Source organism: Haliscomenobacter sp. (assembly GCF_041740695.1).
In the GTDB taxonomy this organism is placed as follows: Bacteria; Bacteroidota; Bacteroidia; order Chitinophagales; family Saprospiraceae; genus Haliscomenobacter.
Map to the genome: position 1 here is coordinate 1 of NZ_JBGSLK010000070.1, position 57,671 is coordinate 57,671.

Consider the following 57,671-nt stretch of genomic DNA (forward strand, 5'->3'; position numbering starts at 1 on the left):
TCGAAGTCACGCCGACACTTACCAGCCCACCCGCTCCAGAACTTCCCTAAACCTCGGATCATTCCGGATGCGTTTCCAGCGCGGGTCGAGCTTGAGCCAGCGGAGCCATTCATCACCTTCGTCTGCTGCGATATTTAGCCATAGAAAGGTATTGTCAAAATCGCCGAGCGCTTCGTAAGCCGTTGCTATTTCGTAGGGCATCCACTCAAAATTTGGCTGCAAAACCGCAGCCAGCACCCCTTTGCCGATTGTAGTATCACCGGCCATGGTGTAAGCGCGCGCTGAGCTGGCGAGGTTGAATCCATCCGTGCTCAAAAACGCATAGGTCAAATTTTCCGCTTCCAAAGCCTGGTCAAATTTTTCCTGTTCTGCCAGGGCCAGCCCTTTGTAATAATAGGCGGGCCAGCCATTGTTCCAGAAGTCATCCTGGTTTGTTTTTTCGAGGTGTTGATCACATTGGTTGATCACCCAGTCGTAGTTTTTGGCCATGTAGTGCATTCGCATTACCCTCCACTGATAGACGTCCTTGCACGGCTGGTCGGCGAGGGCCATGGCTGTTTCGGCATAGTGAAACGCCGCTTCGAATTTTCCTTGATAAGCCAATAATTCAGCGTAGTCGAAATGAATGACTGCGTTGGCTGGCTCAATTTTTAAGGTACGCAAATACAGGGCTTCGGCGCAGGCGTAGTCGTGTCCGCCCCGAGCAGCGATCAGCGCGATGGAATGGAGCGCTGCTACCAAATCCGGATTCAGCAACAAGGCCTGCTGCAAATCGGCCAAGGCTTTTTCCAACTTATCTATTGAAGGTATCCCGGCATAGCGGTGCAAGGAACCATGTACTGAGCCCAGCAGCTCATAAAAAGCCCGCACCCTGGCAGAGTCTGCTTTTGTTGACTGTCGAGACCGGGAGTTAACCTTGGCAATCCGGGCTTCGGTTTCCACATCCAAGGGGATCAGTGCTTCCTTCACCAGGGAATCGGCCATGGCACGGGCACGCGGAGTGGGGGGCGTCGTACCTTTGGACAAGGGCGGGCAATGGAACAATAGTTTGTCCTGGGTTTGTGCCTGCCCGAATCCTGGGCTTATCAGGATAAAAAGACAGATTATGGTGATTTTATGAATTGCTTTTTTCATTGCTAGTCTTGTTTCATGATTGAGTAACTCACATTATGCATTTTCACCGCAGAGTTTCGCAGAGTACACGCAGAGTTTCTCGGAGTTTCTTTTAGTTTTAAGGAGTTTGCCACCTGCGGTAGCGAGCGTTCTAGCACAACTGAAATTTGCTTTTTTCGTACCAGGTGCTGTTCAATGCGGCCTCTGAGCACTCTTTGCCATCGTAGATGGCCTAACTTAAAAACTCCGAGAAACTCTGCGTGTACTCTGCGAAACTCTGCGGTGAAAAAAATGCGTAATGTGAGTTAGTATTCAATAATGCACCCCCTCTCGATGGTTATTTCTTTGCCACACTGCCCTGCCCATACTGCACCGGATAACCCCGATTTGTCCAAACAAGAATGCCCTCGTCAATGATGGCGGTGTTTTTATAACCCAATCGCCTCAAGGTACTTACCACTTTTTCGGAGGCCGCGTGAGGACAGGCACAATACACCACAATCCAGGTGCCATCTTTGGGCATGTCTTTGATAAAGGAATCGGGCTCCTCATAATAGGGAACCGGAACCGCACCCGGAATATGGCTCTGGTGCCAGCCCGCTTTGGATCGTGCATCAAGGATCACCATGCGGGATTTGTCTTGTAATGCTTTGAGCACTTGTTCGGCAGGCACGTATTTTCCTTCACGCAAGGTGAATTTGGGCGCCTTCTTTTTGGGGTTCAAGATGTAATCTTTAGGAAGTGGTTCTTTGATCACCACTGCGCCAGGAGCGTTCCAGCCCGAAGCACGACTGCGGATGTAAGCCGTGAGGCCGTCTATTTCTTCCTTCTTGAGCTCTTCTTTGAATGCCCGCATGGGAGTGCTGTCTCGGCCTTCCGCAATGGCATAGCGCAAAAAAGCATCGCTTGCGGTGGCCAAAAACATGGGGTTCCCCAAGGCCGGGGCACTAAGGCCTTCACCCTTCACGCCATGGCAAGTTGCACAGGTTTTGTTGTACAATTTTTTTCCAAGCGCTACATCTCCGGTGACCGGATCTGTTGATAGTTCAACCGGTTTTTTGACGCCACTTTTTTCGCGGAGCCAGGTGATTAACAGGTCGATGTCTAAATATTCCAATGGGCCACCCTGGTCTTTTGCATAAGCGGCCATGGAGGTACCTTGCCGGCCATAAGCAATGGTATAGCGGAGGAAATTGTAATTGGCTGCAGGAATTTTGGTGACGGACATCAAGGAATGAGATTTTAAGGAGGGAGCATTGTCGGCGGCATAACCTTCCCGGTCTTTTCCGTGGCACAAGGCACAATACTTTTGATACAGGGCCGAGGCATGTTTTTTTGCCACAGGATTCAGCTTTTTGCCCTCCACGATCTCGTATTTTCGGGCTAGGAGTGCCTGCGCTTTGGGTTCTTCCACAAATTCAAGCTGCACACCGTGGGCATATTCTTTTAACACAATCAAACGCTCGGGTGATTTTCCCATGCGCAAGGCTTTGGCTGGCAGCTTCTTTCTGAAAAACGCCCGCGTGGCTTTTAGTTTTTTTACTTCAAACCGCATTGCATATACGCCTGGGCCGCGGGCTGTCAAAAACTTGGAAAGTGAATCGCCAGGAGATTGGGGTGTGATCAGCTGCAATTCCTGATTGGCGGATATTTGGAATCGAACTACATCTGGAGACTTGGGTGCTGCCAATTCGCTCAATCCCATCTTTTTAAATTCCTTGCGGGCAGCTTTCAGGTTGCCCACTACAATGCGCAGCGCAGCCATGCCCACTACTCCGTTGGGATGATTGGAATACGTGCGATTCATGGCATAGATGGATGTTTTTTCGTTTTGATAGTCCTGATAAGGCAGACCAGGGTACTCCCTGAAAGCGGGGAAATGTGCGGGGGGAATCTTAGCATTCAAGCCCACCGTGCGCCATTGTGGACCACCATCATCCCAATCCCAGCTTTTGGGTAATTCTTTTGTAGTCCGACCTTCCTGAACCGAGTCAATGGCAAATCCCCGCGTGTTGAGCCAATCCAAAGTGGCCTTTGCCGATGAGGTAGAAAGGGAATACAAACGAACGCCTTCATGTTTTTTCAAAAAAGAGCGGATGAATAAGGGCTTGGACTTTACAGTGGAATCCTTCAGGGTGATTAATTCCAGTGCCGACATGTCCGGGAAGAATGCAGAAATGCCAATTGATCCGTTGTAAATTCCTGGATCATATTTTTCTGACTTGGGGATGTCAAAGCCAAGGTCTTCGGCGTAATGCTGTCTGGCGCTGTCGAGGTTGGATACAACTACGGTAGCATCGCTAATCCCCAGGCCTAAACCCAATAGGGAGTCGTGGTTGGATTTTTGGTTTTGGCAAGCTACCAATAAGGAACTGATTGCCAGAACAAGGACAATCAGGTGATGGTTTTTTGAAGTTTTAAGACTGGTATTCATAGGTGATGCTTAGTTGTGTTTGGTTAAAAGCGGAACATTTTCTAGTCCTTAATTGCAGCTTGTCGGAGAGAGGTAAGTGGGAAAAGAGAAAATAATTTACTTTTTTATTGGAACTTACCTTTGTCCAAAGCCGTTTCAGTGCCCGTTGTTTTCACCCATTATTTCCTGAAAATGTCCGAAATCGAAAAATTGCCCTTAACATTCCATCTCCAAATCAAATCGTCAGCCATAGTTGTAAGCCTATTGCTGCGTTTGTTTGCTTTTGCACTGGGTATTTTTGTGGCAATGTTGATTGATGGATTGATATTTGGAGGTATGCCTGCGTTTTTTGTGCCAGTTTTGCTCTGTTTGTGTCTTTTTGGAGCAAATTACTTGGTAGATCAATTGCTGATTACTGAGTGCGAAGTAATCGCGACACAGCAGGGACTTTGGATCAACATTGCCAAACCTGTGCTAGCGTTCCCTCGTTTTAATATTTTTGTGGAATGGGAAGATATTGCTTCTTTCCGATCTGGAGAAATTCGCGTAGGGAGATACAGCCAACGTACCCAGCCTGTTTTGAGCATTAGCCGTGTAAAGGGCTACAAACTCCGGTTTAAAGGGGATGAAACGTTCTGGGTCTGATTTGAGTTGGCGTACTCTTTAATGACATAACAAACGAAGATGATGCCGAGAAAAAGAACCCCAGCAGTCAGAGCCAGGAGGATGTTTTGTTCGATAAAATGGACAGCGTCGGATACTTCCTGCTTAGCCTGATTCACATTGGACAGTGAAGCCATAGATTGTGCGGAAAGCAGCGCTGTTGTGCTTAGGAAAAAGGCGGTGACAATTAGGATGTTTCTCATGGTGCTCGTTTTTGGTGTTAATAGATCAACCAATGTTTAATCCTTAATTGCGGCAGGTGGGGGAGAGGTAAGTGGGAGAGGGAAATTTTTTTGAAAAATAATTTTTAGCCAATTGGAGTTTTGTTTTTTGGCTAAAATCAACTTTTTGGACTATGTTTCAGCCTGAATAAGGTCGAAAAAACGGCTAGAATAATAGGCGAAGTAGTTTACGTTTAATAAACCTCCAAGGTTTAGTAAACGTAAACTACGTAAACGTAATCGTAACTCACTCCACCAGCACAAAGCCCGCCCACTTAAACGCTTCCCCGCTGTACTTCACCCGCAATTCCGCCTGCGTAGCCCGAAACGCCTCGGGCACCGTCATCCTCCGCTCTAACCAGTGTTTGTAAAAAGCGGTCATAAATACCTGGGTCTGAAAATCGGGCACTTGCCACAGCGACATGATCAAGTAGCGGGCACCGGCTATTTTGAAGGCGCGTTGCAAGCCGTATACGCCTTCATTACCTACAAGGTCGCCGAGGCCCGTTTCGCAGGCGGAGAGCACCACGAGTTCGGTATTGGCGAGGTTCATCTGGCTGATTTCGTAGGCGGTGAGGATGCCGTCTTCCAAGCCGGGCTGCAATGGTTTGCCCGTTTTCCAGGCGTGGTTGCCGCCAGCTAAAACCAGGCCGGAGCGGATCATGGGGTTGTCGGATACTTTGAAGGTTTTTTCACCAATGGCCTGCCCTTCACTCGACTTTGATTCTTTTGGATCAGGAAAGAAAAAACCGTGGGTAGCCACATGCAGGATACGGGGTGATGGGCTGCCTTCGCCCAGGGCTTTGAAGGATTCTTCGGTAGCTTCGGTGCCTTTTTTAAGTATAGGCGTGATTCCTTTGTTTTTCATCACGTTTGCGGCGGCACTGATTTCCACTTCGGTCCAGCGGAGGTAGCTCCAGTTTTCGCCGCGCAGGGTGGAGTCGTTTTGGGTGATGTCAGGGCCGCGACGGGCAGCCAAATCCTCGGGTTTAGCTAGCGTATTGGCGGCTATCGTGGGCGTGCCATCGTATTGGATGCCGCCGTAGAGTTGGGCGGTAGCGCTTTGCTTGGTGGTAGACACAAATGGGATAACCAACTGACGGGTACTGCCCAGCATGCTAAGGCGGTTTTTTTCGGCCAATGTTTTACCGTCAGGCGTGGAGATGGCACCCAGATTGAGGCGGTGTAGTAAGCCAGAAGGCGAGCAATATATGGTCGTTTCTTGTGGCAAGGCTGCTGCGATGGGTTTCCAGATTAAATCGTAGAGTTGTTCGCCTTTTTTGTCATTGGCATAAAGGTCGTTGTAAAAAGCGGGTTGGGGGTTGCCCTCAGTTTTGAGCAGGGCAGTAAGTTGTTTTTCTTCGAAAAGGGGGATGAACTTTGGGGAATCCTCACCGGGCAAGAGGACGAGAGCGGCGTACAGCGTACTGCCGGTTTGCTTTTTGTGATAAAAACGATAACTCACAAACTCGACCGCCGCTTCGTTGGGTTTTAATGCTGACTGAACTTCCTGCCACTTGACTTGCTGCAAGGCCTGGCCGAAGCCTGCTACTGTTCGAGCAAGGTCTTTTTCGAGGTAGTCGGCCTTGGATTCCAGAGTGGCGATGCCCGCGCTGTCACGGTCGGCGATGGGCTGAGCGTAATGGTTGGCGAGGCGGCGTTCGTATGATTTAAGCAGGTTGAAATTTTCTGCGGCAGCCGGGTTGGAAAGGGACATTCGTTTGATTTGCCCAGCGGTTTGAAGTAGAAATCCTTTGTAAAACAGGGAATTGTCAAAACAGGCTGCTGTTGCTTTTTTGCTAGCGGATAGTTTTACAAATGAGAGTGCCTCGTCTTGGCTTTTGGAAAATTGGTTCAGGTAATTGCCCAATTCCCGCTCGGAAAGGTGACGCACTGCTTTTTCCGCCAAATGTCGAATCAACAAAGTTGAGTCTAAATAAAGCGGATCGGCCTTTTGGTAGTTGCCCATTGCAGTATAAAGGTTGGCGAGGTTGCGCAGGGATGAGGCATATGGGAAACCCTCAACTCCTGATATTTTTTTTATGATAGAATTTTCCTCAATGTAAAACGGCTCGGCTTTTTCATAATTGCCTGTTTCAAAGTAAAGCGTTGCCAATTCGTTCAGGCCAGCCAAGTAGTAGCCTCTGGTATCATTTTTCAACATGGCTAAGGCTTCGATATGGAGCGGTTCAGCTTTTTCATACTGGCCTAAATTAAAATAATTCGTTGCCAGATTAAACATACTTAGGGGTTTAGATGATGCATCCCACGGTATTTTTTCGCTTATGGCTAAGGCTTCTAGATGGAGCGGTTCGGCTTTCTCATAGTTACCCAAATTATCGTAAAGCACTGCGAGGTACTGCAGTGAGGAAGCATAGCTCGGGTGCTCTTTTGGCTGGCTGGCCATGACTTTGAGGAAGAGTAGTTCAGCTTTTTCGAAGTTGCCCATACTCATATAAAACCCTGCAAGACCGTTAAGGCTGGTAGCATAGTCTGGGTGATCCTTTCCCAGTGCTTTTTCCCGGATGGAATTGGATTCAAGGTAGAGCGGTTCGGCTTTCTCATATTGGCCCATGACCCGGTACTGCCTCGCCAGGTTTTGCAGGCTTGCGGCATAATCGGGATGTTCCCTGCCCAGGGCTTTTTCCCGGATGGCTATGGATTCAAGGTACCATTTTTCAGCACCCGTATAGTCTCTTTTGAGATACAATATTCTACCGTGGTTAGAACAACAACTGCCGTAGACTGCCGATTCCTGCCCCAGCTTTTCCAGCGCAAGTTTTTCAGCGAGGGTGTTGGTTTCCAGTGCCTTGTCGTAGTTGCGCTTGTTGACAAACTCACGGGATACCTGAATAAGACTATCCACTCGCCGTAGCGCCACCGAATCCACCGTCTGCGCGTTCAACAAACCCGTGATCAGGCACAAAGCCAAGCATAAGTAGTTTCTCATCGCAAAATTGATTAACAGGGTGAGTAACGCAGAAAAATTAAATTCCCGATTTGGGTTTTGAATAGGAAGTCGAACGGTTCATTTCAAGTGAGCTTTCTATTCAAAAGCCTCAAAAAAAATCGGGAAGTAATTTTTTGCGACATACTAAGATGAATTATTGCAACAACTTCATTGCTTTTCGAGCTTGCCTGCGGTAAGGATGTCCAGGGTTTGCCGCTATCGTGGTGAATAGGATGAGTGCTTCTTTTCGGTTATTGGCCTGCAACAAAGCCAAGGCCCGGTACCAGGTCAACTGAGGTATCCAGGCGGGATCAGGAAAATACATTTGGTAGAAATAAAACATGGCCTCTTGACCTTCACCCATTTCGAGCATACAATAAGCCTTGAGGTACAAAATAGTATCGTTCGCCACGGGCATGGCTGCTACAGGGCTGGCGGTAGGGTCTTTTTCCAGCTGCTTTTGATTCTCGCGTGCTATTCTACGGCTTAAAGAGTCAATTTGTACTTGTTCGATCTCATCCAGCGCTTGGTAGGCCGCACTAAAATTGCGTTGTTGTAGCAATTGGTCGGCACTGCCATAAGCGGCCGAGGTTTTCAACCCAAATAGCGGATAATCCACGTACCACAACTGATCGAGCAGGGCTTTCAAAGCAGTATTGGCTTGGCTCTCGCCGCGCATGGCAACCAAGTCGGGAGCAGCATAGAGCGGGTCAGGAATGAGTTCATCCTGGAGTGCAAAGGTGGGGAAAATAGGATCAGGTGGCACCGGAACTTCTTCCTTCGGTTTGATTTGGGCAATGGGGGGCTTTTCCCGAGGTTTTTCTAATTTATACTGCTCAGGAGCTTGTTCTTTGCTTGGTGCAGGTGCGCTGGGGGCTTGCTTTTCGCTTGGTGGCGCAGCAGGCGTGGCCTCATTTTTACTAAAAAACCAATAGGCCACGGCGGCCAAAAAAGCCAGCGCAGCCAGGGTCAGCAGCCTTCTCCAAAACGTTCGTCGTCGCAGCGCTGCCTCTTCGGCGGCTACCTCGCGCAACTTGGATTCCAGCCTCAATCCCGCCAAACCCTCCAGGACTTGTGCGGCGGCGCGGCGTTCGTCGTCTTCAGCGTTGTCACTCAGGTATTGTTCGTAATCCTCCATTGTCGCGCTATTTGGATCAATTTTTTCATACAATCGCTGCGTTTTATCTTCAGCGAATCGGTAGTGGTATAGCGGGTCCAGCCTTGGCGCACCACTTCTTCATCGGGATACCCCTCGATGTGGTGTAGCCGGATGACTGATGTACAAGGTTCGCCCATTTGCCCCAAAAATTGCCGCACCAGTTCTGCGGATTCGCGTTGCCGGTTGCTTGCTTCTATATCTGGGTCGTGCAGGTCGTGGTGGTCTTCGATCGATTCATAGTTTGTTTGGCGTTTTCTGGTCATCGACAAGGCCACCCGCTTCATTATTTCGACGAGGTAACTAGAGGGGGCATGACCTTGAAACTGGTACGAGCCGTCGGCTATTTTTCGCAAAAAGATGAGCGAACTTTGGTTGAGCAATTCATCGACGCTTTCTGGAGCCAGCTTGTATTGTTGTACCAATTGCTGCGCCGAAGGCATCGCTTTGTTTTGTACGCAGCGTATAGCCGAGTTGTTCAAACTTTTTAGGGCTTGAAACAATAGCTCGTTGTTTTCAAATTGTCGACAAGGGTTTGAAGGTGTCAGCCACTCGGTAATGCGCATCGAACTCAAGCTTATATTGTATTGATCAGTTTAAAGGTAAGTGTTTTTTGAAAAAAATTATGCGCATGGCCACTCTACTGTACTAACAGTGCTTTTCAGGCGCGGAGGACATGAATAGCCCCTGGCTTTAGCCTGGGGTTATCGGAACAACCTCAGATTTGGGCTAAAGCCCGATCAAGAGGGCGTCTCTCGGTCCCCAGGCTAAAGCCAGGGGCTATTCATCACCTCGGTGCAAAATCGTCCAGTAGAGTGGCGCATGGCATAGGTAACCTTTATTGCTTTGGCAATTGAGCAAAGTTGATCACTGGTTTTTTACCCCCCGGGGTTCGTTTAAAGCTTGAATCCGGGTTGGTGAAATTGTTGAAAAACCCGCAGTTGCGGAGAAAGAACTGGTTATTTTCCACACCACCATTAAAGTCCATGCGCAGTTTTTTTCGCCCGGTATCATCATTGGTAAATCTGGCCTCCGTCATTTCGCTCCAGTTGCCAGAAGCATCACAAACCCATTGGTTGTTGAACAATACTTTGCGGGTTACGGCGCCTCGTTCGGGTTCGAAATTCTCCAAAAACGAATGGGGGGATTTATACCAGGTTGAGATTTTTGGACGCTTGAAAGAAGCAATGAGCCGCCAGGTCTGGGTGTTGGGATCAAAAAAGTAGGAAGTATAGGTTGTGGTGTTGTCGCCATTGGGGCGAATGCGGGTCAGGAACTTGTAAGTCTGGCCCGCTTTCCAATTGTACAGCAGGTAACTTTGGCCGCCAGAGCCTTCACCTCCAAAATCCTGGGCATTCACGCCCGGTCCTTTGGCCAACAACCTCACCTGCTGATCGGCCGGGATGGATTTCGGATCGTCGGTGGTGAAAGGACTCCAGACCGAAAACAAAACCCGGCGCTCGGTAGGGCTATTCACCTGGATGCCGCAATACCCTTCGGCAAAACCATTGACCATAAAATAGGAGCCGATGGCATCGTTGCCACTGGGCACGGTCACTTCATTGTAAAACCATTCGATGTTTTTGCCAGCGGGCAAGGTGTAATTCATGTGCACCGAAGGGCCACGCCGCCCGAAGTAATAACTGTCCTCCACGGAGCCCGTCAGGCTGGCGTTTACAAATTTAATGTTGGCTGGGTCCCCCTGAATTTCTATGGCCTGGATGTCGGCAAATTTGGCTCCGGTTTTTTGCAGGCCTTTGAGCACGATGGGAACGTAACCCGCTTCCAGGGTAAAGGTTCCCAGTGCATATTTTTGCCAGTCGCTGCTGTTTACGTCTACTTTGATGGTACGGCCTTGCATGCCCACATTGATGCTGCTGGCTTGAGCAGCTTTGGCAATCAGTTTTAAGGTGTAAGTCCCTTTTTCCATGATGCGGAAATACAGCGTGGGGATTACCGCAGCATCCGTCCAGTTTTGGATACCCATGGTTGAAAGTCCAACGCCACTTCCCCCAAAATTATTGAAGAAGGTATTGCCGCCCAAAGGGACCAGGTTGAGGGGTTGGTTGCCGTTGGTAGTTGGAGGCGAGACTACGCCTGTGCTGGCGGTGGTTTTCCAGCGGGCACTCAGCCAGCCAGGCTGGATTTCCCCCAATTCAAGGGTACCCGTTTCGATGTGCAAATAAGTTCCCCGCCATTTGTTTTTGATGCGCAGCTGATCGGTACCTGCAATGGGTTCCAGGATCCAGATGGCACTCCACCAGCCCGGTTCAATGGCACCAGTTGCCGGGAATCGGACATCTTTTTCGGCATTGAGGTAGCCTCCACTGGCTACGTGTTTGAGGCGAACCTCAGCGCTGTTGGCGATTTTTTCGATGACCCAGGCCGATTTGTTGCTCTGAATGCCCAGGCTGGGCTTTCCTGCTTCGGACTGGAGGTAAGTTTGTTTCCAAACGTTTTGAAGGTTGACATTGCCTTGGGCAATAAGCTGTAGGGCCAGGAAAAAGCCCAGGACGAAGACGACTAGATTTCTCAAAGGATATTGACTTTTTGTTATTTTAAATTTGGACTTACAACTTCGGCACCTGACTCAATTCCACCCCCAAAACATGTTTGCTAATCACATTCAAATCCGCAGCCTTCCCTTCAAAGTGAAAGGTCTGCTGCACATGCCGATAAGACTGCTTCTTTTTGAGCACCAGCGCCGGAGAGGAAGTTTCCAGTTCATAAAAAGCGCCCATTTGTTCGCCTTTGTCATTCGGGCCGTCATTGTAGGTGTTGACCACGTCGCCACGGTAGGGGTAGCGTTGGATTTCCCACATGGAGTTGACATAAGCGGTATCGCCGGCGTAGCTGAAGCGAACGATGGTCAAAGCGCCTTTTTCGGCATCGTAACTGCCTGCGAAGGGCTTGACGATGGCAGGTGGAATGCCAATCTTGCCCCGCGATTTGGAATCACCTTTGAAGAAGAGTACACTGTCTTTTTTGAGCAAACGATCGGCGGCGATTTTTCCAAAATAAGCATCGTTGACCTGGGTGCTGCCGCCAGCTTTGTAGGGCAAAATGACTACCTGCGCGGGGCTGGCTTTCAACATGCCTAGCAGCCAGATGGAAAGTACACCTTTAGACTTGTCCCAATCTTCCTGGCCAGTATTGCTCAGCTGATTGTCACTTTCGTAGCCCACCCATTTTACGTTGTTCAGAGGCACCTGTAGAAGGTCGCTGGCTTCTTTTTCGGTCAACAATCGGATGCGGCGTTCCACCTTGAGGTCGAAACGGTTGCCCGCGTAGTTCTCGATGCTGAAACTTTTGGCAAAAAGTGCTTGCGTTTTATCTTTTTGCACGGCTGGATAGGTCATGGTATCGATGGCTCCGGGCGTTTGCCAGTGGGGAAGGTCAAAAGGGTCACCTTTTTTGAAATACAGGCCGTATTGTCCACCTTCCGGGCCCAACCAAAACCGTTCTTCGCCGCCGAAGGCATTCATGTGGGGCTGGTATTCGCCTTTGGCAATCAAATCGTGGTTGATCCAGCCGTAGCTGGTGCCCTCCATCCCGGCGGCGGTGCTGGTCATCACGCGACCCTGGTAGGCTTCGGCGAGTAGGACTTTGCGATCGCCGTCTTCGAGCAGGATGAGGGGGGTGTGGGCTTTGAGTTGGGTGTAATCGTAGGCGAAAGTGCCTGCTTCAAGCGTAGCCTCAGGAGCAGCAGGTTTGTTTTGACAAGCTTGCAACAAGCATAAGATCGGGAGGAAATGAAGTAATTTTTGCATAGGTGTTTTGCTGGTGGACTGATGTAAAGGTTGATATTCAAATGTAGGTAATTTTGGGGATGCGTTGAAATCATTCATTTCTAAATCGATTTTTTCATAACTGGCAGTTGGATAAGCCTGTTAAGATTCGTATATCTTTTGCTGAAAAATGGTTTTTAAAGTACTAAATTAGAGCTTGAAACAAAGCCAACAGGCAACGCAATTTGTGCTCTGGCATTGCTAAACGTACCTATCATCATGAAACAACAAGTCCTTCTCTACTGCTTCCTCGCCTTTTACCTACTGCTTGGACAGTCGGCTACCCCCGTACTCGCTCAATCCATTGTGACCATCCCGATCGAATCAAAAGATTATGCTCTGGTATTACAAACGGATTCCGATCAACGCCTCGGCATCACCCATTTTGGCAAACGCCTGAACAATGCAGCGGAATACGCGGGCATCAAAGCCATGTACAAGCGCGACGACAACAATGTAGGTATAAACAACAATGCCTATACGCCCAGTGGAACATGGAGCTTGGTAGAACCCGCGCTGCAAATTATTCACGCCGACGGCAATACTTCGACCGAACTGAGGTACGTAAGCCATCGCAAGGAGGTCTTGGCCAATCAAGTGACGCAGACCAGCGTAGTGCTGCGCGACCCAGTGTATGCCACGGAAGTCACCTTGTATTTTAAAGTATACCCCCAGAACAACGTATTCGAACAGTGGACCGAAATCAAAAACGCCGAGAAGGGGAACATCCGCTTGGGCAAATACGCCTCGGCCAACTTGTACTTTATGGGTTCCGACTACTACCTGCGGCATTACCACGGTACCTGGGCCGGGGAAATGAAACCCGAAGAAACCCGCTTGCCTTTTGGAATCCACACCCTCGATTCCAAATTAGGTGCCCGCGCAAATTTGTTTCAGCCGCCTACCTTCATGTTGTCTTTTGACCAACCCGCTACCGAAAACACTGGCAAAGTATTGCTGGCCAACCTGGCCTGGTCGGGCAATTTCAAGATCGATTTTGAAATGGACCCTTACCACAACCTGCGTTTGATTGCGGGCATCAACCCCCACGCTTCGGAGTACCATTTGGCGGCAGGACAAAGTTTTAAAACCCCGGCGCTGATTTATGCTTATGGAGAGAATGGCATCGGGGAGGTGAGCCGCAATTTGCACAGTTGGGCGCGGAATTTCAGGATATTGGATGGCAATGGTTCCCGTTTGACCTTGTTGAACAACTGGGAAGCGACCTATTTTGATTTTGATGAAAAAAAGCTGGTGGGTTTGTTTGCGGGTGCCAAAAAATTGGGCGTAGACTTGTTTCTGCTGGACGATGGCTGGTTTGGCAACAAATATCCCCGCAACGGTGATGTGGCGGGTTTGGGCGACTGGCAGGAGAACGTAAAAAAACTGCCCCACGGCATTGGTTATTTGGTGGAGGAAGCCACCAAAGCTGGCGTTAAATTTGGCATTTGGGTCGAACCCGAAATGGTCAACCCCAAAAGTGAGTTGTATGAAAAACACCCGGACTGGGTCATCCGCCAACCCGAACGCCCGGAACATTATTACCGTAACCAACTGGTACTGGACTTAAGCAACCCGGAAGTACAGGATTTTGTCTTCGGCATTCTCGATAAACTGTTTACCCAAAACCCCAATATCGCCTTCATCAAATGGGATTGTAATGCGGTGATTTACAACGCGCACTCTGCTTATCTGGAAAAGCAAAAAATGCCCCAAACCCACCTTTACGTGGATTATGTCAATGGACTGTACAGCGTATTGGAGCGTTTGCGCAAAAAATACCCCATAGTGCCGATGATGCTCTGCTCGGGTGGTGGTGGCCGGGTAGACTATGGGTCACTCAAGTATTTTACCGAGTTTTGGGTTTCTGACAATACCGACCCTCTGGAGCGGATTTTTCAACAATGGGAATATTCCTACTATTATCCCGCCATTACCCATTGTGCCCACATCACCGATTGGAGCAAGGTGGGCATCAAATTCCGCACGGATGTGGCCATGATGGGCAAAATGGGCTACGACATCGTAGTGGACCAGCTCAAGCCTGAGGAACTGGAATTCAGCCAGCAGGCCATAAAAAATTACCAATCGATCAGTGATATGATTTGGCACGGTGATCTGTATCGATTGGTGAGCCCCTGGCAAAATCCCATTGCCTCCAGCATGTTTGTCAGCCCTCAAAAAGACCGGGCGATTGTGTTCAACTACGTGGTGAGCAACCGCTACGAAAATTCGTTTTCCACTGCTCCCATCAAATTGCAAGGGCTGGACCCACAGAAAAAGTACCGTTTGAGCGAACTCAACTTATTTCCGGGTACCCGGTCGAGCATCAATACCACGGCGGTTTATTCTGGTGATTTTTTGATGACGGTTGGGTTTAATCCGAATCTAAGTCTTCGTCGCACGAGTGTATTGATGGAAGTGGCCGAGGTAAAATAAAGCCATAGTGGCCTTTTAAATTGGATAAAGCGAAAACTTATGGGCTTTAAAGGGATTCTGCTTATTTGTAGTGTGCTCGTTTGCAATGTTACACTGGCCCAAGGTGTCTACATCCCCCACGGCTTCAAAGGACCTCTTTTTTTTGACCTAAGCGGCCGCTTGCTGCCCAGCAAAGATGGAGCGCGGGTGTACCGCATTTTCCAGGAAGTAGGCGCTGCCAATAAAAAAAAGGACAAAGTTGAAATAGACGAAACGGGCCGTATCACCGCCTTCAAAACCCCCAACCTCTACTTTTATTTAGAAGACCACTTCATCACTGGTGAAATCAAAACGCAAGGCCACGTATGGGTTACAGCTATCCACCAGGAGTCAGGACTGGGGCTGTTTTCCTGGAAACTGCACTTGAAAGGAGAATGTCGCTGGTATCATTTTAACGGGAACCCGTCTATGGTTGGGGTTTATGAAGGGGAAGAATGGTATGGTATACAAAAGGAATTCGACCAGAATGGTTCGCCAATCCGCATTACCCACGGAAAACCCTGGGCAGAATACAATTATTCCTTTGAGCGGGATGTACTCAAAAAGAAGGACTTCAGGTATGACGAATCCCTTGAAAAAAGCACCTTACCCGCCTCCCAACAGCGCAATGCCAAACCCGATCAAAACCTGATCGATGCCAAACCCATCGATTTTGTGGCGCTCATGAATGAAGCACCCCGCTTTACGGTAAAAAATTACCGCCCTTTTTTAGGTTTGTACCAGGGTGAAACCATCAATGGCACCTTGAAAAAAAAGGCGAGCGCCAACCTGGAAATAGTAGAATTTATTGAAAAAAAAGGAAGCTTCATTGCCGAATTTTATGCCTTTGAAGGGTTTGAAGTGCAGGCCAAACTGACGGGCAGTGTGAACGACAATGTGCTCTTTGCGAGAGGAGACTGGATGATTGGAGGCGAAAAAATGGGCTACATCACCCTGGCCATTTTTTTACAGCAAGAAGAAGGGAAAATCGAAGGTTTTTATAGTTTGAGGTCTTTTGATTTGGAAGTGAAAGCGCAGTCTTGTTCTTTTGAGTTGAGTAGGGAGTCGAAATGAGAGCCTCTTCCTAGTTTAGCTTAAACAGGGCCAAACTCACTTGGCTTCCATGGTCAGCCCTTCGTGCGAAAGTACAATCTCTTCGATGGCTGCATCATTTGTTTTGGCGTTCAAACTCGCCCCCGTGATCTTTTTGGGATAAGCATTGGTGAGCGTCCACACAAACAGAGGCATTTTATGGTCACTATCAATGAGCGAAATGGTGACGGTTTTCCGCTCAATCAGGTTCATTTGGACTTCTTTGAAATAATCATACAGTTTTGCATCCCCTTTGAACACCCCTTTTTTGATGGTGATATCCGAAGTCTTTTTCAAGCCCGGCATCTTGACGACCGAAAAGGCGGGACTATTTTCACTACGGTATTCAATAACATCATATTCTGTGTCTAGCCCGGAAACTTCCTGACATGCGAGTTCAGAATCCCCAATTTTAACGGAAAAATGGAAATTTGGAATTGGCCACTGTACTTCTTGCTTTTCTCCAGCCATGATATTTAGATTAAAAGATTAGTTAGAAAATTTGACTTACGCCTTGAAAATTTGATCACTTATGACTCCTGCATTTTTTGCTGGAAGGTAATTACGATGAATTCTGCTGGGCGTGTTACCGCGATTTTTACGGTAATGCGCATGATGCCGTCCAGGATATCGACTGGACTCATCGTAGAACCCAAACCTACATCCACACTGAAGGCCTGCTCAGGAGAAGCTCCAGCCAAAGCTCCACCTTGCCATACATTGGTGAGGAAGTTGGTGATCAAGGCCCGCAGGTTGGTCCAGGTGGTTTGGGTATTCGGTGCAAAAACATAGGGTTCTGCCGCATACTTGATGGATTGTTCGATAAAGATGACTGTTCGGCGAACACTGATATATCGCCAATCCTGGCTGTTGCCATCCAGGGTTCGAGCACCCCAAACCAAGACTCCTTTACCTGGAAAAGTGCGGATGGCGTTAATCGCTTTACCATCGAGAGGAAGGTTCAAATCTTCCTGTTCTTCGTCGGTGATGTTTACACAAGGTTTGTTGACGGAGCCAATGCTGATGTTAGCAGGAGACTGGAAAACGCCGATGTTGTTATCTACCATTGAATAAATACCTGCTATACCGGCACTGGGTGGTAGAAGGTTGATTTTGGCCCGGATGCTTTCCATGATGGTTTTGTAGAGTGGGCATACGACCAGCAGGGTTTGATTCAAATTGGTATCCGCGGCTGTAGTGCCTAATTTTTGAATTTCGGCTTTGACTTTTTCGGCACGCTCGTCGTCAATGAGTTTAGCTTTACGATTGTCGTCAACTTCTTTTTCCAATAGTTTTTTTAATGAATCAATGGCCTCGGGGGCAAGATTGACAAAACTCACGCTGTCGGAGCCGACGATTGTCGTTTCCAGCCAGGGATAATACGCAGCGCCCCACTGTAAATTATGGTCTCCAATGTTGCTGCGGTAAGCTTCTGCATTTTTATGGGGGTCTGGTTCCGTTTCCGCATTTTCATTCATGTACACATCAAATATGGCAAAGCGATTGGACATTTTGCTGCAATGTGCCAACATGGCTTGATGCAGCTCGCCATAAACATCTTGCCCCAGCAACATCGAATCGGGAATCACCAACATGGTTGGTTCTGGCTCTTTTTCCAGGGTGTCTATCCCGATGGTTGCTTTGCCAAAAAAATCTTCTTTTTTTACGGCCTGAGCATAATTGCCAATTGAAACGATGTAACAATCCGACCCTCCATTGGCAAAAAAGAGCTTCATGCTGTAAAACAGCAGATAGCGTGTGTTTTCGGTTACGGTTAGTTTATAGTTTTTATCTGGATCTGGATTTTCAGCCAATCCGTAAGTTGTATTTGGCCCTTCGCCAAAGTACAACAAGTACTCGCCGAAAGAAGAAATGCGGGTAGGAACGTTTTTAAGGTCTTTTTTATCCATAACCGCTTTTTCGGTATAGCCTACAAATGCGGGAACCGCAGTAGGAACGGGGACAACAGAGTTTGGGAACGCATTTTTTTCCTCTATGTAGACCCCAGGTGTTTTGTACATGTTGGCCATACGAACCTGAATTAGATGTTCAGTTTAATCTCTAAATTTACAAATTAGATTCACTTTCTCAGTTCAAATTTCAGGACAGCACAGGAAAGTCCCCAATTCTTCAAAATGTACCTTTATTTTGTCGCTGTTCCTAAATAGCTTTCAACCTACGTCAAATGGTCAAATATTTTCTGCTTTGGGCACTTGTATGGATGTGCATTAGCCCGATTAATGGGCAAAAAGCACCTAAAATCGACCGGGAAAAACTGGTCAAACGCCACAACATCAGCCACGCTGAAATCACCCCTTTCAGCCCGCTCTCCGTAGGCAATGGTAAATTTGTGTTCACTGCCGATATCACGGGCTTACAGACCTTCCCGGAACATTACGAACCCGGTATTCCCTTGGGTACCCAATCCGACTGGGGTTGGCACTACCCCTTGAACCCCCGCGGCTATAAGTTGAGTGACATTCTAAAGCCCTATCAGGTTGGAGATCGCGAGGTCAACTACGCCTGGCGCCACAGCATGGCCAGCGATACCTTCAAAGCGAAAGCTTCGGACTGGCTGCGCGAAAGCCCCCACCGCATCCATTTGGGCATGATTGGCCTGGAAATGAAAAAAAAGGACCAAAGCCCGGTAAGCATTGAAGACCTAAAAAATCCCAAACAGGAACTGGATCTTTGGACGGGCCGGATGAGCAGTACCTTTGAGATAGAAGGTCAGCCGGTAAAAGTTGAAACCCTGGGCAATCCAAATCTGGATGGATTTTCGGTACAAATTACCTCACCTTTGGTGGAAGAGGGCCGCCTCAAAGTCAAAATCCGCTTTCCTTTTGGCATTCCCCAGCGCCTGAGTTATAGCTTCGCCCAGAATGACCAACACCGCAGTGTGTTGTTGGACAAAAGAAACCAGCGGGCCCTGTTCTCCCACCAGCAGGACAACGACTTGTATTACATTGGGGTTCGGCACAGTGCGGGCGAAATTCAGGCGGGAGGCGCACATACCTGGTTTTTGGTGCCAGATAACAAGAAGCCACGCTTTGAATGCAGCCTGGTTTTTAGTCAATATGACTTTCCGCTGAACCGCATTCCCCATCATGACAGCATCCGCATTGCCAATGTACAATCCTGGTCTCGTTTTTGGAAAAGTGGGGGTGCTATCGATTTTTCTCAGTGTACCGATCCTCGCGCCAAAGAATTGGAACGCCGGGTGGTTTTGTCCCAATACCTCACCCGCATCAACTGCGCCGGAACCCTTCCCCCTCAGGAAACGGGCCTGACGTACAACAGTTGGAATGGCAAATTCCACCTGGAAATGCACTGGTGGCACGGGGTACATTTCCCGATGTGGCAACGCGCGGAATACCTGCGGCCCCAAATGACTTATTACAAGCGGATTCAGGAAAAAGCCAGAGTCACTGCCCAAATGCAGGGTTATGCAGGTGTACGCTGGCCTAAAATGACTGGCCCCGAGGGCGACGAAAGCCCCAGTGGAATTGGCCCTTTCCTGATCTGGCAACAGCCCCATTTCATTTATTTGGCTGAACTCTTGTACCAGGATAAACCCAATAGAGCTACCATTTCACAATACCAGGATCTGGTTTTTGCCACCGCGGAATTCATGGCCTCTTATGCGCGTTGGGATGAAAAGCGCCAGCAATATGTACTGGGCCCAGCCTTGATCCCGGCGCAGGAAAACTTCCGCCCGGAAACAACGATGAATCCTCCCTTTGAATTGACCTATTGGCGCTGGGCCTTGCGCACTGCGCAGGAGTGGCGCAAACGGGCTGGCCTGGCTCCAAACGACCAATGGCAAAAAGTCATTGATCAATTGGCCCCTTTGGCGACCCGTGACGGCTTGTACCTCTTTGCGGAAAATGCTGTGGATAGTTACCTCGATTCCGCGTATTTGCACGACCACCCCATGATTGCGGGCACTTTTGGGATGTTGCCCCCTTCCCCGGAAGTGGATCCAAAAATCCTGGAAAAATCTCTGGATGCCCTCTGGACCAAATGGGACTGGCCCAGCACCTGGGGTTGGGATTACCCCATGCTCGCGATGAGCGCTGCCCGAATGAAAAGGCCCGACTGGGTGGTAGACTACCTCAGCATGAAAACCGTCAAAAATACCTACCTCACCAATGGCCACAATTACCAACGTTTCGACCTGAGCATTTACCTGCCGGGAAACGGAGGATTGTTGGCTGCTGTTGCGATGATTTGTACCCAGGATGCCTGGCCGAAAGACGGTACTTGGAAGGTGAGGTGGGAAAAACTCAGAAGCTTATAAACAGTTCGTCATCCCGAATTTTGAAACTCCAACCGCGGTAGCGGTTGAATCTTGCATAGCCGCGGTCGTCCGCGGGCTTGAAGGTTATGCGAGGTTCCGCAACCGCGGCAGCGGTTGAATTTCGCCCCAATTTGTTCAACCGCTGCCGCGGTTGTGATACATTCCACTGTTCATTTTACCGCGGACGACCGCGGCTATGCAAGATTGAATCACTCCGTGATTCTAAATGCTTTAATGCTTGAGTGAAATAAAACAGCCGTTTTGCAGGACAAGAAAAAGGAGAGACAGGACGCTAACAGATTTAGAATTTATCCACAAAAACAATTTCTTTTTATCTTCATTGACTCAACTTCCAAATCAGCTTCAACCCATGCCCAATTCAGTCTCACTCCTCGACGGCCTCATCATCGTGGTTTATTTTTTGTTGATGGTCGGTGTCGGCGTGTTTTTTTCAAAACGCAACAACAGCTCTGCTCAATTTACCACCGCCAGTGGGCGGATTCCGGGCTGGGCCTTAGGTTTGTCGTTTTATGCTACATTTTTAAGTGCCATTACTTTTCTGGGGGATCCGGGTAAGTCTTTTGGCAGCAATTGGAATCCTTTTGTCTTTAGCCTTTCCATGCCTTTTGCGGCTTATATTTCGGCGCGTTTTTTTGTGCCTTTTTACCGCGAGCAACAGGTTGTCAGCGCGTACAGCCATTTGGAGGAACGTTTTGGGGCCTGGGCCAGGACTTACGCCATGCTCTGTTTTATCATGACCCAATTGGCGCGCATGGGGACTATTTTTTACGGAGTTGCCCTGATGCTGAACGCACTGACGGGTTATGGGATGCACTGGATCATTTTGGCCCTGGGCTGTTGCATCATTGTGTACACTGTCATGGGGGGCATGGAGGCGGTAATCTGGACGGAGGTCGTGCAGGCCATCATCAAAACCCTGGGCGCTTTGTTGATTTTAGGGATCGTTTTGTCACAAGTCAAGTTTTCCACCATTGTTTCGACGGGATGGCAGGAACACAAATTCAGCTTGGGCAGCTTCCGCCCTGATTTTTTCCAGAGTAGTTTTTGGGTGGTTTTTTTGTATGGGTTTTTCATCAACCTGACCAATTTTGGCATCGATCAAAACTACATCCAACGCTACCATACGGCTCGGAATACGCAGGATGCTTCGCGGAGCATTTGGTTGTGTGTGGTGTATTATCTCCCGGTCTCGATGCTTTTCTTTTTTATTGGAACGGCGTTGTATGTGTATTATCAACAGCAGCCCGACTTGATTTTGGAACTCAAACAACAAGTCGCTCTTGAAAAAGGCCTGGATTTGAATGGCTTGCAGCCTGCCGATTATGGCGATAAGGTTTTGCCTTTTTTTATCAAAACCCAAATTCCGACCGGGTTTCTGGGCTTACTGATGGCGGCTTTGTTGTCGGCGGCCATGAGCACGATGAGCAGTGGTATGAACAGCTCGGCGACTGTTTTTTTACAAGACATTTATCAGCGGTACTTTAACCCACAGGCAAGTCCTGCTCAGCAGTTGCGGGTACTGCGGATTGCCACGGTGGTCATGGGCTGTATGGGCATGGCTTTTGGCCTGGGTATGATCGGGGTGAAAAGTTTGTTGGACGCCTGGTGGAAAATGGCGGGTTTGTTTGCCAGTGGGATGTTGGGCTTGTTTTTATTGGGCTTTTTGAACAAGAGGGTAGGGGGCACGGCGGCAAAAATTGCGGCATTTTTGGGCCTGTTGCTTATTGCCTGGCTGAGCTTCAAGGACTTTTTTCCATTGGATTGGCAAAGCCCATTTGATTCAAAATTGACCGTGGTGCTGGGGACTTTGACGATTGTCGGCACCGGGGTATTGGTTCAAAGTTTGTTCAAAGCGAAAAATAGTAAAGAAAGTTAGCTTAAATGGCATGATTGGCAATCAACCTACTTACCGTAGGTTCGCTACTCCCACCCAATGGCTCAATGGTAATGTTGAGACTGGTCGCCTCATCCAAATATTTTAGATCTTGGTACTTATCCAAGTTGGTGCTAATTAGCCCGATGCTGATCATTTTCCCGGCCACATCGACCCAAATTTGGTATTGTTTGTCACTAGGTAGTTTGGGTAAATTAAATGGATTGAGCATGGCCTTTTTACTCGTTTTGTTCCAATAAACCAAGGCAGCGGCTTCTGTACTTGCAGCGGTTTGGGTGAGCACTACTGGCTGGGTTTGAGGGTCTTTGAGGAAAGCAATAATTTTTTCGCGGCTCTCACAAGTACTCAATTCAGACAACAAGGTTCGATTTTCTTCTTGCAAATTGCGCATCCGCAAGGCGGATAAGCCACACAACAGCGCTAGTGATCCAATCACGACCACACTCAACCAATTGATTTGTCCGTAAGCTTTGTCCTCGCTTGTATTTGTGGCAATCTGCGGTTCATTCGCTCCCTGCGCCGGAACTGGAATGTCCTGTTGCAAGGCGTATTGTTTGATGGCGTCGCGCAACTCAGTTACTTCCTGATTGAGTTCGGGGTACAAATCAAGGTGTCGCTCTACCTCCTGCGTTTCGTCAGGGTCGGTAATGCCTAAAACGTATTGCTCCAATAGTCCGGTTGCCAAAAAAGTCTGTTTATCCATAGTGTTGGTGTCGAAACAAAAGCAAAACAGTAAAATACAGAAAAGGTTGAGAAGGTTGAGGGAGGTTGAGAAGGTTTAGGCTACCGCGAGCGACTTGGGCACCATCGGCACACGCACACTAACACACACAAACACACACCCATTCTTGCGGTAGCCTAAACCTCCCTAAACCTTCTCAACCTTCCTCAACTTTTTCTTTATCTTCGCCCCGCGTTCTTCATCCCCGCAACCTATGGACCAGGCATTATTCAAGATCAGAGAAAAAGGAAAATTCGGTTTTATCAATCGACAAGGAGAGGTAGTTATTGAGCCACAATATTATGAAGCGGAAGACTTTTTTAATGGCTATTCCCGCATTCGCCTCAACGACAAGTGGGTGCCAATGGACACCTTGGGCCGTTTGTTGATCAAGCATTTTTTCAATTTTGTAGGCTATTTTGAAGAAGGCCTGGCTCGGGCACAACTGGTCAATCGTTGGGGCTACATCGATCCAAAATGCAACATTGTCATCGACATTCAATACGACCAGGCCGGTGATTTTAGTGAAGGTCTGGCCGCAGTGAGCCGTCGTCGCCAGTATGGTTACATCGACCCAGAAGGCGATTGGGTCGTACAACCCCAATACGAATGGGCTGGTTCTTACAGCAAAGGGCTGGCGCCAGTGGCATGGAATGAAGGTTCAGGATTTATTGAGCAGGATGGCTTTTTAGCCTTCAGTACACCTTATGAAAAATGTTTGCCTTATCAGCAGGACATTGCCGTTTGTGTGCACCGCCGCCTCTGGGGTTTGATTAATCGGCAGGGAAAGACCCTTTGTGAACCCCAATATTTGTACAAAGAAGGGATTTCCAATGGCGATTTTTTTGATGGGATGGCCATCATTTGCCGCGACAATCTTTTTGGCTTCATCAATCAAAAAGGGGAAGAAGTTGTGGCTCCACAGTATGAGGCGGTAGGTGATTTTAGTGAAGGTTTGGCTCCAGTGCAACAGGACCGACTATACGGCTACATTGATTCAACCGGACAAGAACTGATTCCCATCCAATTTCAGGATGCGAACGTGTTTTCGGAAGGGCTGGCTGCCGTGAACAACAAAGGCTCCTGGGGGTACATTGATCGCTCCGGTGAACTGGTGATTCCCCCGCTGTACCGCCAGGGTGGCGCGTTTAAAAATGGATTGGCGCTGGTTATCGCTGCGGGCAAGTGGGCGTATATTGATGCCAAGGGACAGCCGGTGTGGGTAGAAAATATCCGATAAAGAGGATAGCAGATTTTTTACTCGTTACTTAGGTGATTCCTTGAGTGTCTTAGGTTTCTTAGGTGGTGAAACAATTCCCTGCTGCGCAGGTTCTTTTCTTTTTTTACCACCTAAGAAACTTTAGAAACCTTAGATTCACCTCAGATTAACACACCGCAATCACATCCACATTCCCCTTCACTTTTTGCCCAATGCTCACCTTTACCTCAGCATCGAGTGGCAAAAACAAATCCACCCGCGACCCAAATTTGATGAACCCAAATTCCTGACCCTGCTCCAGGGTTTGTCCGGGCTTCACATAATAACGAATCCGTCGCGCTACTGCCCCTGCGATTTGACGCAGCAAAATTTCCACTTTGGCATTTTTGATTACTACCGTAGTGCGTTCATTTTCGGTAGAAGACTTGGGGTGCCAGGCCACCAGGTACTTACCGGGATGGTACTCTGCGTATTGTACGGTGCCACCAATCGCTGCACGGTTTACATGTACATTGAGTGGCGACATAAAAATCGAAACCTGCAATCTTTTTTCCTTGAAATACTCTGTTTCTTCCGCTTCCTCAATGACCACGACTTGCCCATCGGCGGGGGCATAAATGATGCCTTCACCCATCGTTGGGACAACCCGTTTTGGATTGCGGAAAAACTGTACAATCAAACCCCAGAAGCCCACACTGAGTAGACCCAACCAGGGTTGGAGAATCGGCAAAAACAGGGCACACAGAATATTAATCCCAGCAAGCAAAAGTGTGGCGATGAGAATGATGAGGTAACCTTCGCGGTGAATGCGTATCATTTTTTAGTCAATTTATTATCCAAAACAGATAGGCTGCCGAAAAAGGCAACTGAAACATAAACCCGTCAAAACGATCCAAAAAGCCCCCATGCCCCGGCAAAAGAGCACTGGTATCTTTGATGTTGATGCCTCTTTTGAAGCTGGATTCAACCAAGTCTCCAATTGAACCAAAAACAATCACGATAATGCCCAAGACCAACCAATGCTGGAAACCGAGTTCTGGGAACAGCCGCCACAAACCCCAAGCCACAATCAAGGTGAAAAAAGCTGCACCGAGGGAGCCTTCCCAGGTTTTTTTTGGCGATATTTTGGGAAAGAGGAGCGTTTTACCCAATTTTGATCCAACCAGATAAGCACTGGTATCACTCGTCCAGGTCATCAGCATGAGACCAAGTGGAATATGGAAAGAAAAATTTGAACCGATGAACGCGATGGCATTCAAAAGGGCAAAAGGTACACCTATATATATAATGGTCAGAAAGATGAACCCAACCTGTTGAAAAGCCTGGGTATTGCCTTGAGACAATTCGAAAACAAAGGGTAAAAACAACAAAGGAAAAAAGGTTAGCATCATCGGTAGCCAGCAATCATCGGGAATAAAGCCCAGATTGATTGCACTGAGCCAGGCGTAGGGAAGCAATCCTAAAAACACGGCGATAGATCGACGGATCAAGTCCTGGCGATTGTCTTCCGAAAAAGTTAATCCTGTAAACTCCCACAAGCACATGCCCGTAATGACGCCAAAAAGTAGCAAAAAGGGAATCTTACCTCCAAATACCCCTCCCAACATAATTAATACAAAAAATACGGCGGTGATTACCCTCAGTCGAAGACCTCCCATATTGTTTTTTGGTTTTTAGCTATTTTGCTGTTTATGTAAACGGCTCATATAATAGCCTACTACGATCAATATGACTAAGCCCAAGGTGCCCCCCAACCAATTGGGACTGTCGATGGCTTGATCGGGCGAAAATTGCTCCGCTTTTTCTCCCAAAAAATAATAAGCTACCACTTGTAAACTGTTGAACAAAAAATGAACCAGGATCGGCAACCACAAACTGCGCGACCAGTAAAACAAGTACCCCAAACCAGCCCCTAAAATCATACGTGGCAAAAAACCTACGAACTGCATATGGATGGCACTAAAAATGATGGCGGTGATCCAAATGCTAAGAATAGGGTTTTTAAAAACTTTGTTCATTTGTTGCTGCACAATCCCTCTGAAAACCAATTCTTCTCCCAGCGCTGCCACAACCCCCACGGTGAGCAAATTGAGCAATAACTCCGCAGGGCTATCCATGTGGAGCAATACTTTAACCAACTCGTTGGCGCTTTTTTCCATGTCTTTCATCCACATGGGCAGTGGCAATTGCTGATTGAGCCAATAGCTGGTTTGGGCAACGGGGAAAATGGCTAGCACAAATAAAACCCCTGCAGCTATAAACATCCAGTTGGGCCAATGCCGCAATTGTAGTTTTTGTAACCAGGAACGCCTGAAAAAAATTAGTGCAACCGCCAGGGCCCCACCCGTAAAAGCAAACAAGTGCGGAAAAAGATTGGCCCAGCGCGCCAAATTGCGTTGTTGCAAACTGGCGTCTTCCTTCATATTGCCTAAGAAGGATAATCCGTCCAATCCCTGGGCAAGCAGCAGGGCATTGATGAGCATCGATCCAAGGATCAAGCCAACGAGCATAAAAGCAACCAGGCAAAGTAGAACAATCCAGGGGGATGCCTCCTGGCTTTTGGCGGGCGATTCTGAATCCGGGAGTGGGTAATCCATGTATTTTTTTGGTAAAATTACGTAAAGTCCTTGATCAATCGGGGAAAAAATATCGAGCTTTGCGGGAAACCAGTCGAGAACTACCGTTAAACGTCGTTTAGGAATAAACGCTACGAAATAATTGGATTCAGCTTCGCCGAATCTTTTAAACACGACGACACAACGGTACGACGACACGACGTCCTCAGCGCTGCGCGCTGAGTGTCCCAACGCTTGGCGTTGGGTTGGAGCGGTAGCTATCGTCGTGTCGTTGTTTCGTTGTGTCGTCGTGTTTAAAACCATGCAGCGAAGCTGCGTAAAATAAAATTCATGCTTTGTCGATGCTTAAAGGTACTTCTCAACTCCTCAAAACTACAGCAATGGCAACCGTACGTCTAAGTGTCAACATCAATAAAATTGCGCTCATCCGCAACTCCAGAGGCTCCAATCAACCCGATCTCACCCAGATTGCCAGAGATTGTGAGGCGTTTGGTGCCCAGGGGATCACGGTACACCCCCGCCCTGATGAACGACACGTGCGTTTTGACGACTTACCTCTACTTAAGGACGTCGTGACTACCGAATTTAACATCGAAGGGAACCCTGATGCGCGGTTTATGCGGGAAGTCATCCAGGTTCAACCCCATCAAGCCACGCTGGTGCCCGATGGCCCGCAAGCGCTTACCTCCGATCAGGGCTGGGATACCACGAAATACCACGATTTTTTGCAGGATGTAGTCGCTCAATTGCAAGCAGCAGGTATCCGGGTATCTATTTTTGTGGACGCAGATGAGCGATTGGTAGAAGGTGCCAAAGCCGTAGGTGCCGATCGCATCGAATTTTATACCGGACATTACGCCAAAGATTTTTCGAAAAACCCCGCCGAAGCCGTTAAAAAACATGTACAATGTGCCCAACTGGCCGTAAACCTGGGTTTGGGCGTCAATGCTGGACATGATTTGAACCTCCAAAACCTTAATTATTACAAGAACGAAGTGCACGGTTTACAAGAGGTATCGATTGGTCATGCCCTGGTTTGTGATGCGATGTACTTCGGACTCCAAAATACCATCCAGATGTATGTGCGGCAATTGATTTAATTATCTTATATGAAAAAAAATATCCTTTTACGAAAGTGTTTTTCTACGGAAAAAATGGTAGGCTTGCAAAAAAAATGGCCAAACTTGGCTAATAATTGACAATTTTTGAATTATTTGACCTTAAATTATCAAAAATCGGGTAGCAAGCTGTATTATTCAGCATCTTTTTGTCGCCGACTGGTGAAAAGATATTTCATTTTTTTTAATGTAAAACAGCGATAGTATGAAAAAACACTTACTAGCACTTGTGCTGGTTCTGTTCGCATGTGTAGCTACATGGGCACAACGAACTGTTACTGGTAAAGTGATCGACAAGCAAGGAGAAGCCCTCATTGGCGCCAGCATCCTTGCAAAAGGTACTACTAGCGGTACCGTTACCGACATCGATGGAACATACAGCCTTTCCGTTCCCGCCAACGCTTCCATTCTTGTTGTTAGTTACACCGGGTACAATACTCAAGAAGTCACACTCGGCAGTTCTAATGCGGTAGATGTAACCCTCGAAGCAGGGATTACCCTCGAAGAAACGGTGATTACCGGTTTGGGGATCAAACGTTCAGAAAAATCAGTGCCTTATGCCGTACAAACGGTAAAAGCAGAAGACCTGAACGTGATCCGTCAGACCAACCTCAACAACGCCCTGGCCGGGAAAGTAGCTGGTGTGCAGTTGCGGGGACAATCTACCGTAGCACTAGACCGTAACTCCACCATTCGCATTCGTGGGGCGGGTTCCTTGAATGACAAGGCACCACTTTACGTCATCGATGGAACACCTTCGAACTCGATCGACTTCAACATGGACGATATTGAGACTTTGACCGTGTTGAAAGGACCAAACGCTACGGCCATCTACGGTCAGCGGGGTGATGCCGGGGTAATCGTGGTAACGACCAAAAAAGCTACCAAACGCCCAGGTATTGGCATCCAATTCAACCAAAGTACTTTCCTGGACAAGGTGTACATCCTACCCAAATACCAGAACTCGTATGCTGGTGGTGGTTCCGCCGATCTGATCAAGTTCTCCTGGGAAGAGGGGATGCCTGAAGAATGGAAAACTTTCGAAGGCAAGTACCATCACGACTATTCTGACGACGCCAGCTGGGGTCCACGGATGGCTGGTCAGGAGTACATTCCCTGGTATTCCTGGTACGTAGGCACACCTGTTTTTGGCGAAACGGCTAAATTGACGCCTCAGCCCAACAACATCCGCGACTATTACAACACCGGAGTAAGTACCAACACGAACCTGAACTTCACCAAAGCTGGTGATGGGTATTCTACCCGGTTATCCTTGACCAAACAAAATACCAAAGGTTTGTTGCCCAACTCTGGTTTGGACAAATACACTTTGTCTACTCAGAATACCCTCAACCTGAGCAAACACTTTGAAGTAGGTGCCAACATCAACTTTACCACGACTCAGGTAAAAGGTGAATTTTCAGATGGGTATTCCAACAACAGTACGGGTTCCTTCAACTCCTGGTTTCACCGCCACCTGGATATGGGTAAAATCAAGGAATACAGCAACTTGCGTTCACCTCAAGGCATCTTGGCTTCCTGGAACCACAACAACCCAGGTTCTTACCTGAGTTCTCCGCTGAATTTTTATGGCGCCAACTACTGGTACAACTTTTACAGCTACTTTGAGCAACTGGATCGGCAAAACAACCGCGAGCGTTTGTTTGGCGACGTCAACCTGACCTACAAGCTGAACGACAAGTTCCGGGTTTCTGGTTTTGTACGCCGCAACCAGGTGAATTCATTCTATGAAAACAAAGGCCCGGCTATCCTGCAAAACAGTGCCACGCAGACGGGATTCAGAGCCTTCTACGAGACGGGTCAGACTTTCTTCCGCGAAGACAACTACGAATTGCTGGCCGTTTATGCTGACCGGATTGGCGACTTACTCTCGGTTGAAATCAACGCAGGGGGCAACATCCGCAAAGAAACGGCTAAAAACTTTACGGGTGCTACTCAGGACGGCTTGAGTGTACCAGACCTCTTTACGTTGGGTAACTCCATCAAGCAGCCTTTCAATTTTGGTAACTTCCGTTCCAACAAAGAAGTACGCAGCTTGTACGCGCGTGGATCCTTTGGGTTGAAAGACATGTTCTTCGTCGACTGGTCGGTACGCAACGATTGGAGTTCTGCACTACCTGTTGAAAACAACTCTTACCTCTATCCATCGATCGGTGGTAGCTTTGTATTCAGCGAATTGACCAAAAATTCACTGCCTTTCCTGAGCTTCGGTAAAATCCGTGGTAGCTGGGCCCAGGTAGGTTCTGATTTGGATGCCTACCAGTTGGCCCTGACTTATGGCCTGGGTGCAGACCAATACAATGGCAACATCCTGATGGGTACACCCAACGAATTGGTAGACCCCAACATCCAACCTTCACTGTCTTCGGCCATTGAATTTGGGGTTGACCTGCGTTTTGCCAAAAACCGCCTGGGTTTGAGTGTAACCTACTACGATGAATCCAAAACCAATGAAATCCTATCCGTTTCAGTAGCCGGTGCGAGTGGCTTTACTACCAAAAAAATCAACGCTGGTCAGATTGACCGCAGCGGGGTAGAAATTCAATTGGAAGCAAAACCGATTGCAACCAAGGATTTCAGCTGGGACATGAACCTGAACTTTGCTAGGAACACGACCCAAATTGTTGAATTGGTGGAGGGCGTCGATGCATTCATTGCTGCTACCGGTACTTTTGGTACTTCTTCTGGTGCACGTTTGGTACACGTAGTGGGTGAACAATGGGGGCAAATTCGCGGTGGCGGCATCAAAAAAATTGATGGCAAAAATGTCGTAGACGCGAGTGGGCAGTTCGTCGCTGAACCGAATTCTTATTTTGGTACGGTTTTGCCTGATTTCACTGGTGGTTTTTTGAATACCATTGCGTACAAAAATTTCCAGTTGAACTTCAACATCGACTTCTCTAAAGGGGGCAAGTACTTCTCTTTGTCTGACCATTGGGGCACATTCTCTGGTTTGCTTGAACGCACTGCTGAACTGAACGACAAAGGAAATCCTTCTCGCGATCCAGTTGCTGATGGTGGTGGTGTACACGTACAAGCCGTAAATGCCGACGGTACGCCATTTGATGCCTACATCGATGCCCAGACTTACTGGCACCAGTTCCGTAGCCGCAACATCGCCGAAACCAATGTGTACGACCTGACCTTCATTAAACTGCGCGAAGTGAGCTTGGGCTACAGTTTGCCCGTGAAAAAGATGGGTTTGAGCAAATATGTTCAGAATGCTACCGTTTCATTGGTAGCACGTAACCCATGGTTGATCTACGCCAAGAACCGCGACTTTGATCCATCCGAGATTTCTGACTCTTATGGCGAAAACGGTCAGTTCCCAGGCACACGTTCCTTTGGGTTCAACATTTCTTTAGGCTTCTAAAACAAATAACAATGAAGAGATTCATGTTCAATAAATCCGCTTTGGTATTGCTCACTGCTTTGTTTGTAGCAAGCAGTTGTGACATTACCGACTTCGGAGATACCAACGTCAGCCCCAACGCCACGACGATTCCAATCACCTCGGCGTTGTTGACCAATGCCATGATTGGTACCTTTAATGGTGGTACCCTCAGCGATCTTACCGCTGGTGCTTATGCCCAGTACGCAGCCTCCACCCAGTATACTGAAGCTACCTTATATACTTTCGCTAACCCTGCTTGGGATGGGGTGTATGCCGGTGCTTTGTACGATTTGCAAAACCTGATCAACAACAACACCGATCCAGCTACTGCACCGGTAGTTGCTGTTAACGGTTCGAACGCCAACCAATTGGCGGTTGCACGCATTGTGAAGGCTTATCGTTTCTGGTGTTTGACCGACAATTATGGCGATATTCCTTACTCTGGTGCGTTGAAAGGTGACGGTCAGGTTGCATACGACAGCCAGGCCGACATCTACAAAGACTTGTTCAAGGAATTGAAAGAGGCGGTTGCTCAATTTGATGGCGGTTTGGCTGCCAAAGGTGACATCCTGTACAATGGCAACATTGCGAAGTGGAAAAAATTCGCCAACTCGATTCGCCTGATCATGGCCCTGCGCATCTCCAAGGCTGACGCCACTTTGGGCAAAGCGGAGGCAGCGAGCGCTATTGCAGCAGGGGTAATTGAATCCAATGACGACAATGCGGTGATGACCTGGCCAGGAGGTGCATTCAAAAACACTTGGTTCAACGTTTACGATGGCCGCAAAGACTGGGCGATCAGCGATATCCTAGTCAATGCAATGTCTCCATTGGATGATCCGCGCCTGATGAAGTTCGGTACACCCAACAACAAAGGTGAAATTGTGCCGATGACTTACGGATTGACGCGTGATTTGGCGATTGCTTATACCAACAAGAACCCTGATTTTTCCTTTATTTTGGATGCTCCAATGCGCAATCAAAACTCCCCACAGGTGATCCTTTCAGCTGGCCAGGTTTATTTGGCTCGTGCGGAAGCGGCCCAACTGGGTTGGACTTCTGAAAGTGCTTCTGCTATGTATGCAGCGGGCATCAAAGCGAGCTGGCAGGAGTGGGGTGTATTCAATCAAGCTGAATTTGACGCGTACATGCAATCTGGGGGGGTTACCCTTGCCTCAGGTAATGTTGCCGCCAAAATTGGTCTGCAGCGTTGGTTGTCGTTTTATCCCAACGGATCTCAAGGTTGGTCCGAGTGGCGCAGAACGGGTTATCCTGCGCTGGTACCTACCATCTATGCGACCAATTCCAGCAAACAGATTCCAGTGCGTTATGCCTATCCATCTACCGAGCCAAACTTCAACGGTGCTGCCTATACTGCTGCTGTTGGTCGTTTGACCGGAGGGGATACCCAGGACGCCAAAGTTTGGTGGGATAAGTAGTGGCAACCCTGTGTGGTTGCCTGTTGGGGCACCCCTCGCGGGTGCCCTCGATAAATTTAAAAGTGTTTTCCAAACGCTTAAAAAGGATCAAGTATGAAAATTTTTAAATATATCCCTCTAATGCTTCTCGGCGGCGCACTGAGCTTCCTGGGCTGTGAGGATGAGGTTGTGAACCCCATTGAAGGCAAGGGGGACAACTTTGTACGCATTCCAGAAGGGGTCAATGACCTTAATTTGGTCGCTTTGGATGTAGTTCCAGGTGTAAAAACGCTCCGTTTGTTGGATTTGCTGCGCGATGCCAATTCTGAAAGCTCCTTAGGAAGTAGCTTAGGCATCAAAATGAAAATCGACAAAGCGGCTTTGGATGCATTCAACGCTGCGCACCCGGCTGAGGCCATGGAGGAACTACCCGCCAGCTTGTACACCACCGATGCACTGGAATTTACCCTGGGTGCTGGTGAGTTTGCCAAATCCATCAACATCAAATTGGATCCAACCAAATTGGACCTGACCAAACGTTACGGTATTGCCGTAAGTGTGGTGGATGCCAGCGGGCACAAAGTGCGCAATGGCCAGGGCTCTGCGGTGTTCAACATCGTAGCCAAAAACCAATATGATGGAATATATGAGGTTACGGGCACAATGGTTGACAATGCCAGTGCAGCGCTTACCGGTCTGTTTCCAGTGAAGTATGCCTTAATTACTTTAGGCCCAGGTACAGTAGAAGGAAATGACGTTGAACTAGGCTTACCTGCTGGCAGGGGGATTGGCATCCTAAGCTCAGGTTCAACCTCCTATTATGGTTCCTTTAGCCCAATATTTGAACTTGACCCAGCCACCAACAAAGTGATCAAGGTGACAAACTTTTTTGGACAACCTGCTGGTAATACTCGATCTGCCGAACTGGATCCAAGTGGAGTGAATCAATATGATCCAGCTACAAAAAGTTTGGAAGTGAAATTTTTTATGATCCAACCGTCATCTATTCCTGCACCTCCCCACGTACGGGTTGTATTTGATTGGAAAATGAAGTATGTTGGTTCTAGATAATATTGCATCGTGACAGAGCAAATCAAGCTGAAGTAATTCTTCTGATTGCGTTATTTTATTCAGCATACTCGAAGGCTGATCCAATTATATTGGGTCAGCCTTTGTTATTTTAGGTGTTTTTTGTCATTTGAATTGCGATTTTTTTCCCCATTCCTGCGAACAATTTTTAAAAACTTGACAAAATGTTAGTGCAATCGTAAACAATAGCCTAATTTTGGCTAAGGATTGGTTTAACAAAACAAGTAAAATCGAATTTGTATGAAAAAACACTTACTAGCACTTGTGCTGGTATTTGCTGCTATTGTTACTTCAATAGCCCAGCGAACCATCACAGGTAAAGTAACCGACACAAAAGGCGAAGCGCTCATCGGAGCCAACATTTTTGTGTTGAAGACGACCATCGGTACAGTGTCCGATGTAAACGGTAGCTTCTCATTAGCCCTACCCGCCGGAGCAGAAGTCATCTCCATCAGCTACACCGGCTTTACCAGCAAGGAAATTGAAGTGGGTAATCTTTCGACCATTGATGTACAATTGGAAGAAGGTTCGATCTTGAATGAAGTAGTCATCACGGCTCTGGGTATTTCAAAACAGCCTAAAGAGTTGGGTTATTCGGTTGCGCGCATTGCGGGTGACGACATTACCCAAGGTAAGGTGACTAACCTCCAAAATGGTTTGGTAGGTAAAGTATCCGGGCTTAATGTATCTACCGTCAACAACGGTGTGAATGCAGACACTCGGATTGTACTCCGGGGTATTCGCTCCTTGCTCGGTAACAACCAGGCCCTCTTGGTTGTGGATGGTACACCAGTAGCCCTGAGCTTCATCAACTCCATCAACCCCAATGACGTGCAGAGCGTCAACGTACTGAAAGGTGCCAACGCAGCAGCGCTGTACGGCCCAGAAGGGGTGAACGGGGTAATCGTGGTCAATACCAAAAAAGGAACTGTCGGTGGCAAACCACAGATCACGGTAGGCAACACGACCTTGTTTGAAGACATCTCTGTCTTCATGGACATGCAAACGCGCTTCGGTTCTGGTTCTTCATTCAACTCCTTCGGAGATGGGATTTATGATCCAATCGAAAACCAGTCTTGGGGCGATGCATTTGATGGATCCATCCGCAACGTAGGTCAAGAAACCGAAGACGGCCAAACACAAACTTTGCCTTATTCTTACCTGCCCGATGAAAAAAGGAATTTTTTCAACACCGGGGTGAACATCCAAAACGATGTTTCGGTAAGCAGTGGCGATGATAAGTCGAACTTCTTCTTGTCGGTACAAAATGTACAAATCAAAGGCATCATGCCTAGTGATGTTGGCGACCGTACCACCGTGCGTTTGAATGCCGGGAAAACCCTGGGTATTTTCAACGCATCCATGAACTTTGGCTACACGCAGAAGAATTCGAATTTGACACCACGTACGGGAACCATCTACGATCAGGTATTCCAGGCACCGGGACAAATTCCAATTACCCGCTACAAGGATTTCCAAAATGATTATTGGTCCAACCGCAATAATTATTACAACGACTACTTCTCGAACCCTTACGAAACCATCTACAACGACCGCGTGGATAGCAGATCAGATGAGTTCTTCGGCAACGTTGCCTTGACTTTGAAGCCAACCAAGTGGATGAGCATCACCAACCGGATGGGGTATACCCTCACTTCGGCAGTTAACCATGCCATCAGCCGCAGGGTCAACTATACTGACTTTGCCATCAGCCACCGTTCTTTTGCTTCAGGTGGGGGGCGTACAGCCTCATTGTCGGATTTTAATGGTTTTGGGAACCGTTTGAACAACGAATTGATCCTGACCACCGACAACACTGTGGGTAAGCTGAACATCAAAGGTTTGTTGGGTAATTTGATCCGCCAAACTTCAGCCAAGAATACATCGGTATCCGGTGGTAACCTGGTCATTCCTACTTTGTTCAACGTGGCCAACCGTACGGGAGAACCAGGTGCTTCTTCTTCTTTCTCTGAAAGCAGATTGAATTCCGTATTCGGAAGTGTGGCTTTTGGCTACGACGATTGGGCGTTCATTGAATTCACAGGTCGCAACGACTGGGATAGCCGTTTGCCTGCCGAAAACCGCTCTTATTTTTATCCGGGGGTGAGTGCTTCGGTGATTTTGACGGACTTGTTTGAAGGCTTGGGCGATGGTCCAGTCATCAACTCCATCAAATTGAAAGGGGCGTACGCCAGAACAGGAAACGTAAACCTAGACGTTTATTCACTGGAGTCGATTTTTTCCCAAGCTGGTGGTTTCCCATTTGGTACCCTGGCTGGATTTTCGGCTGAGGATAGAATCAACAACCCCAACATTCGCCCTGAGGTAGTAAAATCTACTGAGGTTGGTGCTGAATTTGGTTTGTTCAAAAACAAGGTACTGTTCGACATCGCTTACTACTTTCAAAACAACAACGACCAGGTTGTTCCAATCCAAATTTCTTCTTCAACGGGCTACACTTCTGCTTTGTTGAACGCGGCTGAATTCAACAACCGTGGTTTGGAAATTGACCTGAAATTGTTGCCTTTGATCGAAGCAGGTGGTTTCCGTTGGGAAATGTCGGCCAACTATACCTACAATACTTCAGAAGTCATCTCTATTTATGAGGGTTTGAACGAATTGTTGGTGGGCAACACTTCTTATGTCATCAAAGGATACCCAGCCTATACCCACAAATTGGTGGATTGGGAGCGTACTCCTGATGGCAAAGTTATTGTCGATCCAGTCAGTGGATATCCTAAGCAGGCTACTACTAGTAAAATTTTTGGCAACACCAACCCGAATCACATCTTTGGGCTCAATACGGATTTGACCTTTAAAGACTTCAACCTGCGGGTGGTAGCAGAATACCGTGGTGGCAACTACATCTTCAATGACATTGGCCGTAGTACCGACTTTACAGGTATCACCGCACTGAGTGGAACCAATGGTCGTCAACGGTTTGTATTCCCCAACTCGGTTTACTCTACCGATGGTGGTACCACTTATGTAGAAAACACGGACATCGCGGTGAACAATGCACACTATGCATTCCTTCAGGATGGTCGTTTCCGCAATACCCAAACGAACTACTACAGCTCGGCTGCATTCTGGAAGTTGCGTGAAGTAGCTTTGACTTATTCCGTGCCAAAGAAATTGTTGGGTGGTGGCAAATTCATCTCAAGAGCAACCGTTTCATTGGTAGGTAGAAACTTGCTGATGCTGCGTCCAAAAACCAACCAGTGGACGGATCCTGAATTCGCCAATACTACTGGAAACGCTATTGGTTTCACCAGTGTTGGTCAGACGCCTCCAACCAGAATCATGGGATTCAATGTAAACCTGACTTTCTAATCACTAATGTCGAAACTTATGCAACATTATATCAAAATTTTCATCTTAACATTTTTTGTCACCGTTCTAGCCAGTTGCTCGGAAGACTACCTGGATGTGAACAGTGACCCCAACCGCGCTGTGGAGAGCAACATGACTGCGGCGGTGATTCTTCCACAAGCTATGCTCAATACCGCCAACCGGGTAGGTACTGGTTTTGGCTTTTTGAACAACTGGTTGGGTTACTGGGCACCTGGTGCCAACTACTCACCTAACGGGGAAGAACAATCTTACAACATCACCACCAACTTTGGAGCAGGCCTTTTCGGCGGTATCAATGACAATACCTACGATTACGAATTCGCTGAATTGAGAGCGCGTGTTGCGGGTGAAAACTTTTACGTAGCCATTGCCAAGACCATGAAGGCGCATAACTTTGTTCAGTTGGTAGACCTCTATGACAAAGTGCCTTACACCGAAGCAATGAAGGGGCTGGAATTCATCCGCCCAAAATACGACGATGGAAAGTTGATTTATGAAGAATCAGCGAAACAGTTGGATAGTGCGGTTATTCTGTTTAAAGCTGCGGTTGCAAACAATACAATCAATGCCGATGCTCGTTTCCGGGACATCATCTTTAAAGGGGATGGGGCCAAATGGATTAAATTTGCCAATACTCTGAAATTGCGACACCTGATGCACCAATCAGCCAGAGCGGACCGCGCAGCTTACATCACTGCCGAAATTGCCAAAATTGTAGCCAATGGTGGTGGCTTTTTGGGAACTGGAGAAGACGCTGCTGCAAAACCAGCGTATACTCAGGACAAAGCCAACGCTTATTACGCTTCCTACGGCTTCAACACTGCAGGCAACCAGGCTACTGACTTCTGGAGAGGCAACAAAACGGCTATTGGATTCCTGAAAGCAGATGGTGACCCGCGGATTGGTTATTTCTACAAGCCAACCGTCAATGCTTTTCCTGCCAACGGTGCTGAGCCTTTCAGAACTGAAGCGCCAGCACAATACCGGGGCAATGAATACGGCCGTCCGATCGACAACTCAACTTATCCTTATCAGATTGCCAACTTTGTATCTCAGGTAGGAGGTATTGCTGCTGCAGGACCCGTTACAGCCGGCTCTTTTGGTTTGGTGAAAGGTTTTGACCAAGCTGCTTGGATCCTTACTTCGGTGGAATCCATGTTCCTACAAGCTGAAGCCATAGAGAGAGGCTGGTTGCCTGGCGACAAAGAAGCAGCCTACAAAGCAGCCGTACAAGAATCTTTCCGCTGGTTGAATGTAGACAAGAGTAAAGCTGCTGCTGATGCAAGTTTCACTGCATGGTATACTGCTCAAGACGACAACGGAAACGGTAATGTCAGCTACGCAAAAGCTGCCGACAAACTTAAGGTTGTGTTGTACCAAAAATACCTGGCCATGAATGGCAGTAACCCATTGGAGTCCTGGACAGACTACCGCCGCAACGGTGCTTTGCCAACCATTCCACTTTCGATCAACCCAGGACGGACCAGCCCTATTTTGCCTGTTCGTTTGTTGTACCCACAAGTAGAGTACAACCTGAACACGGCTAGTGTAACCGCAGTGGGAACGATCAGTCAGTTCAACTCCAAAGTTTGGTGGATGAATTGATTTTGTTTAATTTTCAAATACAACACGAATGAAAACTATTTTTAAAATAGCTTTAATAGCCTTAGTTGGATTCAGTTTTAGCGGATGCTTGAAGGATGAACCAATTACCGATTATACGGACACGTCCATCAAGCCGGTTGTGCTGATTCCCAATGGCAACTTCCCTGCGGTACAATCCGTCAACCCAATTGCGCTGGATTTCAAATCTACCGCACAAACGGTTGACTTGTATGCTCGGGTGTCTTGGAGCAAGCCACTGGACAAGGATGTAACGGTGACTTTTGTCAAAGATCCTAGCATCATTGCGGCGTACAATACCAAATTCGGTACCAAGTACGAGGAACTGCCAGCGGCAGCCTACAAACTGCCTGCCTTGTCCGTGGTTATTCCTGCCGGACAGCAAGAGGTTAAAGTGCCAATTGAATTGTTTGCTGATAAGATTGATCTGGCCAAAAGCAACATGATTGCTTTCCGCCTCACCGATGCATCAGGTCAAACTGTGGCTAGTAACTTCCGCCAGATTGTTTTCCCCGTATTGGTGAAAAACATCTACGAAGGCAACTACAATGTGACCGGATATTTCTATCACCCCAGTGCGCCACGGGGCATTAGTGCCACCAAGTACCTGTCTACCGTATCGGGTACCCGCAGCGAAGGTCAGGTTGGTGACCTAGGTGGCTGGGGCTTCCGCTTTGACATAGCAGCTAGTGTTACTGGCTGGGAAAGTGCGGGTTCAACCCCTGCTTCCCCTTCCGCGGGGTTCATGACCTTGGATAACCCATTTGGCAATGGTACTTATCCAGGTCCTGGTGGATTTACCAGTGCATTGTTTGCCAATACCTATGATGCTGCCACCAAAACCTTTAAGTTCCACTATGGTTATGCGGGTGGATCTTCGGGTCAGGCGGGGTATTCTCGCGAAATTTTTGAGACTTGGAAAAAACTTTAAGTTAAAACTGAGTCATAAAAAAAGTCCATTTGAGCCTTAGTTGGTTCAAATGGGCTTTTTTTTTAAAACTTGTATGGTTTATGTTATATTTATACGTTTAAATAAAAAAATCTTCCGACATGAAATTGACTCAACTCCTTGGCCTTGTGCTACTGTTATGGATACCCAATTTGCTGCTCGGCCAGGCACGTTCCTTCCGCGACTTCATCATTGCCGCCAATTCCCCCACCAATCCCAAAGCCAGTGCAACCAACTTCAAAACTGCTGGTGGTAAAGACCGATTTTTGCTCGAAGAATGGGGCAAAGGTTGGGCGCTTTCCCGGGGCAGTGAAATGGTCAAAGATGGTTACGCCTTCAATTTTGACTTTGAAAGAAATGAACTCTACCTCCGTAAAGATGATGAAGATGTGATGATTGTAGCCGACAACAACAGTGTGCGTCGCTTTGTGATCGTCAATGGTCTGGACTCCATGCGTTTTGTCAAAAGCATCGCTGTTGACAAAACCAATAAAGTATTTTTTCAACTCATCGGCGGCAACACTTCCGGCAAGATTGCGCTCCTGAAATTGCGTACTTCGAAAGCTCTGCCTGTCAACAAGAATGACTACGCCCGCAATTTTAACGGGGATTACTCTACTCAATATCGCAATGATCATGCATACTATTTTGTGGATGCAGAAATAGGAGTGAAGGGTTTTGAAAAAATGACCCGCGATGAATTGCTCAAATTATTCCCCCAGCACCAGGCCCTCATCGTGAGATTGGTGACCTCTAAGAAACCCATTGATGAAAAAACCTTGGTCGCTTTTACGAATGAGGTGAATGGATTGTGAACAATACAAGAGTATACATTCAGCACAAAACCATGCAAAAGTTGATCAACGGGAGCCCCGCTAGGGGCGCGATATGGGTAGAAAACAATGGCGCAGCTGTTTTCCCGAGTCCCGTAGGGACGCAATGTGGGTATCCAGAGCGGCATGATACCCACATCGCGTCCCTAAAGGGACTTTGGAAACTCCGAAAATCACCGTTGGCTACCCATATTTCGCCCCCAAGGGGGCTTAAAACCTTCTTTGGGTTTGCATTGAGTTCTTTTTTCCTTCTCCTCCTCGTCTGTTCCTGCACACCCATACCTCAAAACTTCCAACTCCAGATTTCCCTGCGCAATGCCCAGCCCGGCACCCTCTATTTGTACCGCCTTTCCGACAATCAAGCCCCCGCTTTGGTCGATTCTTTTCAAAATACCCAGCTTGATGCCCAATTTACCTTAACGGATCAGGTGCCATGGACTGAAACATTGTACCAACTTAGCATCCCCAATTTGCGCAGCACCTTGTATTTTATCGCCGATGTGGCGAGCATTCAAACCAGCATTGATGGTGTCAACCCTCGGGCGTATACCACAACTGGTTCTAACGGCTCTTTGGCGCTGCAAAACCTACAACATGCCCAGAACCCACTTCAGGATAGTTTGACCATCGTGAACAATAAAATCAACAATGAGATTGGCGATGAGTCCTCTTTACGGGCCTCCGCTGTAGCATTGAGGCAACAACTGATGAACAACTATTTCCACTTTGCGGATACAACTACCAGCCCATTGGCTGCATTGTTCATCACCCAGCAACTGGATTTTGGCAATGATCGAGCTGAGCACAAAGCATTCATCACGCGCCTGGAAAAACGTTTCAAGCAGCACCCGCAATTGGGAAGCTTTACCCAAAAGACCAAAGACTATTTAGCCCTTTTTGAGGTAGAATACGAAATCGGGGATAGCCTGCCCTCAGCCAGTTTTGTGGACCAAAAGGGTCAAGTTCACAGCCCTGCCCGATGGAAGGGGGGATACTATTTGCTTGAATTTTGGTCAAGTTATTGTCCCAGCTGCCTGCTTCAATTGGAGCAGAAGAAGGCGATATACCAAAAATACCATTCTACTGGCTTCAACATGTTGGCCTTTTCACTGGACGAAGACTCGGAGATGTTGAATGCCATCCTGCAAAACCAACAATATCCCTGGCCCGTGGTAGCTGATTTGAAGGGCTGGGCGAGCCAAGCGGTCAATGTCTACAAAATCGACAGCATTCCCTTTAATATTTTGGTAGGCCCAAGTGGTAAGATTATAGGGAAGAACGCTGACGCAAAGACATTAGAGGGCTTCTTGAAGCGGGCAAAATAGAACTCGAAATTTCAAACGCAAGACAGAATTTACAAAAAGGGGCTACGAAATGTCGGCTATTTGTCATTTAGTCAAACCACAACCAATTACTTTAAGCAGCGAATTTTCAGGTTGCTTCGTTTAATAAATGCAATAACATTCGGCATTATCTGAGTTTCCAAATTTCATTTAACCTTCACCTCGACATTCCCAAATAATAGTCTGGATTAAAACGCTGCACTTACAACACTGTTTTACTCATTTATTCTGCCATTGTTAAAAAATTTAGAAAATGTTATTGCTTTTTTAAACATTCGCTTAATTTTGGCTAAGGATTAGTTTCTAAAACAGATAAAATCGGATTAGTATGAAAAAACACTTACTAGCGCTTGCGCTGGTAGTCTTTGCTATGGCATCAGCTGTAGCACAAAGGGCTATCACTGGCAAAGTGACGGACAAAAGTGGCGGCCCGCTCATCGGTGCCAGTATCCTTGTGAAAGGAACCAGCAGTGGTAGCGTAACGGATGTAGATGGGACCTACTCCTTAAACGCTCCTGATGGTGCAACCACCCTAGTGGTGAGTTACACGGGTTATGCTTCCCAAGAAATCACGCTTGGAACTTCCAACATCATCGATGTAATGCTGGAAGAAAGCGCATCTCAATTGGGTGAAGTGGTTGTAACTGCACAAGGTATCCGTCGGGAGAAAAAAGCCTTGGGTTACGCGGTTTCTACGGTAGGTGAAGAAGACCTCAAAGATCGCCCACAAGCAGATGTAGGTCGGGTTCTCCAGGGCAAAGTACCAGGTGTAAACGTTACTTCTACTTCCGGGGTAACTGGTACCGGAACCAACATCACCATTCGGGGTTATTCTTCGATTACGGGTTCTGTACAACCATTGTTCGTAGTTGACGGCGTTCCTTTCAACTCTGCTACGAACTCTCGGGGCGGGTTCACCGGTGGGGGACAATCGGCTTCTAGTCGCTTTTTGGACCTCGACCCCAACAACATTGAAAGCATCAGTGTATTGAAGGGTTTGGCGGCAACGGTTACTTATGGTGACCAGGGTCGTAACGGGGTAATCCTGGTGACGACAAAAAGTGGAAGTAAAAAATCGCGTAAAGCCGAGTTTAGCGTTACGCAATCGATGTTTACCAACACCGCGCACTTACCTCGGTACCAAAACGACTATGTGGGTGGTTTCCAGCAGAACATTGGCCAGTTTTTCAGCAACTGGGGCCCAACGCTCAATGAGGCTCTGATCTATCCCTCTCAGAATACCTCGTCATCCCTAACCAACCACCCTTATGCACTCTTGTCCAATGCCGCGCTGCGGGCAGGTCAGGCAGATTACGTAGCCTCGGTGAGCCCTTACAAAATACAGGTGGCTCCTAATAATGTAAAAGACTTCTTCCGCACCGGGAAAATTTACAATACCTCTTTGAACGTTTCTGGCGGAAGTGAAAACATGAGCTACAACGTGTCGGGCGGCTACGTCAATGAAGAAGGTTACATTCCTGGGAACGGTTTGAAAAAACTCAACCTGGGCGTGGGCATCAACGCCAAGTTGAGCAAAAAACTCTCGGTGGTGACCTCCTTTACTTTTGCCAATACGGATCAGTACTCTCCACCACTGAGCTCTGGTACCGGAAACAATGCGAACGACTTTCCTTCCGTGTTAGCCAACGTATTGTACACCCCACGTCAGGTCGATTTAATGAATTGGCCTTATGCGGATCCGGTGACGGGAGCTTCGGTTTATTTCCGGGCTGGCAACGACATTCCTAACCCACGCTGGGTATTGGAAAACTACAAAACTACCGGGGTGGTCAACCGGATTTTCTCGGCAACCACCTTCAATTTTGAAATTGCCAAAGATTTCAATTTGTTGTACAAAGTGGGTTTGGACACCTACTCAGAAGACCAGGAGTTCCAGCTAAACAAGGGTGGGGTACAATTCCCAACGGGAGCTTATTTTACCCGGAACCTCACCAACACCATCTGGGACAACTCGGTGATCTTGTCCTACTCGAAACCCGTTTTTGAGAAATTGACCATAGCCGCCAGATTGGGGGGTAACTTACGCAATGATGTGCTTCTATCGGATGGCGTAAGCAGTCAAAACCAGTTGGCCCGTAACTTGTTCCGCCACAGCAACTTTATCGACAATGTTGGTAGTGATGGTGTCGAGGAGCAAACCCGGATGGGTATTTTTGGGGAAGTGACCATTGATTACAGCAACTTCCTCTACCTGAACTTTGCGGGAAGAAACGACTGGACTTCAACCGTTGAACCTGAAAACCGCCGGATTTTTTATCCATCGGCCAGTTTATCTTTCATCCCTACTTCTGCTTTTGCGGGCCTGGATGGTGGATTCTTCAACTTCTTGAAACTCCGTGCAGGTGTTGGTACTTCGGCTGGATTCCCCAACCCGTATCAAACCCGGAACATCCTGAATCAGGGCGCCAGAGCCTGGTTGAACACCGCTGGTGGCGCGATCCAGAGCCATTCGGTCAACAATAACCTCGGTAACCCAAATTTGAAGCCTGAGTTGCATACCGAATTCGAATTTGGGATCGAAGGAAAAATGTTCAACAACCGCTTGGGCTTTGATGTAACTGCTTACCGCAGAGATACCCGTAATTTGATCACCAGCGCACCACTTGATCCCGCTACCGGTTATACGAATACAACCATCAATATTGGTAAAATTCGCAACCAGGGGATCGAATTGAGTGTGACTGGAACGCCAGTTAAAACCAAGAATTTCAACTGGGATGTTACGCTGACCTTCAGCCGCAACACGCCTGAAGTGCTTGACCTGGGGGGTACTTTGCAAGAGGTACAAATTTCTGGCTTCGCTGGCTTGGGTAACTTCGCTATCGTTGGCAAACCCTTCAACATTATCAAGGGGACGGGTTTCCGCCGCAACGACCAGGGACAATTGCTGATTGATGCAGGAGGTTACCTCCAGGCTACGGCGACACCCGTTGTTTTGGGCGACCCAAACCCTGCCTTTACTACAGGGTTGATCAATGGCATTACGTACAAAGGCTTTTCGCTTGACTTCATGATCACTTACCGCCACGGTGGGGCCATGTACAGCAGTACAGCAGGCGCACTGATGGGTCGGGGTTTGACCGAAGATACGGGCTTGAGCAATGGTTACGACCGTGCTCAAACGTTCCTCTTCCCAGGGGTAAAAGCGGATGGAACGCCCAACGACATTCAAGTTACAGCTTCGGACGTTGGCTTCAATAACCTGTATTTCTTTGGGGATGAAGGTCGTATCTACGACGCCTCAACCATCAGATTGCAAGAAGTATCGCTCACGTACAGCCTTCCTCAGAAAGTGATTTCGAAGACGCCATTCAAAGGAATTTCTTTGGCCATCTCTGGAAGCAATCTTTGGTACAAGGCGCTTTATTTCCCTGAAGGTTTGAACTTCGATACCGACAACCTGGGCTTGGGTGTAGGCAATGGTTTGGGCTTTGAATTCCTGACTGGACCTAGCTCCAGAAGAATTGGGGGTACCTTGAAATTGAACTTCTAATCTGACACTGAATGTTTAACATTTGGTCTTTTAAAATCAAAGCGATGATACGTAATATCAAGATATTGTTTCTGGTATTGACGGTAACGTTGGTTGCTTCCTGCGATCTCGATCTGCTGGACAACCCCAACGCGGTAACCGTCAACAATGCCGACATCAACTTCATTCTCAATCAAATCGAAGTAGCTTCTGCCGGAAGTTTCAACAATTTTAGCGATCCAGGCATGCGCCTGACCCGGATGTTGAACCAGGGTGCAGCCATTTACGACAACGCCGTTGCCCCTGGAGGTACCAACGGACTCTGGAATACCGCCTATGCCAATTTGCTGGCCGACATCAGTGCAATAATACCATTGGCCGAAAAAGGGGAATTGTTCGTACATACGGGGATTGCACGTACCATTCGTGCCAATATATTGATGAACCTGGTAGACGTCTACGGCGATGTTCCTTATTCTCAGGCCATCGACCCCAGTAATTTCAACCCTGGAGTGGACAAAGCTGCAGATGTATATGCTGCTGCCTTGGCTGATTTGAACAAAGCTGCGGAAAATTTTGCTGCTAAGTCCAAGTCTGGAGCAAGTGGGGATTTGTTTTACGGTGGCAATACTGATAGCTGGATTCGTTTGGTGAATGCCCTGAAATTGAAGCACCATTTGACGCTTCGTTTGGTCAATAAGGCGGGGTCAACTACAGCAATCAATGCGCTGGTAACGGAAAACAAACTACCATCCACTACTGCGCAAAACTTTGCCTTCAAATACGGAACCAACTTGACCAACCCGGACACCCGTCATCCACGTTACGGTGGACAATACGGCCCAACGGGTGGTGGTGATTACCAGTCGAATTCCTACATGGGCGCCCTTTACAATTCCAAAGGTTTCCCTGATCCTCGGATGCGCTACTATTTCTACCGCCAAACCATCAAAAACCCAACTGACGTCAACCAATTGCGCTGCATTACCAACCAAAAGCCAGGTCACTATGGGGAAAATGATGTGTTCTGCTTGCCTACCAGCGTGGGTTACTGGGGCCGTGACCACCTGAGCAATGAGGGTATTCCACCCGATGGCTTGTTGCGTACAGCCTGGGGGCTTTATCCTGCGGGCGGTTTGTACGATGATGACGCAGGCAGAGGGGTTTCTTTGAATGCTGGTGCCGGTGGTGCAGGGATTCACCCCATCATGATGCGCTCTTTCGTTGATTTTATGTTGGCTGAATCGGCATTGGTGCTTAAAACCAGTGGAGATCCAAAAGCTTTGTTAAAATCTGCGATCGAAAAATCAATGGCGGATGTACGCAGTTTGGCGCTGGGAACCAGTGAAGCGAGCAAACTCAATGCTTTCGAAACGAGCAAAGGGTTTGTTTGGGCCACCGAAGTAACCAAATATGTGGATAAGGTACTAGCCGATTATGATGCTGCTGCCAGCGACGATGCAAAACTAAACATCATCGCCACCGAATATTGGTTGGCCTTGCACGGCAACGGAATTGAGGCTTATAACCTATACCGCAGAACGGGTAAACCAGCCAACCAGCAGCCTGGATTGGATCCAAATGTAGGTCCATTTGTACGTTCTTTTTACTACCCATTAGACTACATTGTTAGAAATAAAAATGCGGTGCAAAAGACCAATAGTACGGTACAGGTATTCTGGGATACAAATCCGGCTAACAATTTCATCAAGTAAATTTAAGGGCCTGGTATTTCATTTATCAACCTGATAAAACGAATGTAAACATGAAAAGCATTATAAAAATTGGTTTGTTGTTTTCTGTGCTGGCTTTTTCATCCTGCGAAACGGAAATCGTCGAGAAGATAGATGAGTTCAGTTTTGAACAGGGTGGCTATATGCGCCAGGTTACTCCTTTTCCAGTGACCGCTTTTACGGTAAGCAAAGCCAACTTGGCTGGCACCAAAATTGAGTTTGTAGCTGAGGCGGTCACACCCAATTCAGGAGCACTCTTTGCTTCTTATGATTTGGTGGTGCGTTTTGTTGACCGGACTGGTGGAACCAGCAGCAAGCCGGATGTTGCACTCAAGTCGATCCCTGCATCTGCTTACACCAAGGATGCAACTACAGGTTATCCTCGCGCAACCATTACCATCACTGGTAAAGAAATGCAGGATAAGTTAGGGCTTACCGACGCTGATCTTACGGCAACGGATCGTTTCGAAGTGAGAGGTACGATGAAGTTGACCAATGGAAAATCCTATAATGCCGCCAATACTGGTGCGAACATTACAGGTGGAGCTTTTTATTCTTCTCCTTTTCTTCATCAGGCGAATGTAGCGAATTAACATTCTTTTGTTAAATAATTGTGAAATGGAGTGCTTTTAAGCGCTCCATTTCTATTTTTGTAATGTTTTATCATTTGTCTGCCAAATTGCAGATGTACATCAGCGTCAATATGCACAGGCAGCCCTAAGTCAGATCCAAACGTTTATCAGTTTCCAGCGACTAACTTGCAACGTTTTTTTTATCCCTTGAACAATACTGCTCTAAACACGATGTCTATACCAGGTGTTAACCTGACTGTATATTTTTTTGACATTCAATAAAATCAAATTCATTGGTATGAAACAACACTTACTAGCTTTACTGCTGATGCTCTGCGGAGCAACGGTTGCCTTCGGACAACTCACCATCAGCGGAAAAGTAACCGACCGGGACGGCGAAGCACTGATTGGCGCCAGCGTAATGGTAAAAGGTACAACCAACGGGACTGTATCCGACATTGATGGAAAATTCAAGCTCAGTGCGCCTGGCGACGCGACATTAGTAGTCTCTTACACAGGGTTTTCCACCTCAGAAGTAGCCGTCAACAACCAAACCGACATCACCATTCCCATGCAGCCGGGTATCGACCTTACCGAAGTACTGGTAACGGGTTATGGTACGGCCATCAAGCGCGAATTGACGGGTAATATCGCCAAAATCCGCACCGAAGACATCAAGGACATGCCCGTAACCAGCTTTGACCAAGCCATGCAAGGTAAAGCTGCCGGGGTGCAAATCACCGCCGGCAACGGTAAACTAGGTCAGGCCGTACAAATTCGGGTACGTGGCCAGTCGTCAGTATCCGCTTCCAACGAGCCCTTGATTGTGATCGATGGGATCCCGGCTACAACCGGTGATTTGGGTGCGTTTGGTGGAGCTACCAACGCGCTTACCGACATCAATCCTCAAGACATTGCATCCATCGAAATCCTGAAAGACGCTTCCGCTGCGGCCATCTATGGTGCGCGTGCGGCCAACGGCGTAGTGCTGGTAACTACCAAGCGTGGTAAAACCGGTCGCACCAGTGTCAATTATGGCTTCCAGTATGGCGAGAGCAATCCTGCCCGTCAATTGGAATTCCTGAATACCGAGCAGTACCTGAAATTGTATCGTCAGGCTGCAGCTGCATCTGACCGCATCGAGGGACTCGCTGCTTCTGATCCAGATTCGTATACTGCGTATATGGAAGATTTCTTTAACACACAAAGTTTGGGAACCTTTGGCACGGATAAAGCAGAAGACACCAACTGGGGGGAACTTGCCTACCAGGACGCACCGATGCAGCAACATGACTTGAACATTTCAGGTGGCAACGAAAAAACTACCTTTTACATGTCAGGCCAGTGGTTTGATCAAAAAGGTATTTTGATTGGCAATGCACTCAATCGTATCACTGGTCGGATCAACGTTGATCACCAGGCTTACAAGTGGCTGAAGGTAGGGTTCAACACGAGCTTGAGCCGTTCGTTCAACGAACGTATTTCTGGTGACCGCCAGTTTGACAACCCTATGCAGATCGTGGCGCTGCCTCCGATGACTCCGGCAACCGATCCAGATACTGGCTTGCCAGTAGGTACTCCTCCGGGCGACATCAGCATTCCAGTGTACTACAACCCGCTGATCAACCTTGGTAACGCTTACTACAACACCAATACCAACCGCAACCTGAGCAGCGTGTATGCCCAAATCAGCATCCTGGATGGGTTGACTTTCCGTTCCGAGTTCGCATTGGACCTATTAGACCAGCAGGAAGAGTTGTACTACAACAGCAAGACCCAGCGCAACTTTGGTGCACCACTGGGGTTGGGGCAAAACCTGTTCACCCGGGTTGAAAACTACAACACGAACAACTACTTTACTTACAATACCGGATTCGGTAAAACCAAACTGGACCTGACCGCTGGTATGGCTTATCAGCAATCACAGCAGAAGACCAACTTCATCGAAGGCCAGGATTTCCCTTCCGATGCCTATCGCCAGATTGCCAGTGCTGCGCGTAAAACAGACGGTGAATCTACCGAAACCAACTTCCGTTTCTTGTCTTATTTCGCACGTGCCAACTTCAAACTGGCCGATAAATACCTCGTAGGTGTAAGTGTACGTACGGATGGTTCTTCTCGTTTTGGTAACGAAAGCCGCTACGGTTTTTTCCCAGCCGCTTCTTTGGGCTGGATTGTTTCCGAAGAAGGCTTCTTGAACAACAACAAGGCCATCAGCTTCCTGAAGGTGCGGGCCAGCTATGGCCGTACCGGTAACGCAGAAATTGGCAACTTCCCACAGTTGGGGCTGTTCCAGGGTGATGCTGGTTACGATGGTGCTCCTGGTCAGCGTCCTTCGCAGTTGGGCAACCCTGATTTGAGCTGGGAAACTACCGATCAGTTCGATGCAGGTATCGACTTTGGTTTGTTCAAGGATCGCATCACCGGGGAAATCGATTTTTACAGCAAAAGCACCACCGGTCTGTTGTTGAATGTAAACATTCCGGCAACTACAGGTTTTGCCACTCAATTCCGTAACGTTGGTAAATTGACCAACCAGGGGATAGAAGTAGTATTGAACACCGATGTAGTAAGCGGTGCTTTCCGCTGGAGAACCAGCTTGAACTTTGCAGCCAACAAAAACGAGATCACCGACCTGCAAGGTCAGATCATCGAAGCTGGTTTGAACAACATGAGCCGCGCCGTAGAAGGACAGCCATTGGGTACTTACTTCACTGCCGAATACGCTGGTGTTGATCCCGCCAATGGTAACGCCCTTTGGTACAAAAATGCCACTGAAGGCAACCGTGAAACAACCAGCACTTACAGCCAGGCAACCCGGGTAGTAGTAGGTAGCCCGCTGCCCGATTGGATCGGTGGCGTAACAAATACCTTCAGCTACAAAGGTCTTGAACTGTCGGTATTATTCAGTGCTGTAATCGGCAACGAACTCAACTTCTACGGGGTAGGTCGTTTCTCTTCTGCGAACGCTCGTTTTGAAGACAACCAAACCGTGGATCAGCTGAATGCCTGGACGGCTCAGAATACCAATACCAATATTCCAGAAGCACGTTTGTTCTACAACAATGGTGCTCAGCCTTCCAGCCGCTTTATTCAGGATGGTTCTTTTGTACGTTTGCGCAACGCAACTTTGTCCTACAATTTCCCCAAATCACTCACCAGCAAGGCCAAAATCCAAAGCTTGCGGGTATTTGTAACAGGACAAAACTTGCTTACCTGGACCAACTACATCGGTTGGGACCCAGAAGTTAACGCCGATGACATTGTAACCAACATTGCACAAGGTTATGACTTTTACACTGCTCCTCAGCCCAGAACCATCCTGGCTGGCTTTAACATCGGGTTCTAATTCCCGGAACAGCGCAAAATGTTTTTAACCTTTAAAAAAATGAAAATGCTTAAAATGCTCAAACATATAGCGCCGTTTGCCCTGATCCTTTTGGGGGCTTCGGCTTGCGACAGCAAATTGGATGTTGCGCCTACGCAGACCATCGACGAAAACCTGGCCTTGGCCACACCTCAGGATGTAAAAGTGACCCTGACCGGTGCTTACGACGGTTTGGGGGATGGAGACGTTTATGGTGGTGGTTTTCAATACACCAATGAATTTCTTGGTGATGACCGCGAATTTGTATTTGGTGGTACGTTCTCCACTCATGATGAAATCTGGCGGAAAGCCGTTACACCCGGCAATACCCAAACCTACGCAACCTGGAGAGATGCTTATGCTGCCATCAACCGGGCCAATAACGTGTTGTCTGCCTTGAGTATCTTGGATGCAGCCGATCGTGGGCAGGTTGAAGCAGAAGCTCGCTTTATCCGTGGGGTTTTGTACTTCGAGCTGGTTAAATTGTGGGGTAAAACCTGGGGCGATGGCGACAACAACGCCAATCCAGGGGTGCCATTGGTAATTACCCCTACCCGGGTTATTACCGATGCGGATTACCGCTCAAGAGCGAGTGTTCAAGCCATTTACGCACAAGTTATCGAAGACTTGACCAAAGCAGAAAGTTTGCTGCCTGCTACTAAGGCGGGTGACAATGCTACCCTTGCTACACGTGATGCGGCATCTGCAATGTTGTCGCGGGTATACCTGATGCAAGGCAACTATGCGCTGGCACGTGATGCTGCCAACAAAGTCATCCAATCTGGAGCACGTGGATTGGCCGCTAGCTTTGCAGATGTTTTTGCTACCGGTGGGGCGAGCAATGAAATCATCTTCCGCATCGCCGTATCGGATCAGGATGGTACCAATAGCATGAATACCTATTTCGCGCCAGCAACGTTCCAAGGGCGTGGTGACGTTCGTATACAAACCAAATTTACTGATTTGTTTGAAGCTGGTGATGTGCGTAAAACGTTCACAACCACGGCAAGTAATCGCATTTTTACCCGCAAATTTTTAGACCGATTTGGTGATGTTCCAGTCGTACGTACGGCTGAAATGTACCTGACTCGCGCAGAATGTAACCAACGTTTGGGTACATCCGTAGGTGCTGCACCACTGGCTGACGTGAATAGAACGCGCACCAGAGCTGGTTTGGCTGCCTTGGGCACTGCAACTCTGGCTGCGATTCTGAAAGAACGCCACCTCGAATTGGCATTCGAAGGCAATTATCTGGATGACATCAAACGCACCCGGGCTAGTGTAGGCACCAAACCTTTTGGTGACAACCTTCTGGTATTGCCCATTCCACAACGGGAAACGGATACTAATAAGAACTTGGCTCAGAATCCGGGGTACTAATCTGCAGACGGACTGATCTAAGTTTTAATACAACGTGAAAGGCCACTCTTGCAAAAGGGTGGCCTTTCTGCATTTTAAGGTTTCAACTGAATGGTATAATGGTAACCTTGGTTGGATGAGTTTGTATCAGGTGTTGGTGATTCTGAAGAAGTTGCACCACTTATAGTATACTGAATCGACAGTGGAGCGGGTAGGGGAGGAGCCTCTGTTGACATATCCTGATTCACCTGCAGTTTAAAGTGGATATTCAAAGTTCGGTGGTGTTGCACTTTTAATTTATAAGCTTTGGATACTTCAAACTGCAACAATTGTACCAATCTGATGGCCTCTTCGTCACAACCGTGCCCTAAACTGGCAATGACCTGGCTTTTGAACACCTTCCCCAAGTGGTCAATGCTAAATCGAATTCTTACCGTTCCTTCTATTTTTGCCGCAATCGCTTCAGAGGGATATTGCAAGTTGTTTTGAATAAAAAGCAGCATGGCTTTTTGCCCACCAGGGTAAACCGCCCCTTTGATGAAATGATTGTCTCTTTTTTGCTGAGCCATAAAAATTTTCTAAAAAAATCGAAAGATCATTAAGCAAATTAATCGGCAATTTATCAGGGATTTAGCTAAAATGACCATTTGTAATGTTAAGCCAAAGTTAAGTCGATCCTTGACTTTCTCCACTTAATTTTTTATATTTAATTCAAATCAGTGGATCAAATCAGTGGCCTTGATGAATACTGTTCGATTCTACGGGGCAATAAAAAAATGAACACTTATTTTTGCCCCAATACTACGCTAAGAGAATCGATGACAACCTAAACGAATGATAGTAGAAGGATTCCTGAAGTATTTACAGTACGAAAAACGCTTTTCCGTGCATACCACTGATGCCTATAAGGTTGATTTGGAGCAATTTAGTGTTTTTTTGCGAAGCCAATACGAAATCGTCGAACCTGCGATTATCCAACACATCCACATCCGGTCCTGGGCTGTCTCCTTAATGGAGCAAAAGTATTCTGCTTCTTCTATTCGGCGCAAGTTGTCTACCCTCAAGTCTTATTTCCGCTTTTTGCAGCGGGAGCAAGTGATTACACGCTCGCCAATGTTACAGGTGAGTTTACCCAAGTTGGGAAAAAGACTACCTAGCGTGGTTCCAGAACAATACCTGGAACAAATGCTCAATGCGATAGACCCTGCCGATGATTACGAAAAACTGCGCAATCAATTGGTTGTAGAGTTGTGCTACCTTACCGGTATGCGCCGTGGAGAGCTTGTGAACCTCAAGGTCAGTGACCTGAATTTAAGTGCCTTTACCATTAAGGTATTGGGAAAAGGAAACAAGGAACGTCTGATCCCCATTTCCCATGCTACGGCAACACTCTTGCGGCAGTACCTGGATTTGCGTCAGCAGACTTTTCCAAATACCCCAGAGTTGGCTCTCCTGCTGACCAAAGATGGAAAAGCCGCTTACGCCAAACTCATCTATCGCATTGTGAAGGACTCCCTGAGTACCATCACCACTCAGGAAAAACGCAGCCCACACGTGTTGCGGCATTCTTTTGCTACTCACTTATCGGATCACGGCGCTGATCTGAATGCAATAAAAGAGTTGCTGGGCCATTCAAGTTTGGCCGCTACTCAAATTTACACTCACCATTCTATTGAGCGACTAAAAAAAATTTACCAGCAAGCTCATCCCAAATCTGGCGCGCAATAAAGCCCGCCATTTCGGAGGATGAAGAATTCATCTTTATTGTCTAACCCTTTAAATCTTGAATTATGGTTGTGTACACTGAAGCAGTACAGTTCAAAGTTGACAGCAAGTTGCTAGACTTTATCGAGAAAAAATTGAGCAAAATCGACCAGTTTTTCGACCGCATCATCAATGCTCGGGTGGTGCTTAAACTGGAAAACACCGGACAGGTCAGAGAAAAAATCGCAGAAGTGCGCATCAATGTGCCGGGCGAAACCCTCATTGCCAAGGTAGGCAGCAAAACCTTTGAATCCGCCGTAGAACAAGCAGTTGATTCCCTCAAACGACAAATCATCAAATACAAAGAAAAAAATACGTAGCGGCAACCCTATGTGGTTGCCGATATTATGGGAACCGTAAGGTTCGCATGGTTGCCGAACTAAGGGCAACCACCTAGGGTTGCCCCAACGGCGAAACGGGTTTAATCAACACCGCAGGAACTAAATTCACCTGCAGTTGGTTAAACCCGTTAAACTTTTTAGTCAGAACCTTTGAAAATATCAACAACCTTACCCTATATTTGCGCCACGCTTCTAGAAAAGGAAAATCAAAGAAAAAAAATTGCGCAAAAATTTGATATTTCTTGGAGAGGCACTATCTTTGCAATCGCTTTCGGAAAAAGACGCCGAAATGCTTACAAAACTTGACATTTTCGACAAAAATAATTGATTTGAACAAGTTGAAAAACCTTGTAAAATCTGGCTTTTAGTCAAACTGATTACATTTTCCGATAAATCATCTACCAACTGATTTTTCACGTATTCTTTTGATTCAAAACCAAAGCTAGGCCAGCATAGCTCAGTTGGTAGAGCAGCTGATTTGTAATCAGCTGGTCGGGGGTTCGAGTCCCTCTGCTGGCTCCATCCCATGAATTCATTCGTGGGTTAGTTCAAATCAATCTTAAAGCTTTTGCTTTGAGTCTCCAAGGGGGTGCGCCGCAGGTGGAGAGGCGGGCCAGACTGTAAATCTGGTGTCTTTGACTGAGTTGGTTCGAATCCATCCACCCCCACAATTTTTGTCATACAAGCGGAAGTAGCTCAGTTGGTAGAGCATCAGCCTTCCAAGCTGAGGGTCGCGGGTTCGAGTCTCGTCTTCCGCTCCATCCAACCCGCTCGATCCCACGATTCAAATCGTGGGTTATCCGTGGGAGGGAATGTGTAAACCCACCCCATGTTTTTAACTGTGGGAGGACATACACAAGACAACCCATGACTTTAGTCGTGGGAACGAACAAGAGAAAAGACATACAAGCCGATGTAGCTCAGGGGTAGAGCACTTCCATGGTAAGGAAGGGGTCAAGGGTTCAAATCCCTTCATTGGCTCCAGGTCATAGATGCTTTTTGTTTCATAATTTACATCCAAAAATTCTATACTGATGGCTAAGGGAACATTCGAAAGAAATAAGCCTCACGTAAACATCGGCACAATCGGCCACGTTGACCACGGCAAAACGACGCTTACGGCTGCAATTACTACTGTTCTCGCTTCTAAGGGTCTAGCAGAGAAAAAAGATTACGACTCAATCGACGCTGCTCCAGAAGAAAAGGAAAGAGGTATCACGATCAATACAGCGCACGTTGAATACGAAACTGAAAAGCGCCACTATGCTCACGTAGACTGTCCGGGTCACGCCGACTACGTTAAGAACATGGTAACGGGTGCTGCTCAGATGGACGGTGCAATTTTGGTTTGTGCTGCAACTGACGGTCCAATGCCACAAACGCGCGAGCACATCCTTTTGGCTCGCCAGGTAGGTGTTCCTGCAATTGTTGTGTTCATGAATAAGGTTGACCTTGTTGATGACCCCGAAATGTTGGAACTGGTAGAAATGGAAGTTCGCGAGTTGTTGGACACTTATCAGTTTGATGGTGACAATGCTGCAGTTATCCAAGGTTCTGCTCTGAAAGCGCTGGAAGGGGATCCAGTTTACGTTCAACGCATCATGGATCTGATGGACGCAGTAGATGCACAAATCCCAGAACCAATCCGTTTGACTGATAAGCCTTTCTTGATGCCTATCGAAGACGTGTTCTCTATCACTGGTCGTGGTACAGTAGCTACAGGTCGTATCGAACGTGGTATCATCAAAGTAGGTGAATCGGTTGAGATCATCGGTATGCAGAAAGAAGGTGAGAAACCATTGGTTTCTACGGTTACAGGTGTGGAAATGTTCCGCAAGATCCTCGACCGTGGTGAAGCTGGTGACAATGCTGGTATCCTGCTCCGTGGTATCGACAAAGAAGCCATCCGTCGTGGTATGGTTATTTGCGCTCCTAACTCAGTTAAACCTCACGTTGAATTCAAGTGTGAAGTGTATGTACTGAGCAAAGAGGAAGGTGGCCGTCACACTCCATTTTTCAAAGGCTACCGCCCACAGTTCTACTTCCGTACCACGGACGTAACTGGCGACTGTACGCTTCCTGATGGAGTAGAAATGGTAATGCCTGGTGACAACGTAACCTTGAATGTGAAACTGTTGAGCCCTATCGCTATGGAAAAGGGTCTTCGTTTTGCGATTCGTGAAGGTGGCCGTACCGTAGGTGCAGGTCAGGTTACTGAAATCCTCAAGTAGTAGTCACACCCCTCGCGGGTGTTAAACTAAACATCTCTGCGTGGGTGTTGTTGACCTGACATCCCAGGACTGTTCTCTTGAAGGCATTAATACTTGTAACGGATGCGTAGAGAAATTTCTCTACAATCACGATATAATATGGAAAAGTAAGCATCTCACCAGCGGTGAGGTGCTTAACTTTTCGATACCATACCACACACGGGCATAGCTCAGCTGGTAGAGCGACGGTCTCCAAAACCGTAGGCCGAGGGTTCAAATCCTTCTGCCCGTGCCATTTCTCCCAACCTATGGCTTTAGCCGTAGGCGGGAAATACTCCAAACCAACCCATGGATTTATTCGTGGGTGGGAAAAATAGTGGCTAACCCACGAATTTATTCGTGGTACATTCGTGCGGAGTCAGAATCTGAGGGTAAGTATAAACCACACACATGGAAAAGATTCAACTTTACTTAAGAGAAAGCTACCAGGAACTAGTCAAAAACGTATCCTGGCCAACTTGGGCAAATTTACAGGCAAATGCAGTAGCCGTTGTGGTTGCAGTATTGCTCTTGGCAACAATTGTGTTTCTGATGGACGTGGTTTCCAAGTTTACATTGGACCTCATCTACGGAATCTAAATAAAATGAAGTGCCGTAAGGCATTCGACAGTTCAGTCCTGTCGAGTGCCTTTTGGCGTTTGTTTAATGATTAAACTTGTTTACAGGTTTGTCGAATAAATTGGTAGAGATCGATGTCTGAAGATAAAAAATGGTACTCATTAAGGGTGATCAGCGGCAAAGAGCGCAAAATCAAAGAGCGCATTGATGCTGAAATTCTGCGCAATGAATGGAATTCATTTATCTCGTCGGTCGTCGTACCTACCGAAAAGGTCTACAAGATCCGCAACGGTAAAAAAGTAATTTCTGAGCGCAACATTTTACCCGGCTACTTGCTTGTGGAAGCAGTGGCTGGAAAACTGAGTGGGGAAGTTGTACAAGTAATTGCCAATGTACCCAATGTCATTCATTTTTTGGGCAAAAACACGCCTGAACCCATGAAAGACGCCGAAGCCAATCGCCTCTTGGGTAAAGTGGACGAATCTCAA

Annotated in this window: 40 protein-coding genes and 5 tRNA genes (1 of these 45 running past the window's edge); 30 read left to right on the top strand and 15 right to left on the bottom strand. The window is 47.6% G+C overall.

What is annotated here, in order from left to right:
- Positions 1–18: 18 nt before the first annotated feature.
- A complete protein-coding gene (locus tag ACEW9O_RS14610) occupies positions 19–1,134 on the bottom strand; it encodes a tetratricopeptide repeat protein (protein ID WP_373550914.1) in 1,116 nt (371 codons plus the stop codon).
- 316 nt (positions 1,135–1,450) lie between these two features.
- Positions 1,451–3,547 (bottom strand): c-type cytochrome, encoded by a 2,097-nt coding sequence (locus ACEW9O_RS14615; protein WP_373550915.1) that lies wholly within the window; start codon positions 3,545–3,547, stop codon positions 1,451–1,453.
- A gap of 171 nt (positions 3,548–3,718) precedes the next feature.
- On the opposite strand from ACEW9O_RS14615, the gene ACEW9O_RS14620 reads away from it, so the two are divergent.
- Positions 3,719–4,171 (top strand): hypothetical protein, encoded by a 453-nt coding sequence (locus ACEW9O_RS14620; protein ID WP_373550916.1) that lies wholly within the window; start codon positions 3,719–3,721, stop codon positions 4,169–4,171.
- Here the strand turns inward: ACEW9O_RS14620 and ACEW9O_RS14625 are convergent.
- The 6 genes from ACEW9O_RS14625 to ACEW9O_RS14650 all read right to left on the bottom strand — a co-directional run bounded on the left by ACEW9O_RS14625 (position 4,129) and on the right by ACEW9O_RS14650 (position 12,286).
- Positions 4,129–4,392, bottom strand: a complete 264-nt coding sequence (locus tag ACEW9O_RS14625) for a hypothetical protein (RefSeq protein ID WP_373550917.1) — start codon at positions 4,390–4,392, stop codon at positions 4,129–4,131. The two genes, ACEW9O_RS14620 and ACEW9O_RS14625, sit on opposite strands and share 43 nt — an antisense overlap.
- 265 nt (positions 4,393–4,657) lie before the next feature.
- Entirely contained in the window at positions 4,658–7,360 is a 2,703-nt protein-coding gene (locus ACEW9O_RS14630; protein WP_373550918.1) for a CHAT domain-containing protein, read from the bottom strand.
- A gap of 154 nt (positions 7,361–7,514) precedes the next feature.
- Positions 7,515–8,498 (bottom strand): hypothetical protein, encoded by a 984-nt coding sequence (locus ACEW9O_RS14635; RefSeq protein WP_373550919.1) that lies wholly within the window; start codon positions 8,496–8,498, stop codon positions 7,515–7,517.
- Positions 8,474–9,082 (bottom strand): RNA polymerase sigma factor, encoded by a 609-nt coding sequence (locus ACEW9O_RS14640; protein WP_373550920.1) that lies wholly within the window; start codon positions 9,080–9,082, stop codon positions 8,474–8,476. Before ACEW9O_RS14640 ends, ACEW9O_RS14635 begins: the two co-directional genes overlap by 25 nt.
- Before the next feature lie 272 nt (positions 9,083–9,354).
- The gene (locus tag ACEW9O_RS14645; RefSeq protein ID WP_373550921.1) at positions 9,355–11,052 is read right to left on the bottom strand and encodes a DUF3472 domain-containing protein; all 1,698 of its coding nucleotides are present in this window, start codon (positions 11,050–11,052) and stop codon (positions 9,355–9,357) included.
- A gap of 34 nt (positions 11,053–11,086) precedes the next feature.
- Complete coding sequence (locus ACEW9O_RS14650) at positions 11,087–12,286, bottom strand: DUF6786 family protein (protein WP_373550922.1); 1,200 nt, start codon at positions 12,284–12,286, stop codon at positions 11,087–11,089.
- Between the two features lie 237 nt (positions 12,287–12,523).
- Here ACEW9O_RS14650 and ACEW9O_RS14655 point away from each other — a divergent pair, with 237 nt between their 5' ends.
- Positions 12,524–14,743: an alpha-galactosidase gene (locus ACEW9O_RS14655; protein WP_373550923.1), complete on the top strand. Its 2,220-nt coding sequence runs from the start codon at positions 12,524–12,526 to the stop codon at positions 14,741–14,743.
- Positions 14,744–14,782: 39 nt separating this feature from the next.
- Positions 14,783–15,835 (top strand): hypothetical protein, encoded by a 1,053-nt coding sequence (locus ACEW9O_RS14660; protein ID WP_373550924.1) that lies wholly within the window; start codon positions 14,783–14,785, stop codon positions 15,833–15,835.
- 36 nt (positions 15,836–15,871) lie between these two features.
- Here ACEW9O_RS14660 and ACEW9O_RS14665 read toward each other — a convergent pair whose 3' ends face one another.
- Both ACEW9O_RS14665 and ACEW9O_RS14670 read right to left on the bottom strand, forming a co-directional pair.
- Positions 15,872–16,324 carry a phage tail protein gene (locus tag ACEW9O_RS14665; RefSeq protein WP_373550925.1) on the bottom strand — a complete coding sequence of 151 codons (453 nt, stop codon included), beginning with the start codon at positions 16,322–16,324 and terminating at the stop codon, positions 15,872–15,874.
- Positions 16,325–16,383: 59 nt separating this feature from the next.
- On the bottom strand, positions 16,384–17,883 hold the full coding sequence (locus ACEW9O_RS14670) for a phage tail sheath family protein (RefSeq protein WP_373550926.1): 1,500 nt from the start codon (positions 17,881–17,883) through the stop codon (positions 16,384–16,386).
- 155 nt (positions 17,884–18,038) lie between these two features.
- Between ACEW9O_RS14670 and ACEW9O_RS14675 the strand changes: the two genes are divergently transcribed.
- Both ACEW9O_RS14675 and ACEW9O_RS14680 read left to right on the top strand, forming a co-directional pair.
- Positions 18,039–20,153, top strand: a complete 2,115-nt coding sequence (locus tag ACEW9O_RS14675) for a hypothetical protein (protein WP_373550927.1) — start codon at positions 18,039–18,041, stop codon at positions 20,151–20,153.
- Positions 20,154–20,523: 370 nt separating this feature from the next.
- Positions 20,524–22,050 carry a sodium:solute symporter gene (locus tag ACEW9O_RS14680; protein WP_373550928.1) on the top strand — a complete coding sequence of 509 codons (1,527 nt, stop codon included), beginning with the start codon at positions 20,524–20,526 and terminating at the stop codon, positions 22,048–22,050.
- 1 nt (position 22,051) lies between these two features.
- Here ACEW9O_RS14680 and ACEW9O_RS14685 read toward each other — a convergent pair whose 3' ends face one another.
- Positions 22,052–22,771: an anti-sigma factor domain-containing protein gene (locus tag ACEW9O_RS14685; protein WP_373550929.1), complete on the bottom strand. Its 720-nt coding sequence runs from the start codon at positions 22,769–22,771 to the stop codon at positions 22,052–22,054.
- 232 nt (positions 22,772–23,003) lie between these two features.
- On the opposite strand from ACEW9O_RS14685, the gene ACEW9O_RS14690 reads away from it, so the two are divergent.
- Complete coding sequence (locus tag ACEW9O_RS14690; protein ID WP_373550930.1) at positions 23,004–24,029, top strand: WG repeat-containing protein; 1,026 nt, start codon at positions 23,004–23,006, stop codon at positions 24,027–24,029.
- Between the two features lie 145 nt (positions 24,030–24,174).
- On the opposite strand, the gene ACEW9O_RS14695 is transcribed toward ACEW9O_RS14690, so the two are convergent.
- The 3 genes from ACEW9O_RS14695 to ACEW9O_RS14705 are packed head-to-tail and all read right to left on the bottom strand — an operon-like array spanning position 24,175 to position 26,605.
- Entirely contained in the window at positions 24,175–24,822 is a 648-nt protein-coding gene (locus ACEW9O_RS14695; protein ID WP_373550958.1) for a phosphatidylserine decarboxylase family protein, read from the bottom strand.
- A gap of 10 nt (positions 24,823–24,832) precedes the next feature.
- Positions 24,833–25,666 carry a phosphatidate cytidylyltransferase gene (locus ACEW9O_RS14700; RefSeq protein WP_373550931.1) on the bottom strand — a complete coding sequence of 278 codons (834 nt, stop codon included), beginning with the start codon at positions 25,664–25,666 and terminating at the stop codon, positions 24,833–24,835.
- Between the two features lie 15 nt (positions 25,667–25,681).
- Positions 25,682–26,605, bottom strand: coding sequence for a lysostaphin resistance A-like protein (locus tag ACEW9O_RS14705; protein WP_373550932.1), 924 nt, complete (start codon positions 26,603–26,605; stop codon positions 25,682–25,684).
- 359 nt (positions 26,606–26,964) lie between these two features.
- On the opposite strand from ACEW9O_RS14705, the gene ACEW9O_RS14710 reads away from it, so the two are divergent.
- The 14 genes from ACEW9O_RS14710 (at position 26,965) to ACEW9O_RS14775 (ending at position 52,271) form a co-directional block, all read left to right on the top strand.
- Positions 26,965–27,684, top strand: coding sequence for a pyridoxine 5'-phosphate synthase (locus ACEW9O_RS14710; RefSeq protein ID WP_373550933.1), 720 nt, complete (start codon positions 26,965–26,967; stop codon positions 27,682–27,684).
- A 223-nt stretch (positions 27,685–27,907) separates the two neighbouring features.
- Positions 27,908–31,096, top strand: a complete 3,189-nt coding sequence (locus ACEW9O_RS14715) for a SusC/RagA family TonB-linked outer membrane protein (protein ID WP_373550934.1) — start codon at positions 27,908–27,910, stop codon at positions 31,094–31,096.
- A gap of 11 nt (positions 31,097–31,107) precedes the next feature.
- Positions 31,108–32,556 carry a SusD/RagB family nutrient-binding outer membrane lipoprotein gene (locus tag ACEW9O_RS14720; RefSeq protein WP_373550935.1) on the top strand — a complete coding sequence of 483 codons (1,449 nt, stop codon included), beginning with the start codon at positions 31,108–31,110 and terminating at the stop codon, positions 32,554–32,556.
- A gap of 93 nt (positions 32,557–32,649) precedes the next feature.
- Positions 32,650–33,606: a DUF1735 domain-containing protein gene (locus tag ACEW9O_RS14725; protein WP_373550936.1), complete on the top strand. Its 957-nt coding sequence runs from the start codon at positions 32,650–32,652 to the stop codon at positions 33,604–33,606.
- Between the two features lie 258 nt (positions 33,607–33,864).
- Complete coding sequence (locus ACEW9O_RS14730; protein WP_373550937.1) at positions 33,865–36,957, top strand: SusC/RagA family TonB-linked outer membrane protein; 3,093 nt, start codon at positions 33,865–33,867, stop codon at positions 36,955–36,957.
- Between the two features lie 18 nt (positions 36,958–36,975).
- A complete protein-coding gene (locus ACEW9O_RS14735; protein ID WP_373550938.1) occupies positions 36,976–38,583 on the top strand; it encodes a SusD/RagB family nutrient-binding outer membrane lipoprotein in 1,608 nt (535 codons plus the stop codon).
- 28 nt (positions 38,584–38,611) lie between these two features.
- Positions 38,612–39,532, top strand: a complete 921-nt coding sequence (locus tag ACEW9O_RS14740; protein WP_373550939.1) for a DUF1735 domain-containing protein — start codon at positions 38,612–38,614, stop codon at positions 39,530–39,532.
- A 119-nt stretch (positions 39,533–39,651) separates the two neighbouring features.
- Positions 39,652–40,365 carry a hypothetical protein gene (locus ACEW9O_RS14745; protein WP_373550940.1) on the top strand — a complete coding sequence of 238 codons (714 nt, stop codon included), beginning with the start codon at positions 39,652–39,654 and terminating at the stop codon, positions 40,363–40,365.
- Positions 40,366–40,397: 32 nt separating this feature from the next.
- Positions 40,398–41,708 (top strand): TlpA family protein disulfide reductase, encoded by a 1,311-nt coding sequence (locus ACEW9O_RS14750; RefSeq protein WP_373550941.1) that lies wholly within the window; start codon positions 40,398–40,400, stop codon positions 41,706–41,708.
- Between the two features lie 346 nt (positions 41,709–42,054).
- Entirely contained in the window at positions 42,055–45,240 is a 3,186-nt protein-coding gene (locus ACEW9O_RS14755) for a SusC/RagA family TonB-linked outer membrane protein (protein ID WP_373550942.1), read from the top strand.
- A gap of 44 nt (positions 45,241–45,284) precedes the next feature.
- Positions 45,285–46,934 (top strand): SusD/RagB family nutrient-binding outer membrane lipoprotein, encoded by a 1,650-nt coding sequence (locus ACEW9O_RS14760; protein WP_373550943.1) that lies wholly within the window; start codon positions 45,285–45,287, stop codon positions 46,932–46,934.
- Positions 46,935–46,984: 50 nt separating this feature from the next.
- Positions 46,985–47,545, top strand: coding sequence for a hypothetical protein (locus tag ACEW9O_RS14765; RefSeq protein ID WP_373550944.1), 561 nt, complete (start codon positions 46,985–46,987; stop codon positions 47,543–47,545).
- A gap of 277 nt (positions 47,546–47,822) precedes the next feature.
- Positions 47,823–50,873, top strand: a complete 3,051-nt coding sequence (locus ACEW9O_RS14770; protein ID WP_373550945.1) for a SusC/RagA family TonB-linked outer membrane protein — start codon at positions 47,823–47,825, stop codon at positions 50,871–50,873.
- Between the two features lie 54 nt (positions 50,874–50,927).
- Complete coding sequence (locus ACEW9O_RS14775; protein ID WP_373550946.1) at positions 50,928–52,271, top strand: RagB/SusD family nutrient uptake outer membrane protein; 1,344 nt, start codon at positions 50,928–50,930, stop codon at positions 52,269–52,271.
- A 74-nt stretch (positions 52,272–52,345) separates the two neighbouring features.
- On the opposite strand, the gene ACEW9O_RS14780 is transcribed toward ACEW9O_RS14775, so the two are convergent.
- Complete coding sequence (locus ACEW9O_RS14780) at positions 52,346–52,819, bottom strand: energy transducer TonB (RefSeq protein ID WP_373550947.1); 474 nt, start codon at positions 52,817–52,819, stop codon at positions 52,346–52,348.
- A gap of 265 nt (positions 52,820–53,084) precedes the next feature.
- Here ACEW9O_RS14780 and ACEW9O_RS14785 point away from each other — a divergent pair, with 265 nt between their 5' ends.
- The 10 genes from ACEW9O_RS14785 to nusG form a co-directional block, all read left to right on the top strand.
- On the top strand, positions 53,085–53,978 hold the full coding sequence (locus tag ACEW9O_RS14785) for a tyrosine-type recombinase/integrase (protein WP_373550948.1): 894 nt from the start codon (positions 53,085–53,087) through the stop codon (positions 53,976–53,978).
- A 62-nt stretch (positions 53,979–54,040) separates the two neighbouring features.
- On the top strand, positions 54,041–54,334 hold the full coding sequence (hpf, locus tag ACEW9O_RS14790) for a ribosome hibernation-promoting factor, HPF/YfiA family (protein ID WP_373550949.1): 294 nt from the start codon (positions 54,041–54,043) through the stop codon (positions 54,332–54,334).
- A gap of 467 nt (positions 54,335–54,801) precedes the next feature.
- Positions 54,802–54,877: transfer RNA gene (locus tag ACEW9O_RS14795), tRNA-Thr, on the top strand.
- Positions 54,878–54,940: 63 nt separating this feature from the next.
- A tRNA-Tyr gene (locus tag ACEW9O_RS14800) sits at positions 54,941–55,023 on the top strand.
- Positions 55,024–55,040: 17 nt separating this feature from the next.
- A tRNA-Gly gene (locus tag ACEW9O_RS14805) sits at positions 55,041–55,116 on the top strand.
- 148 nt (positions 55,117–55,264) lie between these two features.
- A tRNA-Thr gene (locus ACEW9O_RS14810) sits at positions 55,265–55,339 on the top strand.
- A 50-nt stretch (positions 55,340–55,389) separates the two neighbouring features.
- The gene (tuf, locus tag ACEW9O_RS14815) at positions 55,390–56,586 is read left to right on the top strand and encodes an elongation factor Tu (protein ID WP_373550950.1); all 1,197 of its coding nucleotides are present in this window, start codon (positions 55,390–55,392) and stop codon (positions 56,584–56,586) included.
- A 198-nt stretch (positions 56,587–56,784) separates the two neighbouring features.
- A tRNA-Trp gene (locus tag ACEW9O_RS14820) sits at positions 56,785–56,860 on the top strand.
- A 155-nt stretch (positions 56,861–57,015) separates the two neighbouring features.
- On the top strand, positions 57,016–57,204 hold the full coding sequence (gene secE, locus ACEW9O_RS14825) for a preprotein translocase subunit SecE (RefSeq protein WP_373550951.1): 189 nt from the start codon (positions 57,016–57,018) through the stop codon (positions 57,202–57,204).
- A 113-nt stretch (positions 57,205–57,317) separates the two neighbouring features.
- Positions 57,318–57,671, top strand: partial view of a transcription termination/antitermination protein NusG gene (gene nusG / locus ACEW9O_RS14830; RefSeq protein WP_373550952.1) — the 5' portion only. 195 nt of this gene lie beyond the right edge of the window; the window shows 354 of its 549 coding nt (coding positions 1–354); the start codon lies at positions 57,318–57,320; its stop codon lies off the right edge, out of view.

Excerpts from the sequence above, each read along its gene's own strand:
- ACEW9O_RS14630 (WP_373550918.1), bottom strand. The coding sequence starts at position 7,360 with ATGAGAAACTACTTATGCTTGGCTTTGTGCCTGATCACGGGTTTGTTG.
- tuf (WP_373550950.1), top strand. The coding sequence starts at position 55,390 with ATGGCTAAGGGAACATTCGAAAGAAATAAGCCTCACGTAAACATCGGC.
- ACEW9O_RS14670 (WP_373550926.1), bottom strand. The coding sequence starts at position 17,883 with ATGGCCAACATGTACAAAACACCTGGGGTCTACATAGAGGAAAAAAAT.
- ACEW9O_RS14765 (WP_373550944.1), top strand. The coding sequence starts at position 46,985 with ATGAAAAGCATTATAAAAATTGGTTTGTTGTTTTCTGTGCTGGCTTTT.
- ACEW9O_RS14710 (WP_373550933.1), top strand. The coding sequence starts at position 26,965 with ATGGCAACCGTACGTCTAAGTGTCAACATCAATAAAATTGCGCTCATC.
- secE (WP_373550951.1), top strand. The coding sequence starts at position 57,016 with ATGGAAAAGATTCAACTTTACTTAAGAGAAAGCTACCAGGAACTAGTC.
- ACEW9O_RS14615 (WP_373550915.1), bottom strand. The coding sequence starts at position 3,547 with ATGAATACCAGTCTTAAAACTTCAAAAAACCATCACCTGATTGTCCTT.
- ACEW9O_RS14730 (WP_373550937.1), top strand. The coding sequence starts at position 33,865 with ATGAAAAAACACTTACTAGCACTTGTGCTGGTATTTGCTGCTATTGTT.
- ACEW9O_RS14735 (WP_373550938.1), top strand. The coding sequence starts at position 36,976 with ATGCAACATTATATCAAAATTTTCATCTTAACATTTTTTGTCACCGTT.
- ACEW9O_RS14620 (WP_373550916.1), top strand. The coding sequence starts at position 3,719 with ATGTCCGAAATCGAAAAATTGCCCTTAACATTCCATCTCCAAATCAAA.
- ACEW9O_RS14660 (WP_373550924.1), top strand. The coding sequence starts at position 14,783 with ATGGGCTTTAAAGGGATTCTGCTTATTTGTAGTGTGCTCGTTTGCAAT.
- ACEW9O_RS14715 (WP_373550934.1), top strand. The coding sequence starts at position 27,908 with ATGAAAAAACACTTACTAGCACTTGTGCTGGTTCTGTTCGCATGTGTA.
- ACEW9O_RS14780 (WP_373550947.1), bottom strand. The coding sequence starts at position 52,819 with ATGGCTCAGCAAAAAAGAGACAATCATTTCATCAAAGGGGCGGTTTAC.
- ACEW9O_RS14635 (WP_373550919.1), bottom strand. The coding sequence starts at position 8,498 with ATGGAGGATTACGAACAATACCTGAGTGACAACGCTGAAGACGACGAA.
- ACEW9O_RS14680 (WP_373550928.1), top strand. The coding sequence starts at position 20,524 with ATGCCCAATTCAGTCTCACTCCTCGACGGCCTCATCATCGTGGTTTAT.
- ACEW9O_RS14720 (WP_373550935.1), top strand. The coding sequence starts at position 31,108 with ATGAAGAGATTCATGTTCAATAAATCCGCTTTGGTATTGCTCACTGCT.
- ACEW9O_RS14745 (WP_373550940.1), top strand. The coding sequence starts at position 39,652 with ATGAAATTGACTCAACTCCTTGGCCTTGTGCTACTGTTATGGATACCC.
- ACEW9O_RS14685 (WP_373550929.1), bottom strand. The coding sequence starts at position 22,771 with ATGGATAAACAGACTTTTTTGGCAACCGGACTATTGGAGCAATACGTT.
- ACEW9O_RS14760 (WP_373550943.1), top strand. The coding sequence starts at position 45,285 with ATGATACGTAATATCAAGATATTGTTTCTGGTATTGACGGTAACGTTG.
- ACEW9O_RS14610 (WP_373550914.1), bottom strand. The coding sequence starts at position 1,134 with ATGAAAAAAGCAATTCATAAAATCACCATAATCTGTCTTTTTATCCTG.
- ACEW9O_RS14770 (WP_373550945.1), top strand. The coding sequence starts at position 47,823 with ATGAAACAACACTTACTAGCTTTACTGCTGATGCTCTGCGGAGCAACG.
- ACEW9O_RS14650 (WP_373550922.1), bottom strand. The coding sequence starts at position 12,286 with ATGCAAAAATTACTTCATTTCCTCCCGATCTTATGCTTGTTGCAAGCT.
- ACEW9O_RS14705 (WP_373550932.1), bottom strand. The coding sequence starts at position 26,605 with ATGGATTACCCACTCCCGGATTCAGAATCGCCCGCCAAAAGCCAGGAG.
- ACEW9O_RS14740 (WP_373550939.1), top strand. The coding sequence starts at position 38,612 with ATGAAAACTATTTTTAAAATAGCTTTAATAGCCTTAGTTGGATTCAGT.
- ACEW9O_RS14665 (WP_373550925.1), bottom strand. The coding sequence starts at position 16,324 with ATGGCTGGAGAAAAGCAAGAAGTACAGTGGCCAATTCCAAATTTCCAT.
- ACEW9O_RS14700 (WP_373550931.1), bottom strand. The coding sequence starts at position 25,666 with ATGGGAGGTCTTCGACTGAGGGTAATCACCGCCGTATTTTTTGTATTA.
- ACEW9O_RS14640 (WP_373550920.1), bottom strand. The coding sequence starts at position 9,082 with ATGCGCATTACCGAGTGGCTGACACCTTCAAACCCTTGTCGACAATTT.
- ACEW9O_RS14775 (WP_373550946.1), top strand. The coding sequence starts at position 50,928 with ATGCTCAAACATATAGCGCCGTTTGCCCTGATCCTTTTGGGGGCTTCG.
- ACEW9O_RS14725 (WP_373550936.1), top strand. The coding sequence starts at position 32,650 with ATGAAAATTTTTAAATATATCCCTCTAATGCTTCTCGGCGGCGCACTG.
- ACEW9O_RS14785 (WP_373550948.1), top strand. The coding sequence starts at position 53,085 with ATGATAGTAGAAGGATTCCTGAAGTATTTACAGTACGAAAAACGCTTT.
- ACEW9O_RS14625 (WP_373550917.1), bottom strand. The coding sequence starts at position 4,392 with ATGAGAAACATCCTAATTGTCACCGCCTTTTTCCTAAGCACAACAGCG.
- ACEW9O_RS14750 (WP_373550941.1), top strand. The coding sequence starts at position 40,398 with ATGCAAAAGTTGATCAACGGGAGCCCCGCTAGGGGCGCGATATGGGTA.
- ACEW9O_RS14675 (WP_373550927.1), top strand. The coding sequence starts at position 18,039 with ATGGTCAAATATTTTCTGCTTTGGGCACTTGTATGGATGTGCATTAGC.
- hpf (WP_373550949.1), top strand. The coding sequence starts at position 54,041 with ATGGTTGTGTACACTGAAGCAGTACAGTTCAAAGTTGACAGCAAGTTG.
- ACEW9O_RS14690 (WP_373550930.1), top strand. The coding sequence starts at position 23,004 with ATGGACCAGGCATTATTCAAGATCAGAGAAAAAGGAAAATTCGGTTTT.
- ACEW9O_RS14655 (WP_373550923.1), top strand. The coding sequence starts at position 12,524 with ATGAAACAACAAGTCCTTCTCTACTGCTTCCTCGCCTTTTACCTACTG.
- ACEW9O_RS14755 (WP_373550942.1), top strand. The coding sequence starts at position 42,055 with ATGAAAAAACACTTACTAGCGCTTGCGCTGGTAGTCTTTGCTATGGCA.